Genomic DNA, 57671 nt, shown 5'->3' on the forward strand with positions numbered 1-57671 from the left:
CCTAAGCGAAAAACCGGATGTCCGGGGCAAGACCTTTGCCTACTTTGGGGCGTTTGCCAAAGTAGGTCGCCCGAGGGGGCGAAACACAGAGTCCGTGCGCACACCGATGCGGCGCAGAAACTCCGAACCGACGCAAGAAGCATCGCGGAGAAGCTCCGCTCATGCAGGATTCATGCACCACCACATCGATCAGGCAGCCGTAACAGCCACCTCAGGCACCGCCACTTGTCGTATGTATGCCCGCGCCGTGTTCGGTACGCGGTAACGCACTCCGCATTCACCTTGCTCCACCCACAGCAACGACTTGTCCGCCAGTTGGCGAACAGCGGCAAAAGCGCACTCACGACACAGCCGGTCGCCATCCAGCGAGGCCACGGCCGAGTCCAGGGTGAAGTCTTCGCCCAGCTGCGCGAGCAGGCGCAGGCAGCGCTGCTCGGCAGCGTCCAGCAGGCCGTAGCTCCAGTCGTAGGTTGCCCGCAGGCTCTGCTGCCGCGCCGGCGCGGTGCGGCGGCCGGGCATCAGCAGTTGCAGAGGCGTGTCCAGCAGCGCCGGCAGCCCATTCAGGCCGAGGATGCCCACCTGCCGCGCGGCCATCTCGATGGCCAGCGGGATGCCATCCAGGCGCCGACAGATATCGATGATGGCCCGCACCTGGCCGGGCTTGAGCTCGAAGCGGTCGCAGACTTCCCGCGCGCGCATCACGAACAGCTGCACCGCCGAGCTGCACATGGCCAGCGCCAGTGGCGCATCGTCCTGCACCGGTACCTCCAGCGGTGCCAGGCGCACCACGTGCTCACCCTCGGCGCGCAGGGGTTCGCGACTGGTGGCGAGGATGCTCAGCGCCGGGTGCAGACGCAGCAGGTGCTCCACCGCCTCGGCGCAGCGCTCGGCCAGGTGTTCGCAGTTGTCCAGCAGCAACAGGGTCGGCTCAAGGGCCGGCTCGCGCAGGAGGATGGCGAGGTTCTGGCTCAGCGAGATGCCGTCCGGGTCGGCGGAAAGGTCGAGAAAGCGCACCAGGCCGAAGTGCTGGCCGAGCTGCTCGGCGGCGTGGATCGCCAGCGAGGTCTTGCCCATGCCTCCCGGCCCGACCAGCGTCATCAGGCGCGTCGTCGGCAGTTGCGCGACGACGCGCTCGATCAGTGCCTGGCGGCCCACCAGGCCCATCAGCAGCACCGGCAGGTTGCTCACCGGAGCCCGACACGCCGGCTGCGGCGGCGTGGCCGGCGCTTCCAGGGTCTCCACCACGCCGACGAAACCGTAGCCGCGCAACGGCACGTTCGCGATGTAGCGCTCGCCCGTACGACCCTCGCCCAGGGCACGGCGCAGGGCGGCGATGTGCACGCGCAGGTTGATCTCCTCGACCACGGTGCCGCCCCAGACCTCGCTGATGATCCGGTCCTTGCCGATGATCTCGCCGGGCTGGCGGATCAGCACCTGGAGGATATCCAGCGCGCGGCTGCCGATGCGTACCGGGCGGTCGCCCTGCAACAGCTGGCGCTTGTAGGGATGGAACTGGAAGCGACCGAACTGCAGGATGGTCTCGGTGCGGTATTCCGTGTTTGCGCTCATGTCCTGCTCACGTCCTGCTGATGTCCACAGGGGCAGACGGATCGCTCTACAACGAGGCCTCCAGGCGATCTGGTCGGTACCCAGGTGACGCGCCCCGATTAATTGGTCAGGGTATTTTCCCGCCGTTGCGTGACAGTGCAATTCCCGCAAGGGGAAGGATTCGGCCAAGTTGGGTGCGCCAGACGGTCAAGCCGCGAAAAATGCGGCCCACTGCCATCAGGCGAAGTCGAATTGCTCGCGGTACTGGCTCGGCGTCATGCCGATCCGTTCGCCGAAAACCGTGCGCATGTGCCGCGGGCTGCCGAAGCCGCTGCGGCAGGCCACCTGCTTGAGCGGCAGGTCGCTGCTTTCCAGCAGCTTGCGCGCGTGGTCGATGCGCGCGCTCTGCACGTACTGCATGGGCGTCATGCCGGTTTCGCGCTGGAAGGCGCGGGCGAAGTTGCGCGGGCTCATGGCCACCTGCTCGGCGAGGCGATTGACCGTCAGCGGCTCGTCGATGTGATCCACCACGAAGGCCTGGGCGCGGGCGATCAGCGAGCCGTCGCGCACCACCGACACCAGCAGCGGACCGAACGGCGTCTGCCCGCCCTGGCGCTTGAGCACCACCAGCAGCACCTTGGCGACTTCCAGGGCGACATCCTTGCCGTGATCCTCGGCAACCACCGCCAGGGCCATGTCGATGCCGGCGGTGACGCCGCCGGAGGTGATCAGGTTGCGGTCGATGACGTAGATGCGCTCGGCCTGCACCTGGGTGCGCGGGTAGAGCCGCGCCAGGCGTTCGAGGTAGTTCCAGTGGGTGGTGCAGCGATAGCCGTCGAGCAGACCGGCAGCGCCGAGCAGGAAGGCGCCGGTGCACACCGCGCCATAGCGCTTCGCCGCCCGCGCCGCCGCCGGCAGCCAGGCGTTAAGGGCCTCGTTGTTACCGTTGTAGGCGCCGGGGCCGCCGGGGACCAGCAGCAGGTCCACCCCGGCGAGGAGCGCTTCCAGCGGCAGGTCCGCACTCATCCTCAGGCCACTGGAGGCGCGCACGCTCTCGGGCCTGGCCGCCACCGTCAGCAGGCGGTAATGCCGCTCGGGCGGCAGGTAGCGGTTGGCCATGGAAAACACCTCCATGGGCCCGGACACATCCAGCGCCAGTACGTCGTCATACAGCACCATGGCCACTGTCTTCATTGTTCTGCTCGCACGCAAACGGGGCGTGGCGCACTCGCCTGCCCCGGTATGGGAAATAGCGCCACTGTACCCATTGAGCGCCTCGCTGAATCGCACGTTTGCATCATTCTCCGCCGGACGGACCGAGCACATGGGTCCAATCAATGCCGGGCCGGCGCAACCATAGTCACCCCCGTCGCATCGCCCTGCAGCGCGCAGCCCAGGCCCTTGCAGAACTGCAAAGTGGCCCTGCAGGCCTGTCTGTTCCGCGCTTTCGGGCGATCGGCAATCATGCCTCCACGGTTCGCAGCCAAGCCCGGCACGTCAACCGTCAGACCCGCCAAGCCGTTTCGCCCATCAGGCCCGCCACCAGGAAACCGACCATGACCGCCATCGCCAAAGCCGTTCCCGGCAAGACCCTGCTCAACCCCACCGACCACACCCTGATCATGATCGACCACCAGTCGCAGATGTCCTTCGCGACCAAGTCGATCGACGCCGTGACCCTGCGCAACAACGCCGCCCTGGTCGCCAAGGCCGCCAGGGAATTCAGCGTCTCCACCATTCTCACCACGGTTGCCGAGAAGAGCTTCTCCGGCCCGATCTTCGACGAGATCAAGTCGGTCTTCCCCGAGCACAACGTCATCGACCGCACCAGCATGAACACCTGGGAAGACCCGCGCATCGCCGTGGAAGTGAACAAATTCGGCAAGCAGAAGATCGTCCTCGCCGGCCTCTGGACCTCCGTGTGCATCGTCGGCCCGGCCCTGTCGGCCATCGACCAGGGCTTCGAGGTCTACGTGATCGCCGACGCCTGTGGCGACGTGTCCAGCGAAGCCCACGAGATGGCCCTGCAACGAATGATCCAGCTGGGCGCACGGCCGATGACCTCCCTGCAGTACCTGCTGGAGCTGCAACGCGACTGGGCTCGCGGCGAGACCTACGACGCGACCGTGAAGACCTCCATCGAGCACGGCGGCGCCTACGGCCTGGGCCTGATCTACGCCAAGACCATGTTCAACGCCAGCGAAGGCCACTGAGCCCAAGCACCAGAACGGGGCGGCCCGGCCGCCCCTTTGCATTGCCGGGATACCCACACCATGCCGACCCAAGACCGCTGCGGCGCCCTGGCGCTGCTGTTCATGCGCGTGGCCGCCGCCCTCCTGCTGCTGCAGGTGCACGGGCTGCCCAAGCTGCTGCACTGGCAGAGCGAGCTGCAACACATCGAAGACCCCTTCGGCCTCGGCGCCACGCCGACCCTGGCGCTGGCGGTGTTCGCCGAAGTGCTCTGCCCGCTCCTGCTGATCCTCGGCGTGTTCGCCCGCCTCGCCTGCCTGCCGGTGATCGCCGTGCTGCTGGTGGCGCTGGTCTTCGTGCACCCGCAGTGGTCGCTGGAAGAAGGCCAGTTCGCCTGGTGGATGCTGATCCTCTTCAGCGGCCTGGCGCTTGCCGGCCCCGGCGACTACCGCCTACCGCTGCCCCGATTCGTGGCAGCCCTGATGGAGCCGCGCCCGTGAAAAGCCCGCTGATTGCCTGCCTCCTGACGCTGGCCTGCAGCCAGGCCCAGGCCGCCGACTGGTCGCTGCTGTCGCGCAACTACTTCCTCGACAACGACTACCGCAGCCCCGGCCCCAACGGCCAGAGCCTGCGCCGCGAGTGGGCGCAGGGCTTCATCGGCAAATTCAGCAGCGACGTCACGCCCGGCAGCATCGGCCTGGGTGTCGACGCCCACGCCTTTCTCGGCCTGAAGCTCGACGGCGGACGCGGCCACGCCGGCACCGGCCTGCTGCCGCTGGACAGCGACGGACGCAGCGAGAGCCAGTACTCCGACGCCGGCGCCGCGCTGCGCCTGGTGCACGGCAAGACCACCCTCGCCTGGGGCGAAATGGAAGTGGAAACCCCGGTGTTCGACACCGGCGACAAGCGCCTGCAACCCGAATACGCCACCGGCTGGTTACTCGATGACCGCAGCCTGCCGGGGCTGCGCCTGCAGGCCGGACGCTTCACCGCGTTCAAGAACCAGAACGCCAGCTCCAGCCACGGCGAATTCGAAGGCTACGGTGCCAGCACCCGCTTCGGCGGCCTGAGCCTGGCCGGTGCGACCTGGAGCTCACCCGACGCCAACTGGGGCGGCGCGCTGTATGCCAGCCAGCTGGACGAGGTCTGGCGCCAGGTCTACGCCAATCTCAACGGTCACTTCGGCCGCTGGTCAGTGGATGCCAACCTGTACAGGACCGGCGACACCGGCAGCGCCCGCGCCGGCAACATCGACACCCTGGCCTGGAGCCTGCTGGGCAAGGTCGCCCTGGGTAGTCACGCGCTGAGCCTTGCCTACCAGAAAATCGACGGCGACACGCCCTTCGACTTCGTTGGCGGCGACTCCATCTACCTCGCCAACTCGATCAAGTACGCCGACTTCAACGGCCCCGGCGAGCATTCCTGGCAGGCCCGCTACCAGTGGGACGGCGCCAGCGCCGGCTTGGCCGGCCTGACCCTTTCGGCGCGCTACGTACGCGGCAGCGGCATCGACGGCACCCATGCCCCGTGCGGCGGCGCCTACAACCCCATGGACGGCGGCACCTGCCAGCCCGCCTACGGCGACGGCGGCCGTCACTGGGAGCGCGACCTCGACGTGCGCTACGTGGTGCAGTCCGGCGCGGCCAAGGACCTGGCGCTGAGCTTCGCCCAGGTTTCCCACCGCGCCAACGATGCCCAGGGTGGCGCGGATATCGATCGCATCTATGTGATCGTCGAGTATCCGCTCAAGGGCGTGTTCTGAGTGGTCGGGGCGTTCACGGGAAACACTGGCGTCCAGCCGTTCGCGAGCAAGCTCGCTCCTACGAAAAGCACCCGCCGCCTGCTGGAGCGGAGCTTCTCGGCGAAATCGCGGCGCAACCGCGACAGACAGCACGGAGCAACACCGGCCTGCCGGCCGGATCGCGGATAAGATCCGCTCCTACAGGGGTAACACCGAAGCTCGCGTACTTTGTAGGAGCGAGCTTGCTCGCGAACCCCACCCAGCGCCGTTGCAACCCAATAGCCACCGTAGGGCGCATAACGCGCCAGCGTTATCCGCCGCAGCCGGGGAGGCGGATAACCTGTTCCAGGTTATTCGCCCCACGTAAACGATCCCGCTGCCGTTAAACCTTCAGGAAAAGCACGTCGTAGGATGGCGTGGAGCGCAGCGATACCCATCAATCCCCTGCACCCGCAGCCAGGACTCTGCCCATCCCGCAAAGACCCTGTGCAGGACTCAGGGCACCGGCGCACTCATGTACTCGACCATCCGCGCGCGCAACCAGCGCTCGGCCGGGTCGTTGTCGTGAGCCGCACTCCAGACCAGCGAGAGCTCCGCCGGCTTGATCTCCAGCGGCGGGTCCTCGGCACGCAGGCAGCTGTCTTCCACCAGGGCACAGGCGGCGTAATCGGGCACGGTGGCGATCATCTCGGTATTGCGCAGCAGCGCACGCAGGCTGCCGAACTGCGGGACGGCGAGCACCACCTTGCGGCGCCGCTCGATGCGTTCCAGGTCCAGGTCGATGGCGCCGTTCAGGTCGCCGGAGAAGGACACCATCACGTGCGGCCGCGAGCAGTATTCGTCGAGGGTCAGCGGGCCGGGGCGGTCGTCGCCACGCAGCACCTTCACGCCGATATCGCGCAGCTTGCGGCGCTTGGCGTTGGCCGGCAGCTCGGTGGTGTAGCTGACGCCCACGGTGATCTCGCCGGAGGCTAGCAGGCCCGGCATCAGCAGGAAGTTGGCGCGGCGCACCACCACGGTGATGTTCGGCGCTTCCTGCTGCAGGCGCGCCAGCAGCGGCGGGAACAGGCCGAACTCGGCGTCGTCGGACAGGCCCAGGCGGAAGATGTTGCAGCTGGTCTCGGGCTCGAAGGTCTTGGCCCGGCTGACGGCCGCCGAGATCACGTCCATCGCCGGGCGCAGCTCCTCGAAGATGTGCAGCGCCCGGCTGGTGGGCTCCATGGCGCGGCCGGCGCGCACCAGCAGCGGGTCGTCGAACAGGTCGCGCAGGCGCGCCAGGGCGGCGCTGACGGTGGACTGGGTGATGAACAGCTTCTCGCCGACGCGGGTGAGGTTGCGCTCCAGCATCAGCGATTCGAAGATCACCAGCAGGTTCATGTCCAGGCGGCGCAGGTCGTTGCGATTCATGGCTGGTCGCTCGGGGTGGTGGGAGTGGGCATCTTTGCACAAGACGGGGGTCGCGCCAGTGGATCACCTGGCAAGGCGCTTTTCTTGGACGGATGTGCTTGAAAACGAGGCCTCATACGAATTCGATTGAGTGATGAATCGCCTTGATTTACCTTGAATTTTCCCCATTCCGGAGCGGCTTTTGCGCCGCTGATAGCCCGCCACGAAAAGAGAGACGCCATGCCCGCACCTGCCCACCAGGTAGCGACCATGCTCGCCCCGCAGACCCACCACCTGCTGCTGCAGCTCATGGAGGAGCTGGAAAACCCCGGCGACGGCCTGCACCAGGCCAGCCAGCGCCTGTGCCAGCACCTGCTGGAGCACTACCGCATGCCCGACCCCGGCAACGCGGAAGCAGACCCCGCCGAGCGCCTCGCCCTGGCACCCTGGCAGGAACGCAAGGCCAAGGACATCCTTGCCGGCAGCCTGCTCAGCCGCCTGTACATCGCCGATGTCGCCGAGCAGTGCGGCCTGTCGCGCAGCCATTTCTCCCGTGCCTTCAAGCAGGCCACCGGGCTCGCCCCACGGGAATGGGCGCTGCGCCTGCGCATCGAGCGCGCCCGCGAGTTGCTCGCCGCCAGTGATGCACCGATTGCCCAGGTCAGCCAGGAATGCGGCTTCGCCGACCAGTCGCACTTCTGCCGCAGTTTTCGCAAGCTGGTGGGCTGCACGCCGAACCGCTGGCGCCAGGCCAGTCGGGTGGGTGGGACGGAGGACTTCGCCTGCTCTCTCGATAAGCGGACTTCTCCCGCGTAGGGCGCATAACGCCTCAGGCGTTATCCGCCATGGCGGCGGATAACCCGTTCCGGGTTATTCGCCCTACGGGCTGCACACCAAACCGCTGGCGCCAGGCCAGCCGGGTGAGTGGAACACAAGAATTCGTCCGCACGGACTCTCAGGATTCGTAGGAGCGGACTCCGTCCGCGATGGCTTCGCCCAACTCCCGGACGAGTCGGAGCGATGGTGATTCGATCGCGGACAAAGTCCGCTCCTACGCCAACCTCCATCGAAATGTGCCAGCTCCTATGCCGTTCAGGAATGGTTCAGCCAGGATAGGAAGAACCTTGAGGTAAGACAGTTCCGTACCTCCTATCGCCGTCTACGCTTCCCGGCAGTCCCACTTTCCCAACAGGCAGGAGCCGGGAGCCGAAGCATGACTGCACAGCAACCCACCGAAGGCAAACCGCAAGCCACCGACTGGTACCGCAAGAGCGTCGAGCAGACCCTGGCCGACCTGCAGACCAGCGCCGAAGGCCTCTCCCCCGACGACGCCGGCGCGCGCCTGCTGCGAGTCGGCCCCAACGCCTTGCCGGCCAAGGAGGTCGAGCCGCTCTGGCTGCGCTTCGCCAAGCACTTCAACGACGTACTGATCTACATCCTGCTGGCCGCCGCCGTCGCCACCGCGCTGATGGGCCACTGGACCGACACCATCGTCATCCTGCTGGTGGCGGTGATCAACGCCGGCATCGGCTTCTTCCAGGAGAACAAGGCGGAGAAATCCCTCGCCGCCCTGCGCGGCATGCTCAGCAGCACCGCCCACGTGGTGCGCAACGGCAAGAAGATCGAGCTGGACGCCGCCCAGCTGGTACCCGGCGACATCGTCATCCTGCGCCCCGGCGACAAGATTCCGGCCGACGTGCGCCTGTTCGACGTGCACCACCTGCAGGTCGAGGAATCCATGCTCACCGGCGAATCCCTCACCGTGGGCAAGCATGCCGACGCGCTGGACAAGGAAGCGCTGCTGGCCGACCGCACCAACCTGGGCTTCTCCGGCACCAACGTCAGCGCCGGCAACGCCCGTGGTGTGGTGATCGAAACCGGCCCTGCCACCGAGCTTGGGCGCATCAACAAGCTGATCGCCAACGTCGACGAAGGCGAAACCCCGCTGCTGCGGCAGATCGCCGAGCTGGGCAAGCGCATCTTCCAGCTGATCATCGGCATGATGGTGGTGCTGTTCATCATCGGCTTCTTCTGGCACGACTACCCCTTCGGCGAACTGCTGCTGTCGCTGATCAGCCTGGCCGTGGCCTCGGTGCCCGAGGGCCTGCCGGCCATCGTCTCGATCATCCTGTCCCTGGGCGTGCAGCGCATGGCGCAGAACAAGGCGATCATCCGCAAGTTGCCGACCGTGGAAACCCTCGGCGCCATGAGCGTGATCTGCTCGGACAAGACCGGCACCCTGACCATGAACGAGATGACCGTGAAGAGCGTGCTGCTCGCCAACGGCATCTACAGCGTCGAGGGCCAGAGCTACGAGCCCAAGGGCCGCATCACCTTCGGCGGCACCAGCGACGAGCTGGACTGGGCGCAGCACGACGCGCTGCAGGCGTTCATCCGTGCGGTGGACATCTGCAACGACAGCAGCCTGCAGCTCAACGAGGAAGGCCGCTGGGGCGTGGTCGGCGGGCCCACCGAGGGCGCGCTGAAGGTCCTGGCACGCAAGGCCGCCCTGCCGGACATCGAATTCCACAAGTTCGGCAAGATTCCCTTCGACTCCGCCTACAAGTACATGGCGCGGCGCTGCGACGTCGCCGGGCAGAGCCTGGTCTACCTCAAGGGCGCGCCCGATGTCCTGCTGCGCATGTGCCAGCAGCAGCTGGGCGCCAACGGCGTGGAGCCGCTGGAACGCGAGTACTGGGAGCGCGAGATGAGCTTCATTGCCGGGCAAGGCCTGCGCATGCTGGCCGCCGCGTACAAGCCGGTGCAGCCCGATGACGGCGTGATCGACCACGAGGACGTGCAGGACGGCATGATCTTCCTCGGCGTCGCCGGCCTGCTCGACCCGCCGCGCCCGGAGGCCATCGAGGCCATCGCGCTGTGCAAGCGCGCCGGCATCCAGGTGAAGATGATCACCGGCGACCACCCGGACACCGCCGTCGCCATCGCCGGCATGCTCGGCATGGGCAACGACCTGCGCGCCATGACCGGCCAGGAGCTGGAACAGGCCGACGACACCCAGCTGAAGTCCCTCGCCATGCAGTACTCGGTGTTCGCCCGCACCAGCCCCGAGCACAAGCTGCGCCTGGTGCGCGCGCTGCAGGCCAACGAGGAAGTGGTCGGCATGACCGGCGACGGCGTCAACGACGCCCCGGCGCTGAAGCAGGCCGACGTCGGCATCGCCATGGGCATCAAGGGCACCGAGGTAACCAAGGAAGCCGCCGACATGGTGCTCACCGACGACAACTTCTCCACCATCGCCGGCGCCGTGCGCGAAGGCCGCCGGGTCTACGACAACCTGAAGAAGACCGTACTGTTCATCCTGCCGACCAACATGGCCCAGGGCCTGCTGATCGTCATGGCGATCCTTGCCGGTGCGGTGATCCCGCTGGCGCCGCTGCAGATCCTCTGGATGAACATGGCGACCTCCACCACCCTGTCCTTCGCCCTGGCCTTCGAGCCCGGCGAGCCGGGGATGATGCGCCGGCCGCCGCGCAATGCCCGGGAGTCGATCCTCAACGGCTTCGCGGTCTGGCGGGTGCTCTACGTCGGCGGCCTGCTCACCGCCGCGGCCTTCCTGCTGGAAGCCTGGATGGTCAGCAACGGCCAGGACACCGACCACATCCGCACCATGATCCTGCACACCCTGGTCACCGCGCAGTGGGCCTACCTGTTCAACTGCCGCCTGCAGGAGGAGTTCTCGCTGAACTGGGCGCTGCTGCGTAATGGCGCGCTGCTCACCGTGACCCTGGCGCTGATCCTGCTGCAGTGCTTCGTGATCTACGTGCCCTTCATGCAGACCGCCTTCCACACCGTCGCCCTGCCCTTCAGCGGCTGGCTGATCTCGCTGGGCATCGGCATCGCGGTGTTCTTCGCGGTGGAGTTGGAGAAGCTGGTGATCCGCCGCTGGAAGGCATCGCGTCGCTAGCACTTCGCACGGCGTACGACCGTTCACGGTGGTACGCCGTCTTTCCTCCCTGGCCGCGGCGAACCTGCGGCACCGGCGCCCGCCAGGAAGGCCAGCGACGCTCAAGGATCAGAATCCTATGGCCCCTGCTCCAGAGTAATCCCATAGGGGCGAACTGCCCTCGCTCCCACCATGGCGCCCTTTTGTTCCAGGGCGCCAACCATGAAATCACTTCTACCCATTTACCAGGCGCTGCTGCGGCGCGGGCTGATCGCACTATCGAGCCTGGCGTCGCTGGCACTGGCAGCTGCCGACAGCGAGCCGCCCGAGGTACTGCGTCTGGCGAGCGCTCAGTTCACCGTGGGCGAGCCCGTGTGGCACTCGTTGATACTGGGCAACGCCGTCAGCGAGGCGAAGCTCACCAGCCTCCAGGGAGCGCGCAGCATTCTTGGCGCCGGTGAAATCCGCCACGACGGTGTCGGCGATCAGCGCCGCTACTGGCTCTGCTATCACCTGCCGCATGCCAGGCAGGGATTGTGGTTGCTCTCCGAGGCAAAGAGGAGCGATGGCAGCCACCACATCACCCGTATCGCCCTGCACAGCCGGCCCGATCAACAGCCCGGCGCCAACTGCCCGCCACTGCACGAAGCCCAGCAGTGGCTGACGCTTGATGGCTATGCGTGGATCGGCGCCTCCAGCGCCGAGGTGCAATCGGTGATGGGGGTCGCGACGCTGCCGGCAGACGGCTGGTGGCGCTTCGAGCATCACCGCCGGCTCGAAGGCAGATGCGACAGGACGCGCTACCGCACGAACTGGCTCTGGCTGCACTTCGCCAACGGCCGGGTGGACGGTATCGATGCAGGGCAGATATCCAACTGCTGAGGCCGTGGCAGGCAGCAGCCCGGCGCCATCGGCAACCGGCCGCCGTAGGAGCGAGCCCACCCGCAAAGCCCCGCCCGGATACCCATGGCAGGCAGGCTCGCCCCTACAGTGCCGCGCCCTCGTCCTCCCCAGGTTCCCGGCCCTTCGCCAACGTGCGAAGGGGGCGCATGCCGGGTGTTCCCGTGTTGCCTGAAACCTTCGCGGACCGGGCCCGCGCCTGAAACCGATCAGCCTGTAGGAGCGAGGGGGACGCCCAGTCCTTGCTCGCGAACCCGCCCAGTTCGGCATTCCACTGCATGCGCCGACCCTGGCGGCGGATCGCGGGCGTGGCCGGTCCTGCAGGGCTATCCCAGCCCGATGGCTATTGCGCGGCGATAGCCGACGATGGGTATCGCTTCGCTCCACGCCATCCTACGTTCAACGATCCCTGCTCAAGTGGCGCGTAGCGCCGTATTCTGCGCCCTGTCGGCGGATAACCCGTTCCGGCTTATTCGCCCTACGTTGCGCGGGCCTTGCTACATCAACCGCGCCTTCAGCAACGGCCGCAGCAGGTAGTTCAGCACGCTGCGCTTGCCGCTGAGGATGTCCACCTCGGCGACCATGCCGGGGATGATCGGCAGTACCTCGCCGTTGCGCATCAGCTGGCTGCCGTCGGTCTTGATCAGCACCTGGTAGTAGTACTCCTTGCCGTGCACCGTATCTTCTTCGATCGTGTCGGCGCTGATCTGTTCCAGGGTGCCCTTCAGATCGCCGTAGATGCTGTAGTCGTAGGCGGTGATCTTCACCTTGGCCGGCATGCCCGGCACCAGGAAGGCGACGTCGCGCGGCTTGACCTTGGCCTCCACCAGCAGGCGCTCTTCCACCGGGATCACCTCCATGATCGGCTCGCCCGGCTGCACCACGCCGCCACGGGTGCTGATCAGCACGGTGTTCACCCGCCCGCGCACCGGCGAGAGGATTTCCGTGCGGCGCAGCTGGTCCTTGCGCTGCTGGACGATGGGTTCGATCTGTGCCAGCTGGGCCTTCTTCTCCTGGCGCTCGGTGTAGGCGTCCTGGAAGTAGGTGTTCTTGAGCTCGGTGAGCTTGCCGCTCAGGGTGGCGATGTCCTGGCTCAGCTTGAGCGCTTCCATCTGGCTCACCGCGCGACGTTCCACCAGCGGCTTGACCAGCGCCAACTGGCTCTGCGCCAGGCGGACCTGCTGCTGCAGCGAGCGGGTGTTTTCTTCGAGCTTTTCCCGCCGCGACTTGAACAGCTCGCGTTCGGAACGCGCCACCGGGCCGTCGGCGGGCATGCCGGCGGGGAAGACGATATGGTCCTGGCCCATCACCTCAGCGTCCAGCCGGGCAATGGCCGCACCCAGTACCTCGGCCTGGTTGGCCGCCTCCTGCCAGGAGGTCTCGAAGTGCGTGCGGTCCAGGCGCACCAGCGGCTGGCCGACCTGCACCAGCTCGCCCTCCTGCACCAACAGGCGGTCGAGGATGCCGCCTTCCAGGCTCTGGATCTTCTGCATGCGGCTGAACGGCACTACACGGCCATCGCCACGGGTGACTTCATCCAGCTGCGCCCAGGCGGCCCAGCCGATCGCGGCCACCAGGCTGAGCAGCAGCGCCCACAGCAGCGGCCGCGACACCGGGTGGCTGGAGGCGAGCAGCGGGTCCTGCAGCTCGCGGCGCAGGCGTTCGGCGGCGCGGGTGTCACTGGCCATGGGCGGCTCCTTCCTGTCCGGGATGCTGTCCGGGATTCTGTCCTGGGATATGTACGGTGCGATCCTTGACGATCTGGTCGAGGGTGCCGTCCATCACCACCTTGCCCTGGCTGAGCACCACGGCGCGGGTGGCCACGGCGAGCATGGTCTTCTTGTGGGTGGTCATCACCAGCGTGCGGCCTTCCAGCCAGCGCTGCAGATAGCCGATGACGTGCAGCTCGGTGCTCTGGTCGAAGCTCGCGGAGGGTTCGTCGAGCAGCACCACGGGCGGGTCCTGCAGCAGCACGCGGGCCAGCCCCACGGCCTGGCGCTGGCCGCCGGAGAGGCTGCCGTTGCCCAGCAGCGGCAGGTCCAGCCCCAGCGGATGGGAGCGGACGAAGTCGCCCAGGCCGACGCCATCCAGCGCCTCGAACATTTCCTCGTCGCTGATCGCCGCGCCTTCCAGGTTGAGGTTGTCGCGCAGGGTGCCGTAGAACAGCGCGACGTCCTGCGGCAGGTAGCCGATGTGGCGGCGGCGGTCGGACGGGTCGATCTGCGCGATGGCCACGTCGTCCAGCAGCAGGCGCCCGGCCTGCGCGTCGTAGAGCCCGGCGAGCAGGCGCAGCAGGCTGGACTTGCCGGCGCCGTTGCCGCCCAGCAGCGCGACGCGCTCGCCGGGGCGGATTTCCAGGGCGCTGATGTCCACCGCCGGCGGGTTCTCGCCGTGGGCCAGCTTCAGGCCTTCCAGGCGATAGTGGCCGGCGAGGCGTTCCTTGCGCACGAAGCGCTTGTCCAGCGGACGCTCCATCGGCGCCTGCATCATCTGGTCGAGCCCTTCCATGGCCACCTTGGTGTGCTGCCAGCGACCGAGGATGCCGGCCGCCTGGGACAGCGGCGCCACCGCGCGGGACGCAAGGATCGAGCAGGCCACCAGGGCACCGACGCTCAGCTCGCCCTCGCTGATGCGGTACACGCCGAACACCACCACGCCGACGTAGCACAGCTGCTGGACGATGCTCGCGCCGTAGGACAGCGCCGTGGTCAGCGTGTGGGTGCGCATGGCGTTGCCGGCCAGCTGCGCCGTGAGCGTCTCCCACAGGTGCAGGCAGCGGCCTTCGGCGCGGGTGGCCTTGACCGATTCGAGGTTTTCGATGGACTCCAGCAGGATGCCGTTCTTCACCGCGCCCTCGCGCAGGTTCTCCCGCGACAGCCGCGCCAGCTGGCGTTGGCAGAACAGCCCCGGCAGCAGCATCAGCAGCGCTGCCACCGCCGGCACCCAGACGATGTGGCCGCCGATCAGCGCGATGATCAGCAGGAACAGCAGCACGAAAGGCAGATCGCTGATCATCGCCGCGCTGGAGGCGGTGAAGAATTCGCGCACGCCTTCGAACTCACGCACCTGGGTGCTGAAGGCGCCCACCGAACCGGGCTTGGCCGCCAGCCGGGTATTGAGTACCCGCTCGAACAGCAGCGTCGACAGCTGCAGGTCGATGCGCTTGCCCATGGTGGTCAGCAGGTGGCCGCGCAACCCGCGCAGCACGCCTTCCAGCACGATGGCCAGGCCCACGCCGCTGGCCAGGATCCACAGTGTGTCCATGGCGGCGTTGGGCACTACGCGGTCATACACCTGCATGGCGAACAGCGCCGAGGCTATCGCCAACAGGTTCGCCATCATCGCCGCCATGGCCACTTCGAAGTAGGAGCGCCACAGCTGCCGCAACGGACCGAAGAACCAGTGTTGCGGCGCGCGCTTGGCGAAATCGCCGACGCGGCCGTCCGGCCGGTAGCGGCACTTGGCGAAGATCGCCACGCCGCTGTAGCGCTGTTGCAGTTCCGCCAGCGCAACGCGCTCGACGCCGCCGTCGCTGTGCGGCACCAGCACGCTGGCGACTTCGCCGTCATGCTCGCAGAGCACCAGGGTGCCGCCGTCTTCGAGCAGCAAGAGCGCCGGCAGCAGGTAGCTGTCCATCTTCACCAGGGCCAGGCGTTCGACCCGCGCGACGATGTCCGCGCGGCGCAGGGCGCGCGGCACGAAGCGCAGCGGCAGGCGGCCCTGGTGCAGCGGCATGCCCTCGCCCAGTTCGGCGAAGCCCAGCGGCCGGCCGATCTGCCGGCACAGCAAGGACAGGCCCTGGCGCAGCGGATCGGCCTCGGCTTCATGCTCCGCCAGCAGTACGACATTGTCGGCGTTCATCAGGAGGCTCCCGCGGCAAGGTGGTGTTCCAGCAGCGGCCCGAGCAGGCCGATCTGCGCGGCGGCGCGGTATTCCACGCGCTTGCGCTCGAAGCGCAGGTTGGCCAGCTGGCGCTCGGCCTCGAAGCGTTCGCGCTGCACGTTGAGCAGGTCGATCACGTCGCGCCGGCCGACTTCGAACTGGTCGCGGTAGACCCCGCTGACCTGGTCGGACTCCTGCACCTGCTGCACCAGCGAATCCTGGCGCCAGCGCAGGGTGTCGTCGGTGTCGAAGAGGGTCTGCAGCTTGCGCTTGATATCGCGCTGCATGGCATCGCGGGACCAGCGCGTGGCTTCCAGGTGCTGCTGGGCGGCGGTGGGCCGGCGGAAGTTGGACAGGCCCTCGAAGGTGTCCATGCGCAGGCGCAGCGACACCACCGAGTCGTTCTCCAGGCGCCCGCCGATCTCCCGGCGCAGGCTGGAGGCTTCCAGGTTCACCTGCGGCAGCAGCGAGGCTTTGCTTTCGCGCAGCTTGGCCTCGGCCACCTCGGCGTCCTCGGCGGCCTTGCGGTACAGCGGGCTGTCGACGATCAGGCGGTTCATGTCGTTGCCGGCGAGGTAGCGTTGCATGGACAGGGGCTCCGGTTCGGCGAGATCGGCCGGCGGCTTGCCGACCAGCACCTCGTACTGGTTGCGCGCGTCCTGCAGTGCGCCCTTCTCCAGGGCCAGCTGCTCCTGGGCGCGGGACAGCTCCAGGTTGGCGCGGTCCAGCTCGCTGCGGTCGGAGTAGCCATCGCCGCCGCGCGCCTGGGTCATCTCGCGGATGCCGCCCAGGCGCTGGATGTGCTCGCGCACCGTGTCGATGCGCGCCTGGGCGGCCAGCACGTCGAGATAGGTCTCGACGATGTCCAGCGCGGCATCCTCGCGGCTCACCAGCGCGGTTTCATCGAGCTGGCGGTGGGTGGCCTTGGCGCTGTCGACCTTGCTCTTCATCCGTCCCCAGTCGTAGAGCATCTGGGACGCGGTGAGGTCGTAGACCACCTCGCCGAAGTCGAACTCGTTGGGCCCGCCGGACATGCTCACCTGCGGGTAGTAGCCACCCTTGCTGATCTCTACGTCGGTCTTGCCGCGCTCGGCTTCGGCCACTGCCGCGCGGACTTCGGGATGGATGGCGAGGCCGGCACGCACGGCCTCCTCCAGTGTCTGCCCCTGGCCTGCTGCGCTTGCCAGCAGCAGGCCATACAACCAGGCGTTGCGTAGTGTCATGCAATTGTTTTCCTTGTTCAGGACACGACGACGTGGACGGTGTTCTCCTCCACCAGCAGCGTGGTGTTGCCAAAGGTATAGACGTCGTAGCTGACACCGCCATGCAGCTGGTTGACGCCAGTGTCCACCGCCCCTTTCACCGTGAGCGTGTCATTGGTGTCGCCGGTGATCTGCAGGACGTTGTTGGCATCGGTGACCGCATCCACCTGGGCGGCGGTCAGGGTCAGGCTGCTGGGCGCGGCATCGCCCTTGCCCAGGCTGATCCGTTCGATGTTGGTCATGGTCCCGGTGAACAGCGAGCCGTAGGTCAGGTTGATGCCGCTGTCGAGGATCACCGTGTCGAAGCCCGCACCGCCGTCGACGCTCTTGAAGGTGGTCGACTGCAACTGGATGGTGTCGTTGCCGTCGCCGGCCTGGACGATGTCGCCCGTGCCCACGTGGAGGAACAGGTCCGCCCCGGCGTTGCCGTAGAAGTGCTCGGTGCCGCTGGTGCCCATCAGCACATCGGCGCCGGCGGTACCGGTGACGCTGATCTCGCCCAGCGCCAGGCTGAGGCCGGATCCGGTCAGCGAGATGCCATAGGTCGCGCTGGCATGGCCGGCGGCGTCGTAGGCGATCAGGTTGATGCTCAACTGGCTGCCCAGGTTGAGCAGTTGGGTGACCGACAAGCCCAGTTGCGCCAGCAGGTCCGGTGCCAGCAGGTTGATGGTGAAGTGACCGGTGCTGTCGACGATCGGGTGCAGTGCGACGTTGAGCAGTGGCGTGATGATCTCTACGCCCAGGCTGCCACCGGCGATGGCCGTGCCACTGAGCCCCAGCACCGGCGGCAACAGGCCGACGGCAAGACCGAGGTTGCCGATGGTGACGGTGTTCTGGGTCAGCACGTTCTCCAGGTTGATGCCCACCAGGTTGCCAACGTTTCCCGCGGCGTCGCGGGCGCCGACGGTGACGCTGGCATCCAGCAGTTGGTCCCAGCTCATGGTGGTGGCCAGCCCGCTGAGCAGGTCAAGGGACGCTAGGCCGGCATTGTTCGCCGATACCTCGGTGTGCGAGACCAGCCCGAGCAGCTTGGCGTCCACCAGCAGGGTGCTGCTGGGCTCGGCAGCGATGGTCAGCAGGTTGCCTACCAGCGACAGCACCGGGTTGGCCGGGGCAATGGTGTCGAGGGTGAAGCCGGCCGGCACGGCAGTCAGGCCGCCATTGACGTCGGCGGTGATGGTCGCCGCGCCCTGCGGGATCACTCCGACTCCCGCTGTTGGCAGCACCGTGATCAGCGCCACCCCGGCGAGGATTTCCGCCGCGGTGAGCACGTGGCCCTGGCTGTAGGTGTAGCCGCCGGGGCCGTTGTAGGTCAGGGTCAGGGTCTGCCCTGCCCGCGCCCCGGCGGTCAGCCCGACGCGCACCTGGATGCCGTCGGCCAGCTCGGCCTTGTTGATGTAGCCGTCGGCGGCTTCGGCGATGGTCAGGACCGGCCGGGTGAGGTCCGGCGCCTGGATCTGGATCGCCGTGCCGACGTTGCCGGCGGCGTCCGAGGCGTTGACCGTGAGCAGCTGCCCGGCGGTCAGCGCCGGGCTGAGGTTGACGGTGAAGTTGCCGCTGCCGTTGGCCTGCACGGTGATCGGGTTGGCGCTGTCGCCGTTAATGATCACCTTCACCGTGCTGTTGGCTTCGGCGATGCCGGTGAGCACAGTACCGCTGGCGTTGACGCTCAGGCCGCTGGGGGCGACCGGCGCCACGCTGTCCACACTGACGGTGGTGGCGACGCTGACATTGCCGGCGGCGTCCTTGGCGGTGACGCTGACCTGGGTGTTGTTGGCCAGCGCCGTGCCCGGCGCGAAGCTCCAGTGCCCGGTGGCGTCGGCGGTGACCTGGGCGATGATCGCGCCACCGACCTTGAGGATGACTGTCGAGCCGATCTCCGCGGTGCCACTGAGCACGCTGCCATTGCTCGGCGAGACCACCGGTGCGGTCGGCGCCACGGCATCCACCGTGACGCTGGCGGCGACGCTGGTGTTGCCCACGGCATCGCGGGCCACCACGCTGACCTGGGTGTTGTTGGCCAGCGCGCTGCCGGGGGTGAAGCTCCATTGCCCGAGGGCGTTGGCCGTCACCTGGCCGATCACGGTACCGCCCACGCTGAGGATCACGGTGGCGCCCGCCTCCGCGGTACCGGCCAGCAGCGTGCCATTGCTCGGATTGATCACCGGCAGCGGCGGCGCGACGGCATCCACGGTGGTGGTGGCGGCGACCACGCTGACGTTGCCGGCGGCGTCCTTGGCCACCACGCTGACCACCACGCCGTTGGCGATCGGGGTAGTCGGGGTGAAGGTCCAGGCGCCATTGGCGCCGGCAGTGACCTGACCGAGCAGCGCGCCATTGGCACCACTGATGATCACCGTCGAATTGGCCTCGGCCGTACCGCTGAAGGTGACGCCATTGCTGGCAGCGACGATGGGGGTGTTCGGCGGGATGCGGTCCACGGTGACGCTGGCGGCGACGCTGGTGTTGCCTGCCGCGTCCCTGGCCACCACGCTGACCACCACGCCATTGAGCAGCGCCGTGCCAGGGGTGTAGCTCCAGTGCCCGCTGGCATCGGCGGTAACCGTGGCGATGGGCACGCCAGCCACGCTGAGGATCACGCTGGCGCCGGCCTCGGCGGTACCGGCCAGGGCGCTGCCGTTGCTCGGTGTCACCACCGGCACGGTAGGCGCCACGGAGTCGATCACCATGACTGCGGCGGCACTGAGGTTGCCGCTGCCATCGCGGGCCACCACGTTCAGCACGGTGCCGTTGGCCAGCGGCGTGCCGGGCGTGAAGCTCCAGCTGCCGTCCACGCCGGCAACGACCTGGCCGATGGGCGCGCCAAGGCTGTTGGTGATGAGGATGGTGGCGTTGGCTTCGGCAGTGCCGCTGATGACCGTGCCGTTGCTCGGCGTGATCACCGGGATGGCCGGCAGCTCGCTGTCCACCACCACGCTGACCGAAGGCCCGACGTTACCGGCGGCATCCCGCGCGCTGACCGAGACCTGCAGGCCATCGGCGACTGCGACGCTGGGGACGTACTGCCAGTTGCCGTTGGCGTCGACCTTCACTTCAGCCAGGACGGTGGCGCCCACGCGCAGGATGATCGTCGAGTTGGCTTCCGCGGTACCGGCGAACACCGCGCCATCGCTGGCCATCAGCGTCGGCACCAGCGGAGCGATGGCGTCGACGACGACATTGGTCACGCCGCTGACGTTACCGGCGGCATCGGCCGCCGTGACGCTGACCTGAACACCATCCCCCAGCGCCGTACCGGGCGTGAAGCTCCAGTGCCCGCTGGCGTCCGCGGTGATCGCCGCAATCACGACGCTGCCCACCTTGAGGGTTATCGAAGCATTGGCTTCCGCAGTGCCGCTGATGATCGAGCCATTGCACGGGTCGACGACCGGCGGATTGGGCGCCAGGGCGTCGACCACGGTGCTGGCCGGGCCGCTGGTGTTGCCGGCAGCGTCCTGGGCCACGGCGTTCACCGTGGTGCCGTTGGCCAGCGCCGGACTTGGCGCGAACTGCCAGTGGCCGGTGCCATCGACCTGGGCGGTGCCGATCAGGTTGCCGTTGCCGTCGCGCAGGATGATCGTCGCGTTGATCTCGCCGGTGCCGGCCAGGGCAGTGCCATTGCTGGGCTGGATGGTCGGCGTCGGCGGCGCGACGCTGTCGACCACGGTGGAGGCCGAGAGGCTGGTGTTGCCGGCGGCATCCCGCGCGACGACATTGACCGTGGTGCCATTGGCCAGCGCCGTGGCCGGGTTGAAGGTCCAGTGGCCGGTACCGTCGGCGGTCACCTGGCCGATGGCGTTACCGTTGCCATCGGTGAGGATGACGGTGGAGCCGGCTTCGGCAGTGCCGAGCAGGTGCGCGCCGTTGGTGGGGTTGATGGTCGGCTGCGGCGGCGCGACCGAATCCACGGTGGTGCTGGCCGCACCACTGGAGTTGCCGGCGGCGTCCCGCGCCACGGCATTGACCAGGGTGCCGTTGGCCAGCTGGCTGCCCGGCGTGAAACTCCAGCGCCCGGCGCTGTCAGCCGTGACCTGGCCGATGGGATTGCCGTTGCCATCGGTGAGGATGACGGTGGCGTTGGCTTCGGCAGTGCCGGCCAGGACCGTGCCATTGCTCGGGTTGATGGTCGGCGGGTTGGGCGCGACATTGTCGATGGTGGTGTTGACCGCACCGCTGGTGTTGCCGGTAGCGTCACGCGCCACGGCGTTGACCACGGTGCCGTTGGCCAGCGGGCTGGTCGGCGTGAAGCTCCAGGCGCCGCTGCCATTGGCGGTGGTCTGGCCGATCACATTACCGTTGCTGTCGGTGAGCAGCACGGTGGCGTTGTTCTCGGCAGTACCGTGCAGCTCGGTGCCATTACTGGCGGCGATGGTCGGCGGCGGCGGCGCCACCGAATCGATGGTGGTGCTGACACTGCCGCTGGTGTTGCCGGCGGCATCCTTGGCGACGGCGTTGACCACCGTGCCATTGGCCAGCGCCGGGCTGACCGCCAGACTCCAGGCGCCATTGCTGTCGGCGCGCACCTGGCCGATGGCGTTGCCATTGCCGTCGCTGAGCAGCACCAGCGAGCCGGCTTCGGCACTGCCGGTAAGCAGCGTGCCGTTGCTCAGGTTGATGGTCGGGTTCGCCGGGGCGCTGTTGTCCACCAGGGTGTTGACCGAAGAACTCTGGTTGCCGGCGGCATCCACCGACATCGCGTTGACCTGGGTGCCATTGGCCAGCGGCGCGGCGGGCGTGAAGCTCCACTTGCCGTTGCCATCGACGGTGACCTGGCCGATGGGGTTGCCGTTGCCATCGGTGAGCACGATGCTCGAACCGATCTCGCCGGTGCCGCTGAGCACTGCGCCGTTGCTGGGCAGGATGGTCGGCGTGGTCGGTGCGGTGGTGTCCACCAGCGTGCTGGCCGGGCCGCTGGTGTTGCCGGCGGCATCCTGCGCCACCGCGTTCACCGTGGTTCCGCCGAGCAGCGGCGGGTTCGCGGTGAAGCTCCACTGGCCGGTGCTGGCATCGGCGACCACCTTGCCGATGAGGTTGCCGTTGCCGTCGGTGAGAATGACCGTGGCGCCGCCCTCGGCAGTGCCGGTCACGACATTGCCATTGCTCGCGTTGATCTGCGGGTTGGCCGGCGCCACGGCGTCGACGACTGCCGTGGCCGACGCGCTGGCGTTGCCGGCGGCATCCACCGCCACGGCATTGACCACTGTGCCGTTGGCCAGTGCGGTGGCAGGGGTGAAGCTCCAGTGGCCGCTGGCATCGACACTGACCTGGCCGATCGGGTTGCCGCTGCCGTCGGTGAGGATCAGCGTACTGCTCGCTTCGGCGCTGCCGCTGAGGACCTGGCCATTGCTCGGCTCGATGGTCGGCGCGTTCGGCGCCACGGCGTCGACGGTGATGGACGTCTCGCCACTGACCAGCGCACCTTCCACCACGACGGCGGATATCTGCGTGCCGTTGGCCAACGGTATCGTGGGCAGCCAGGCCCAGTGGCCGGATGCATCAGCATTGGTCTCGAACAGCGTTGCGCCGTTGCTGTCGAGAATCCGCACCAGCGCGTTGGCCTCGGCGGTCCCGCTGATAAGGGTGCCGTTGCTGGGATCGATGATCGGCGCGCTCGGCAGCGTGCTGTCGATGACCGTGACGGCCGGCGTGCTGACGTTGCCCGCCGCATCGCGGGCCACCGCCACCACCTCGCTGCCGTTGCCCAGAACGCTGCCGGGGGTGAAGCTCCAGTGCCCGTTGCCATCAGCGGTCGCCTGGCCGATGGGGTTGCCATTGCCATCGGAGAGCAGCACCGTGCTGCCCGCCTCCGCTGTGCCGGTCAGCACTTCGCCATTGCTGACGCTGATGCTGGGTGCGGGCGGAGGAAGCGCATCGATGGTGACCGGCGTGGCGACGCTGACGTTACCGGCGGCATCCTCGGCCACCACCTGCAACTGGTCGCCATTGCCTGGCTGCGGTGAGGGTGTGAGCGTCCAGCTGCCATTGGTATCGGCCTGGACGCGGCCCAGTTCGACGCCGCCAAGGCTGACGATCACCGTGCTGCCGGCCTCGGCCGTGCCGCTGAGTGCGCTGCCGTTGCTCGGCGCGACCACGGGCGCCGGCGGTGCCACCGCGTCGATGACGATCGAGGCCACCGGGCTGGCGTTGCCTGCCGCATCCTGGGCGACCACGTCGATGCGGGTGCCATCGGCCAGCGGCGGGTTCGGCACGAAGGTCCAGTTGCCACTGCCATCGGTGGTCGCCTGGCCGATCAGCACGTTATTGGCGTACACCAGGGTGATGGTGCTGCCGATCTCGGCGGTGCCGTGCAGTTCGATGCCGTTGCTCGGGTCGATGGTCGGGGTGATCGGCGGCGTCGAGTCGATCACCACACTGGCGCTGCCACTGGTATTGCCGGCGGCATCCTGCGCCACCGCGGTGACGGATGCGCCATTGGCGATCGGCGAGGCGCTGGTGAAGGTCCAGTGGCCATCGGCGTTGACCACCGCGCGGCCGATCTCGCCGCCGGGCCCACTGAGGATCACCGTGGCGCCAGCCTCGCCGGTGCCGCTGAAGGTGCTGCCGGCGCTCGGGTCGATCTGCGGAGCGGGCGGCGCGAGGCTGTCGACGCTGCCATTGACCACCGGCGTGGTATTGCCGGCGGCGTCGGTGGCCTGCACCGAGATGGCGCTGCCGTTGGCCAGCGGGGCGCCCGGCGTGTAGCTCCAGTGGCCGTTCTGGTCCACCACCACGCGCGCCACTTCGCTGCCGCCGACGCTGACGATGACGGTGCTGCCGATCTCGCCAGTACCGCCGAGCACCGTGCCATTGCTCGGATCGAGGGTCGGCGTGGTGGGCGCTGCGGCGTCGACGGTGAGTTGCACCGGCGCAGCCTGGTTGCCGGCGGCGTCACGGGCGACGATGGTCACCACGGTGCCGTCGGCCAATGCCTGGTTGGGGGTGAAGGTCCAGTTGCCGCCCGCTCCGACCACCAGTTGGCCAAGGGAGTTGCCGGCAGCGTCGGTGAACACCAGCGTGCTGCCCTCCTCCCCGGTGCCGGTAATGACGGCGCCGTTGCTGGGTGCTGCCACCGGCGCCGTGGGCGCGGTGCTGTCGACGATGGTGCTGGTGCCGTTGCTGGGGTTGCCGGCGGCATCGGTCGCCACCACGGTCACGCCGGTGCCATTGGGCAACGGTGTTGCCGGGGTGATGCTCCAATGGCCGCTGCCATCGGCCGTGGTTTGGCCGACCGGGTTGCCATTGCCATCGGTCACGGTGACGGTGCTGCCCGGCTCCGCGGTGCCGCTGATGCTGGTGCCATTGCTGGGATTCACCACCGGGTCGGCCGGCGGCGTGCTGTCCACGGTCACCGTGGTGGTGCCGCTGCGGTTACCCGCCGAGTCCACCGCGACGATGCTCAGCGTCGTGCCGTCGGGCAGCGGGCTGCTGGGCGTGTAACTCCAGGTGCCGTTGGCGCCCACCGGGACTTCAGCGATCACCTGGCCGTTGGCGGAGATCACCACCACCTGGGCGTTGGGCTCGGCGGTGCCACCCAACTCCGTACCGGAGCTGGGGGTGACCACCGGCGCAGCCGGCGGCTGGGCATCCACGGTGACGGCCGCCGTGATGCTGGAGTTGCCGGCGGCGTCCACCGCCTGCGCCGAAATCTGCGTGCCGTTGGGCAGCGCCGGCTGCGGCGCGAAGCTCCAGTGGCCGCTGCCGTCGGCGGTCACCTGGCCGATCACGTTGCCGCCCGCATCGCGCAGGATCACGGTGGCGCCCACCTCGGCGGTGCCGGTGAACAGCTGGCCGTTGCTCGGATCGATCACCGGCGTCGGCGGCGGCACCGAGTCCACCGTGGTACTGGCAATGGGGCTGGTGTTGCCCGCTGCATCGGTGGCGGTGACGTTAACCACGGTGCCGTCAGGCAGCGGCGCGGCGGGCGTGTAAGTCCACTGGCCGCTGCCATTGGCCGTGGTCTGGCCGATGGGGTTGCCGTTGCCATCGGTGAGGTTCACTGTCGAGCCGGCCTCGGCGCTGCCGCTCAGGCTGGCGCCGGTGCTGCCGTTGACGCTGGGCGGCGGCGGCGCGACGGCGTCCACCGTGCCATTGACCGGCACGCTCTGCTGGCCGTTCGACGGGTCGACCGCGACCACCTGGTACTGGGTGCCGTCGGGCAGCGGCGAATCGGGGGTGACCGTCCAGTGGCCATCGCCATCGGCGGTGGTCTGGCCGATCACGTTGCCATTGCTGTCACTGACAATGATCTCGTGGTTCGGCGCGGCGGTACCGCTGATGGTTTCGCCGTTGCTCGGTGTCGGGTTCGGTGGCGCGGTAAGGCTGTTGTCCACCGTGGTGGTGCTCTCCGCCCCGGTGTTGCCGGCCGCATCGCGCACCACGAAGTGCAGCACGAAGCCGCTGGGCAGGCGTTGGGCAAAGGTGAAGGTCCAGACGCCGTTGCTACCCACCGCCGCATCGCCCAGCCAGTCGCCCTGGGCGTCGAAGATCATCACGGTACTGCCCGGCTCGGCGGTGCCCGAGACCTGGTCGCCGTTGCTCGGGTCGGGATCGGCCATGCCCGGCGGCTGCGAGTCCACCACGGTCTGCGCCGGCTGGCTGGTGTTGCCGGCGGCGTCGGTGGCCGTGGCGCGCACCTGGGTGCCGTTGTCCAGCGGGCTGGCGGGGGTGAAGCTCCAGTGGCCGCTGCCGTCGGCGGTGACCTGGCCGATGGGGTTGCCGGCACCGTCGGTGAGGGTCACGCGGGCATTGGCCTCGGCGCTGCCTTCGAGCACGCTGCCGTTGCTGGCGTCGATGGTCGGCGCGGCGGGTGCCTGGTTGTCCACCGTGGTGCTCGCCGGGCCGCTCTGGTTACCGGTGGCATCGACGGCGACCGCCGATACCGGGGTGCCATTGGCCAGCGGCGTGGCCGGCGTGAAGCTCCATTGCCCGGTCACTGCGTCGGCCGTGACCTGGCCAATCACGTTGCCGGAGGCATCCTTGAGGATCACCGTGGCGCCGGCTTCCGCCGTGCCGGTGAAGGTCACGCCATTACTGGCGTTGAGCACCGGAGCGGCCGGCGCTGCGGAATCCACGATGACGCTGGCGGGGCCGCTGGTGTTGCCGGCGGCGTCCTGGGACACGGCGTTGACCACAGTGCCATTGGGCAGCGCGGTTGCCGGAGTGAAGCTCCAGTGGCCGCTGCCGTCGGTGGTGACGGTGCCCAGCGGGTTGCCGTTGCCATCGGTGAGGATCACCTTGGCGCCAGCCTCGGCGGTGCCGCTCACGGCGCTGCCATTGCTCAGGTTGACCACCGGCGCCGGTGGCGCCACAGCGTCAACGGTAGTGGTCACCGTCGCACTCTGCGCGGAGCCGCTGGTAGCCACTGCATTGATCACCGTGCCATTGGCCAGCGGCACGCCCGGAGTGAAGCTCCAGTGTCCGCTGCCATCGGCGGTGACCTGGCCGATGGGGTTGCCGTTGCCGTCGGTGAGAGTGACCGTTACCCCTGCCCCGGCAGTACCGCTGATGACCGAGCCGTTGCTCGGGTCCAGCACCGGTTGCGCGACGACACCCGAATCCACGGTGACCTGCGCTGGCTGGCTGACGTTGCCCACGGCGTCGGTCGCGGTGACTTTCACCACCGTGCCGTTGGGCAGCGGCGAGCTGAAGCTGAACTGCCACTGGCCGCTGCCATTGGCAGTGGTCTGGCCGATCACCTGGCCGGCAGCGTTGAGCAGCAGGACGGTGGCGCCGGCCTCGGCGCTACCGCTGAACAGCTCGCCGTTGCTCGGATTGATGGTCGGCGTACCGGGTGCCTGGGCATCCACAGTGGTCTGCGCGGCGCCGCTGGTGTTGCCGGCAGCGTCCTGCGCCACCACCTTGACGATGGTGCCATTGGCCAGCGCGGCACTGGGCGTGAAGCTCCAGTGGCCGCTGCCATCCGCCGTGGTCTGGCCGATGGCGACACCGGCACCGTTGGTGATGATCACCTTGGCATTGGCTTCCGCCGTGCCGCTGAGCACCTGGCCGTTGCTGGCTGCCACGGTCGGCGCATCCGGCGCAATGGCGTCGACGGTGACTTGGGCCGCCTGGCTTTCGGTACCGCTGCCATTCACCGCGGTGGCCTTGACCACCGTGCCGTTGGCCAGCGGCGCACCGAGGGTGAAGCTCCAGTGGCCGGAGCCGTCCGAATGGGTCACACCGATCAGGTTGCCGCTGGCATCGAGCACGCGGATGGTCAGGTTGGCCCCGGCAGTGCCGCTGACCACGCTGCCATTGCTCGGGTCGATCACCGGCGGCGCAACCACCGACGCATCCACCGTGGTGGTAGCCGCGCCGCTGGTATTGCCTGCTGCGTCGGTGGCGGTGGCGTTGACCACGCTGCCATTGGGCAGCGGGCTGCTCGGGGTGTAGGTCCAGTGGCCGGTGTTCGGATCGGCGGTGACCTGGCCGATGGGCTGCCCTGCCCCATTGGTCAGGGTCACGGTGCTGCCCGGCTCGGCGGTACCGTTGAGCACACTGCCGTTGCTCGCATCGATAGTCGGCGCAGCGGGCGCCTGGGCATCCACGGTGGTCTGCGCGGGCTGGCTGGTATTGCCGGCCGCGTCCTGTGCGACCACCTTCACCACCGTGCCATCGGGCAACGGCGCGCCCGGGGTGAAACTCCAGTGACCGTTGCCGTCAGCGTTGACCTCGCCGATGGGGTTGCCGTTACCGTCGGTGATGATCACCTTGGCGTTGGCCTCGGCGGTACCGATCAGTTGGTGGCCATTGCTGGCGTCCACCGTCGGCGCCGGCGGGGCCACGGAATCCACGGTGATCTGCGCAGGCTGGCTCTGGCCCCCCGCAGCATTCTCGGCGATGGCCTTCACCACGGTGCCGTTGGGCAGCGGCGATGCCGGGGTGAAGCTCCAGTGCCCGCTGCCGTCCGAGGTGGTCTGGCCAATGGGGTTGCCGTTGGCATCCTGCAGGATGATGGTCAGGTTGGCGCCAGCGGTGCCCTGGATCAGCGTCCCATTGCTGGGGTCGATCAGCGGTGCGGCAACGATGCTGGAATCGACGGTGACCGGGGTCGGCAGGCTGACGTTGCCGGCGGCGTCCATCGCTATGACGTTCATCTGCGTGCCGTTGGGTAGCGGCGTGGTCGGGGTGAAGCTCCACTGGCCGCTGCCATTGGCGGTCGCCTCGCCGATCAGATGGCCATTACCGTCCAGCAGACGGACGGTGGAATTGGGCTCGGCGTTGCCGCTGAACACTTCGCCGTTGCTCGGGTTGACCGTAGGCGCATTGGGCGCCACGGCATCGACGGTGGTCTGCACCGGCGCGCTGGTATTGCCGGCGGCGTCCTGGGCCACCACTTTCACCACGGTGCCATTGGCCAGCGGCGAGGAAGGCGCGAAGCTCCAGTGGCCGCTGCCGTCGGCTGTGGCCTGACCGATGGGATTGCCATTGCCGTCGGTGATGATCACCTTGGCATTGGCCTCGGCGGTGCCGGACAGGCTGTGGCCGTTGCTCAGCTCCACCGTGGGCGCCGGCGGCGCCACGCCGTCTACCGTGATGCTGGTGGGCCCACTGACGCCCTGCGGGCCGCGGGCGACCGCCGTCACCACGGTGCCGTCTGGCAGCGGCGTGAACGGAGTAACGCTCCAGCGGCCGTCGCCACCGACCACGGCAACGCCGATCAGCGTGCCCTGGGCGTTGCTCAGGTACACCGTGGTGCCCAGGGTACCGGTGCCCTGCAGCAGGTGGCCGTTGCTCGGGTCGATCACCGGAGCTGGCAGGTTCGCATTCGGCGCGTTGACATAGGCGATCTGGCTGGCATTGCCGGCGGCGTCGCGGACGATGATCGACACGATCTGCCCAGCCGGCAGCGGCGAGTTCAGGGTGATGCTGAAATGGCCATCCGGTCCCACCTGCACGGTGAGATCAGGCACGCCGTCGTTGTTCAGGTCGATGGACAGCGAGCTGCCCGCCTCCGCCACGCCGCTGAGGGTTTCGCCGTTGGCGCTGATCGCCAGGTCCTGGGCGGCAGCCGGCGGGCTGGTATCGGGCGCGCTGATCACGGTGGCCGCGCTGGTATTGCCGGCCGCATCGGTGGCGGTTACCGAGACACTCTGGCCGTCGTTCACCGGCGTTGGCAGGCTGATCTGGAAGTGCCCGTCGGAACCGGCGACACCGGTGGCATCGGCAATGCCATCGCCGTTGGTATCCACCTTCACGGTGGAACCCGGTTCGGCGCTGCCGCTGATGGTATGGCCATTGTCGGAGAGGGTCACATCGCTGGGCGCACCGGGTGCGCTGGTGTCCGGCGCGGTGACGCTGACACCGCTGCTGGACGAACCGCCATTGGGATTGCGCACGGTCACGGTAGCGTTTTCACCGTTGCTCAGCGGCGGATTGAGCGGGATCTGGAAGTGGCCGTTGCCATCGACCGGCGCGCTGTAGTCGGGTTTGCCATCGCCATTGACGTCCACTTCGACCGTGCTGCCCGGCTTGGCCTGTCCGCTGATCGAAGTGCCGTCCGGGCTGATGGTCACGCCGCTGGCCGGGTCGGGGGGCGGGTTGCTGCTGCCACCGCCGCCGCCACCTCCGCCACCGCCACTGCTGGCGATGGCGGCGCCACCTGCGATCACCGCTGCGCCGGCCAGGATGGTCCCGGCCACGCCCAGGCCGGCGATGCCACCGGCGGCCCCAGCGGCTCCCACTCCGGCGGCCGCTTCGGCACCGGTGAGCGACTCGAAACCGGCATCGATTGGCGCCTGGGCATAGGTGGGTACCAGCAGGCCGTCAGCGGCGACCTGGTCCAGTTCGGTCACCACCAGGTCACCGTTCTCGTCCACCAGGTAGAGCTGGCTGGGCGGCTGGCCCTCGGCGAAGAAGTTGGCGATGCGCACGGTCTCGCCATCCTTGAGCTGGACCAGCAGATCGGCGCCGACCTGCTGGTAGCTGGCGACCGCATCGGAGGTCACATTCAGGGCGACGTTGCTCGCCTGGTTGAGAACGATGCTGCCATTGACCGTCTGCTGGGTGCCCGTGGCCACCTGCACTTCAGACGCCACGACCTTCGCCTGGATCGCCATGCTCACTTCCCTCTGGCCAGTACAACCGTTGTTGTTTGTTTATGGCCTGAAAGAAATAGCAGCTTCTCCGAAGTGCGCCGGAAATGCGAAAAATCGACCTCGACGAAGGGTTTAGTAGAAAGGTAGTAATGCTCGGAATTACGGGAAAGTTCAGAAACTTTGGCGCAACGGCAGATAGCCGTGGCATTTCACGATCCAGTATTTATCGACAATTAATTGACAGCTAGCCGAGGCAGCGTCATTCCCGCGTTCAACTTTACACCAGGCAATTCTCTATTCGGATCACAACGTCCGACGGGCCATATGACAATATTCAGTCACAGGGGCGCTGATATCCGATAACTGACATGGGCGTAGGCAAAGGCTTACAAAATAACCGTTCGTCGGATATTTCGATCGGAGCTTTCCTGTCGGGCCAGTCAGCCATGGCAGAACGCCATCCTGCCGGCGATCCCCATGCCAGAGCGCAGCGGCAGATTGAAACGGGCAACCTGCAGCTGCGCAGGTAAATCCGTAGCTTTGCAGCCACCCCCTCAACGCACGAGATGCCTGCTCCCGGTCAATCCTTGCGATTGCGGGCGAAAAAGTGCTCTACGGAGTATTCGCAGCGCGGACCGTTAGTTGCAGTAATCCGGCAGCGGAATATCAGTGAAAGCGGTCCGGCGATTGGCAATAACCAGGATGACCAGGGGCCACGGAAGCCAAACCAAAGTTGGGGAGAAAGGCTGCGCTGTAACCGAGGAAGAATGATCCCGAAGCCGGCGGACGATATCCGGCCTCGGGATACACCCGATCAATAAGACAACTTACAGCGCCATATCACGGGAAGCCTTCTCCACGACTGGAGCGGCGGTAGCGGAGTTCACTGGCGCTGTCGACTCGATGGCCGGCGGCGGGTCCAGTTGCAGCACCTTGGCGGTATAGCTCCACTCCTCGAAGGTCTTCTCCGGGTTGTCGTTGAGCTTGCTGCCGTAGCTGGGAACGATCTGGTGCACCTTGGCCTGCCATTCGGGGGTGGCGAGCTTGTCCTTGAACACCTTCTCCAGCACGTTGAGCATGATCGGCGCGGCGGTGGAGGCGCCCGGCGAGGCGCCCAGCAGGCCGGCGATGCTGCCGTCTGCGGAAGCGACGATCTCGGTGCCGAGCTTCAGCACGCCGCCCTTGTCGGCGTCACGCTTGATGATCTGCACGCGCTGGCCGGCCTGCCACAGACGCCAGTCCTCGGCTTTGGCTTCCGGGAAGTACTCGCGCAGGGCGGCGAGGCGGTCATCGTCGGAGAGCATCAGCTGGCCGGCCAGGTATTCCACCAGCGGGTACTCGTCGATGCCCACGCGGGTCATCGGCCAGAAGTTGTGCGTGTTGGTGCTGGACAGCAGGTCGAGGTACGAACCTTCCTTGAGGAACTTGGTGGAGAAGGTGGCGAACGGCCCGAAGAGGATCACGCGCTTGCCGTCGAGCACGCGGGTGTCCAGGTGCGGCACGGACATCGGCGGCGCGCCGACCGAAGCCTTGCCGTAAGCCTTGGCCAGGTGCTGCTGGGCAATGGTCGGGTTCTCGGTGACCAGGAACGAACCACCCACCGGGAAGCCGGCGTATTCCTTGGCTTCCTCGATGCCGGATTTCTGCAGCAGACGCAGCGCGCCGCCGCCGGCGCCGATGAAGACGAACCTGGCGTCGGTCTCGCTGACGCTGCCGTCCTTGAGGTTCTTGTACTCGACGCGCCAGGTACCGTCGTCGTTGCGGGTGATGTCCTCGACTTCACTGGAGAGCTTCAGGCTGAAGTTCGGCTGGCTCTGCAGGTGCGCGGCGAACTGGCGGGTGATCTCGCCGAAGTTCACGTCGGTGCCGATGGGCGTCCAGGTGGCGGCGATCTTCTGCGCAGGGTCGCGGCCCTGCATCATCAGCGGCACCCACTTGGCGATCTGCGCCGGGTCTTCGGAGTACTGCATGCCGCGGAACAGCGGGCTCTGCTGCAGCGCTTCATAACGCTTCTTGAGGAAGGCGATGTTGTCGTCGCCCCAGACGAAGCTCATGTGCGGGGTGGTGTTGATGAACGAGCGCGGGTTCTTCAGTACGCCGTTCTGCACCTGCCAGGCCCAGAACTGCCGGGAGATCTGGAACGACTCGTTGATCTCCACCGCCTTGGCGATAGTGACGTTGCCGTCCTTGTCCTCGGGGGTGTAGTTCAGCTCGGCCAGGGCAGAGTGGCCGGTGCCGGCGTTGTTCCAGCCGTTGGAGCTTTCCTGGGCAACGCCGTCCAGGCGCTCGACCATCTCCATCGACCAGCCCGGTTCCAGCTCGTTGAGCCAGACGCCCAGGGTGGTGCTCATGATGCCGCCGCCGATCAGCAGCACGTCGACTTTCTTGGTTTCCGCGAACGCGGGCGCGCAATTCACTGCCAGAGCGAGGCCCAGCAGCGGCCCGCTAACTTTCTTGATCATCGAAAGGATTTCTCGTCGTTAGGGCTTGGCCTTTCCCACCAGCGTCATTCAGCGTGAAGGCCAGGCCCCACGCACGAAGCGCGAACGATGGGCAAGGCGACAGATGACGAGGATGAGTCGGGACTCAGTTCCCTCCTCCGCCGGCTCTGGGGCCTGCTTGATGGAATGAGGGACGTCCTGCGCAGAGAGGCTTTTGTTGTTGGAAGAATGCATGGTCTGCTGAAACGTTTGTGCATTCTATAGAAAGCCGCCTGTATCACCAACCATGGCAGTCAACTATCGACTGGCCGGTTCGCCTGCAAGCCGTTTCGTCTTGTTTCACTGCAGGCTTCCCGGCGTGCGTAGGAGCGGACTCCGTCCGCGATGGTCCGGCCGTGCTTCCTTCGCTTATCGGAGCGACGTTTGATCGATCGCGGACGGAGTCCGCTCCTACGTCCATGAGAAACCCGCTGCGCACCAAATCGTTACCGAAGCGCCCCATGACCTCGCATTCGTCTCCCTTGCCGTTACCGTTTCGCCCCATCGCACACCGGCTCCGACTCCACACTTTCTGCCCCCGCCTGCTCTATTTCGGCCAACTTGAATCATTTCGCCATCATTGGCACGGCACCTGCTTAATTGCATGCATGGATAATTGGATCCAAAAATCCACGAGGAACACCCCATGCGCCTGGTACCCGCTGCCCGCCCGCCGATGAGCGCCGAAGACGAGGCCTACGACTACCTCCTGCAGGCCATCTGCACCGGCCGCTACAGGACCGGCGACCGCCTGGTGGCCGAGGACATCGCCAGCGAGATCGGCATGAGCCGCATGCCGGTGCGCGGCGCCTTCAAGCGCCTGGATGCCGAGGGGCTGGTGACCCTGCGGCCGAACCGCGGCGCCATCGTCAGCGGCCTGAACATCGAGGAGATGCGCGAAGTCTTCGAGATGCGCAGCGCCCTGGAAGGCCTGGCCATCCGCATCGCCGTGCCGCAACTGACGGACCGCGATCTATCCCGCCTTGAGCGCATGCTCGACGAGATGGACGACTACCGCGACGACAGCGCCGAATGGGTCAGCCGCCACCGCGCCTTCCACGAGTACCTCTGCAGCCTCGCCAAGCGCCCGCGCCTGCTGCGCCAGATCACCGCGCTGTACTCGGTGATCGAGCCGCACATGCGCCTGTGGCTGCGGCACGTCGACAAGCCCATGAGCGCCCGCGAGGAGCACGCGGTGATCCTCGATGCCCTGCGCTCGGGCGATGCCCGCGAGGCCGAGCGGGTGATCTGCGACCACATCGAGGGGACGATTCCCTCGCTGGCGAAGTTTCTGGAGGCGCAAGCCACCTGAAAGCGTGCCACCCACGCGCCATCCACCCAAACGCAATCCACGAAGCAGCGAATCGAAGCAACGGGCGCCTAGACCCGTACTTCTGTGTCCCTGAACTGCCCCTGGCAACCCCACCCCGGAGAGCAACATGTTCGAACGCAGGATCCCGCAGTGCCTTCTCGCCCTTTGCCTGGCCGCCCCGCTGGCGCACGCCGAGGTGAAGATTCCCGATCGCTTGCAGAACGCCAGCAAGGTGACCTTCTGCGGCGGCATGGATTCCCCGCCCATGGGTTTCTATGACGCCAACCAGAAGCTCACCGGGGTCACCATCGACCTGGGCGAAGCCATCGCCAAGCGTCTGGGCGACAAGAAGATCGACTGGCGCATCACGCCGTTCTCCGGGCTGATCCCGGCGCTGCTGGCCGGCCAGTGCGACATGCTGGTGGACCAGCTGTTCGACAAGCCCGAACGGCGCGAAGTGATCGACATGGTCAACTACATGTACTCCAGTCAGGCCGTGGTGGTCGGCAAGGGCAACCCCGAGGGCATCCGCAGCCTGGACGATCTGTCCGGCAAGAAGGTCGCGGTGCTCAACGGCTCGACCATCCGTACCCTGCTGGACGCCCATAACGAGAAGCTGACCAAGGCCGGCAAGCCGCCGATGAAGGTGGTGGTCTACAACACCGACACCGACGCCTTCCAGTCCCTGCGCATCCGCCAGACCGACGCCTACGGCACCACCGTGGAAACCGCCGGCTACTACCAGAGCATGGCGCCGGACCTGTTCGAGATCGGCGTGCCGGCCTTCGCCCGCATCCTCACCGGCCTGGGCATCCGCAAGGAAGACAAGCAGCTCAGCGAGGCCGTCACCCAGATCATCAAGGACATGCAGGCCGACGGCAGCTACGCCGCGCTCCTGGCCAAATGGCACATCGAAGGCGACAAACTGGACTGAGGTAACGAGCCATGAACTTCAGTTGGGACGTTTTCTGGCAATACCTGCTGCGGCCGAGCGACATCTACCTCTACGGCCTCTGGCTGACGTGCGTGATCGCTGTCAGCGCGATGCTGCTGGGCTGCGTGCTCGGACTGCTGGCGGCGCTGATGCGCCTGTCGACCAACCCGCTGCTGCAGCACCCGGTGCGCTTCTACGTGTGGCTGATGCGCGGTACGCCGCTGCTGGTGCAGATCGTCTTCCTCTACACCGCACTGGCCGCCGGCGGCCTCTTCCGCTTCGAGGACCTGGACCTGGGGCTGTTCATCCTGCCCGGTAACATCCAGGCGGCGATCATCGCCCTGGGGCTCAACGAAGGCGCGTACATGGCCGAGATCATCCGCGCCGGCATCGGCGCGGTGGACAAGGGCCAGTACGAGGCCGGCAGGTCCCTGGGCATGACCTTCCCCAAGCTGATGCGCCGCATCGTGCTGCCCCAGGCCTTCCGCGTCATCGTTCCGCCGCTGGGCAACGAGTTCAACGTGATGCTGAAGAACACCACGCTGGTCAGCGTGATCGGCGTGCAGGAGCTGCTGCTGAGCACCCAGATGGTCACCTCGGCGACCTTCCGCGTGTTCGAGCTTTACCTCGTCGTGGCGATCTACTTCCTCGCCCTGACCACCCTGTGGGGCTTCTTCCAGCGCTGGCTGGAAGTGCGCTTCGGCAAATCCGACGGCCAGCCCGCGGCACCGAACCGGATGTTCGGCCGGCAGGCGATGAAACTGCTGAGGGGGCGTTGAAATGATCCCGGACATGAAAGACGTGGTGATCCAGGCCCGCGACGTGCACAAGGCCTTCGGCGAGCTGGAAATCCTCAAGGGCGTCTCCCTGGAAGTACGGCGTGGCGAAGTGGTGGTACTGATCGGCGCCTCCGGCTCGGGCAAGACCACCTTCATCCGCTGCATGAACCACCTGGAAGACATCCAGGGCGGCAGCATCCGCGTCAACGGAGAACTGATGGGCTACCGCGAGCGCCCCGACGGCAAGCTGGTGCGCGACTCGGAAAGCAACATCGCCCGCCGCCGTCGCGACATCGGCATGGTGTTCCAGCGTTTCAACCTGTTCCCGCACATGACCGTGCTGGAGAACATCATCGAAGCACCGACCCAGGTGCTCGGCGTGCCCCGAGGCGAGGCGCTGGACCAGGCACGCCGGCTCCTGGCACGGGTGCGCCTGTCGGACAAGGCCGAGCACTACCCCGGCCAGCTCTCCGGCGGCCAGCAGCAGCGCGTGGCCATCGCCCGCGCCCTGGCGATGAAGCCCCAGGCCATGCTCTTCGACGAACCCACCAGTGCGCTGGACCCGGAAACCGTCGGTGAAGTGCTGCAGGTGATGAAGGAGCTGGCCGACGAAGGCATGACCATGGTGGTGGTTACCCACGAAATGGGCTTCGCCCGCGAAGTGGCTGACCGCGTGGTGGTGCTGCACCAAGGCGAACTCATCGAGGAAGGCCCGCCAGCGCAGGTCTTCGGCAATCCGCATCACCCGCGCACGCGGGAATTCCTCAGCCGCGTTCTCTAGCAACGTCATTTGAAGACCACAAGGACAAGTCATGCGTAAACGCGTTCTGTTCGCCAGCACCCTCACCCTCCTCGCCTGCGCCACCGCCGCCCAGGCCGACGACAAGCTGGTGCGCTTCTACAACTGGTCCGACTACATGGGCCCGGACACCCTGAAGAACTTCGAGAAGGACAGCGGCATCAAGGTCCAGTACGACGTCTTCGACACCAACGAGATGCTCGAGGCCAAGCTGCTTTCCGGCCACTCGGGCTACGACCTCGTGGTGCCGTCCAGCCAGTTCCTCACCAAGCAGATCAACGCCGGCGTCTACCAGAAACTCGACCGCTCGCAGCTGCCCAACTGGAAGCACCTCGACCCGCGCCTGATGAAGCGCCTGGAAGCTGCCGATCCGGGCAACCAGTACGCCGTGCCCTACATGTGGGGTACGGTCGGCATCGGCTACAACTACGACAAGGTCAAGGCCGCCCTGGGTGACAACGCCCCGCTGGACTCCTGGGACCTGATCTTCAAGCCGGAGAACCTGGCCAAGCTGCACGGTTGCGGGGTCGCCTTCCTCGATGCACCAGTGAAGATCATCCCGCAGGCGCTGCACTACCTCGGCCTGGACCCGAACAGCACCAACCCGGACGACTACACCAAGGCCTCCGCCCTGCTGCAGAATCTTGCCCCGTCGATCACCTACTTCAACTCCTCCAAGTACACCACCGACCTCGCCAACGGCGATATCTGCGTGGCGGTCGGCTACTCCGGCGACGTGATGCAGGCGCAGACCCGCGCCCAGGAAGCCGGCAAGAAGATCGACGTGCGCTACGTGATCCCCAAGGAAGGCGCCAACCTGTGGTTCGACATGCTCGCCATCCCGCGTGACGCGAAGAACCCCAAGGGCGCCCACGCGCTGGTGAACTACCTGCTGCGCCCGGAAGTGATCGCCCCGGTCAGCGACTACGTCGGCTACGCCAACCCCAACCCGGACGCCACGCCGCTGCTCGATGCGAAAGTACGTGACAACCCCGGCATCTACCCCAGCGACGCGGTGATCGAGAAGCTCTACGTCTCCGCCGACCTGCCGCCGAAGATCCAGCGCGTGATCACCCGCGAATGGACCCGAATCAAGACTGGCCAATGACCTTCGAAGAGCCCTGCCATGCTTAAGTTTTCCGCTCATGAGTACCCCTACGCCTCCCAGCGCCAGAGCGTGTTCGCCCGCAACGGCATGGTCGCCGCCTCGCAGCCCCTGGCTGCCGAGGCCGGCATCGCCATGCTGCGTGCCGGCGGCAACGCCATCGACGCCGCCGTCGCCACCGCCGCCGCGCTGACCGTGGTCGAACCCACCGGCTGCGCCATCGGCGGCGACGCCTTCGCCCTGGTCTGGGTCAAGGACCAGCTGCACGGCCTGGACGCCAGCGGCCATGCGCCGGCTTCCATTTCCATCGACAAGGTGAAAGCCGCTGGGCACGACAAGATGCCGGTGCACGGCTGGCTGCCGGTCACCGTGCCGGGCATTCCCTCGGCCTGGGCCGAGCTGTCCGCGCGCTTCGGCAAACTGCCCTTCGCCGACCTGCTGCAGCCCGCCATCGCCCTGGCCCGTGACGGCTTCCCGGTATCCCCGGTGGTCGCCCACCAATGGGAAATCGCCCGCCGCGAATACCAGCAGAGCCGCGCCGCTGTGCCGGCCCTGGAAACCTGGTTCGACACCTTCACCATCGATGGCGAGGCACCGCGCGCCGGCCAGCTGTTCCGCAACCCGGCCCAGGCGAAAACCCTCGCCGAGCTGGCCGAGACGAAGTGCGAAAGCTTCTACCGCGGCGCCATCGCCGAGCGCCTGGCCGCCCACTCCGCCGCCACCGGTGGCGAGCTGAGCGCTGCCGATCTGGCCGGCTACAAACCCAAGTGGGTCGAGCCGATCAAGACCAACTACCGCGGCTACGACGTCTGGGAAATCCCGCCGGCCGGCCAAGGCCTGATCGCCCTGATGACCCTGAACATCCTCCAGGGCTACGACTTCGACCAGCGCGACAGCCAGCTCACCTGGCACCGCCAGCTCGAAGCGATGAAGAAGGCCTACGCCGACGGCCTGCACTACATCACCGATGCCGAGCACATGCGCGTCAGCACCGCCGCGCTGCTCTCCGACGACTACGCCGCACGCCGTCGCGCCGAGATCGGCGAGCAGGCCGCCGAGCCGAAGCATGGCGACCCGCACTCCAGCGGCACCGTGTACATCGCCACCGCCGACGGCGAAGGCAACATGGTCTCGTTCATCCAGAGCGCCTACCACGGCTTCGGCTCCGGCGTGGTGTTGCCCGACAGCGGCATCGGCCTGCAGAACCGTGGCTCGGAGTTCAGCCTCGATACTGCGCACTCCAATGCCCTGGCGCCGGGCAAGAAGACCTTCCACACCATCATCCCCGGCTTCCTCAGCAAGGATGGCGTGGCTGTCGGCCCGTTCGGCGTGATGGGCGGCTACATGCAGCCCCAGGGCCACGTGCAGATGGTGATGAACCTGGTGGACTTCGGCCTCAACCCCCAGGCCGCGCTGGACGCCCCGCGTTGGCAATGGCTGGGCGGCATGAAGGTCGGCATCGAGCAGCACGCCAACCGCGACCTCGCCTTCGGCCTGGCGCGACGCGGCCACGAGGTGGAGATCGCCTGCGACCTGACCGACTATGGGCGCGGGCAGATCATCGTCCGCGATCCAGCAACCGGTGTGCTCTGCGGCGGCACCGAGCCGCGCGCGGATTCGCATATCGCGGTCTGCTGAGGCAAGCGGCGGCCCACCTGCTTTGGCGGGCCGCCGACATCCGCGCCACTGCACCGCACTTATCCTCCTCGCAGGGCTTGTGAGGCCCCCATGGCAACCACTATCATGAGAAGCATTCTCAAATGATAAAAGTTTCGCCATGTCCTCCGTCGACGCCCCACTCCACGCCGCCGTCAGCGAGCTCTACCAGCACCATCACGGCTGGCTGCAGGGCTGGTTGCGCCGTCGCCTGGGCTGCCATGAACAGGCTGCCGACCTGGCGCAGGACACCTTTACCCGCCTGCTCGGTTCGCGCCGGGTGCTGGAAGCGCGGGAGCCGCGCGCCTACCTCACCACGGTGGCCAAGGGGCTGATGATCAACTGGTACCAGCGCCAGTCGCTGGAACGTGCCTACCTCGATGCCCTCGCCACACTGCCGGAGGAGCTGTCACCTTCGCCGGAGCAGCGTTATCTGGTGCTGGAAACCCTGCACGAGATCGATGCCCTCCTCGCCCGCCTGCCCGAGCCGGTGCGCCAGGCGTTCCTGCTCGCGCAGATCGAAGGTCTGAAATACGAGGCCATCGCCGAGCGCCTGGGCGTCTCCCTTGGCTCGGTGAAGCGCTACATGCAACAGGCCTTCCGCCATTGCCTGGAGCTGATGGAGTGAGCGCCGCCGAACCCATCGCCGCACGCATCCTCGACGAGGCGGCGGACTGGCTGGTGCGCCTGCAGCAGGACGCCAGCGAGGAAACCCGCCGCGCCTGCTCCGACTGGCAGCGCCAGAGCCCGCAGCACGCCCGCGCCTGGGATCGCGCCGAACGCCTGCTGGGCCAGCTCGGCAGCCTGCCCCCGGCGCTGGCGATGCCTGCACTGGGCCGTGAACGCCAGCTTGACCGCCGCCGCGCCCTCAAGCAGTTGGCCGTACTGCTGGCCGTTGCGCCGGTGGGGCTGGCCGCCTGGCGCACGCAGCCCTGGCAGGACTGGAGCGCCGACCAGCACACCGCCGTGGGCGAGCAGCGCAGATGGCCGCTGCCCGATGGCAGCCTGCTGACGCTCAATACCGACAGCGCCGTGGACATCGCCTTTACCCCGGTACAGCGGCTGGTGCGCCTGTTGCGCGGGGAAATCTTCCTCGACACGCGGGTAGACAGTCGCCCTTTCCTGGTGACCACCCGCGAAGGCCGGATTCGTACCGCCGAGGCCCGCTTCAATGTGCGCCAGGATGCGCAGGCCACCCGCGTATCCGTTCTGCGCGGTCGCGTGGAAGTGGCGCCGCTGCAGGGCGACAGCCAGTGGCTGGGGGCCGGAGAGTCGGTCTCGCTGTCGGTGCAGAGCATTACCGCCATGGCGCCGATCCTCAGTCCCGACGCTTGGACCCACGGCATGCTGATGGCCGATCGCATGCCCCTGCAGACGCTGCTCGATGAACTGGGCCGCTATCGCCGCGGAGTGCTGCGCTGCGATCCGGCGGTGGCGCAACTGGCGGTTTCCGGGGCCTTCCCGCTGCTGGACAGCGAGCTGGCGCTGTCGATGTTGCGTTCCACCTACCCCTTGCGCATCCGCCGGGTCACGGACTTGTGGATCACCCTGAGCGCCGCCTGAAGACAGGCGCCGCGAGTTAATGCAAAATAATTTCAAAAAGAAGTGAGACTTTTTCTCACTTCGGCTGGCAACAGGGGAATATCTCCCGACACGAAGCCCGCAGAGGCCCGAAGGTACCCCGTCCATGTCCAGCAATCGACAAGCCCAGCCCTCCTCGCTTTCCCTGGCGGTACGCACCGCGCTGTTCTCCCTCGCCGTGGCGGTCGCCGCCCCGGTGCTGGCCGCTCCGGCCGCCGGCGAAGTGCGCAGCTACAGCATCGCCCCCGGTCCTCTGGGCCGCGCCCTGGCGTCTTTCGCCGCCGAGACCGGCGTGCATCTATCCTTTGATCCGGCGCTCACCGATGGCCTGCAAAGCCCCGGCCTGAGCGGCAACTACTCGACCCAGGGCGCCCTGGAGCGCCTGCTGCAAGGCAGCGGCCTGGAGCTGGAGGAACGCGGCGACGGCACCTTCACCCTGATCCGCGCGACCGGCGACGGCACGCTGCAGATGCAGCCCTCGCTGATCACCGGTCAGGCTTCTGGCCCCGAAGACCTGCCAGCCACCTATGCCGGCGGCCAGGTAGCCCGCGGAGGCCGCCTCGGCCTGCTGGGCAACACCGACCTGATGGACGCGCCCTTCAGCATCACCAGCTACACCGAGAAGACCATCCAGGACCAGCAGGCGCGCAGCGTCGCCGATGTGCTACGCAACGAGCCCTCGGCGCAGATCGGCAGCGCGCGCACCAACCTCAACGAGGACTTCTCCCTGCGCGGCTTCCCGGTGGTCAGCGCCGACGTCGCGCTCAACGGCATGTACGGCCTGGCGCCATTCTTCCGGGTGCCGGTGGAGATGGCCGAGCGCGTGGAGGTGGTGAAAGGCCCGAGCACCATGCTCAACGGCATGCCGCCCAGCGGCAACGTCGGCGGCGCGGTGAACCTGGTGACCAAGCGCGCCGGCGACGAACCGCTGACCCGCGTGACCATGGACTACCTCTCCGACTCGGTATTCGGCACCCATGTCGACGCCGGCCGCCGCTTCGGCGAAGGCAAGGAATTCGGCGTGCGCTTCAACGGCGTCTACCGCAACGGTGACACCGCCGTCGACAAGCAGGAACTGGAAGACGGCCTCGGCTCCCTCGGCCTGGACTACGCCGGCGAGCGCCTGCGCCTGTCCGCCGACTACATCTGGCAGCGCGAGGACATCACCAACGTGGTCCGCCAGTTCACCGCCGGCCCCGGCGTGACGAAGATTCCCCACGCGCCGGACAACGACCTGAACTATCCCGGCTACGGCGATTCGGAGATGGTCGACCGCACCCTGGTGTTCCGTGGCGAATACGACCTCACCGACTGGCTGACCGGTTACGCCGGCTACGGCGACCGCCGCAGCGAGATGGACGCCCTGGCCGGCAACCCCGTGCTGGTGGGCAACGATGGCGACTTCGTGTCCAGCCCGGCCTGGCAGGTCTACGACGTCGGCTCGCACTCCGCCGAAGCCGGCCTGCGCAGCACCTTCGACACCGGTCCGGTGCAGCACAAGCTGAACTTCGGCGCCACCCGCGTGGTGCAGAACTCGGACATCTTCTTCCTCTACACCGCCTTCCCATCCCGCGCCTCCAACCTCTACAACCCGGTCTACGCAGGCACGCCGAGCACCGACGGTTACCCGAAGAACGTGCAGAAGTACACCGCCGCCACCCTCACCAGCTATGCCCTGGCTGACACCCTGTCGATCCTCGACGGCCAGGTGGAGCTGACCCTGGGCGCACGCAAGCAACGGGTGGAATCGCAGAACTACGAGATGAACGTCGGCACTCCGGTGGGCAACGGCTACGACGAAGAGAAGACCACCCCCATGGGCGGCATCGTGGTCAAGCCGTGGGAGAACATCTCGCTCTACGCCAACTACATCGAAGGCCTGAGCCCCGGCGAGACAGCGCCCATCGGCACTACCAACGCCGGCGAAATGCTCACGCCCTACGTCTCCAAGCAGAAGGAAGTCGGCGTCAAGGGCGAGTGGGACGGCTTCGGCGCGACCCTGGCGGCCTTCGAGATCAAGCGCCCGAGCAGCGTCAACGACAACGGCCGCTTCACCCGCGGCGGCGAGCAGCGCAACCGCGGCCTGGAGCTGAGCGTGTTCGGCGAGGTGACCGAAGGTGTGCGCCTGCTCGGCGGCGCTTCCTATACCCAGGCCAAGCTGACCAGGACCCAGGATGGCCAGTACGACGGCAACAACGGCATCGGCGTGCCGCGCAAGCAGCTGAATCTGGGCGGTGAGTACGACATCGCCCAGGTGCCAGGCCTGACCGTCACCGCCCGCACGATCTACACCGACGAGCAGTACGTGGACCAGGCCAACAGCCTGAGCATCCCCGACTGGTGGCGCCTGGACCTGGGCGCGCGCTACCGCTTCGACACCCTCGGCAAGCCGGTGGTGCTGCGCGCCAACCTGGACAACGTGTTCGACAAGGACTACTGGGGCACTTCCACCGCCGGGTACCTGTACCTGGGCGAGGGACGCACCCTGCAGTTGTCCGCGAGCGTGGACTTCTAACGAGAACCAACGAGCCTGACGATGACCGCCAAAGCCCTCCGCACCTGGTACCTGGTGCACAAGTGGACGAGCCTGATCTCCACGGTATTCCTGCTGATGCTCTGCCTCACGGGCCTGCCGCTGATCTTCCACGAAGAGATCGAGCACTACTTCGAGCCGCACCCCGAGCTCAAGCCGCTCAGCGAAGCGTCGCCGAAGATCGACTACGACGACGTGGTGGCCCGCGCCCTGGCGAAACGCCCGGGCGAGGTGGTGCGCTTCGTGTTCTGGGAACAGGACGATCCGCTGGGCGCGGTGCTCACCGCAGCGACCCTGGTGCCGCCGCCGGACGACGGGCACATCCAGCCCTTCGATGCGCGCACCGGGGAGTTCTTCGACCCGCTGCCGCCGCCGGGCGGCTTCATGTACATCATGCTCAAGCTCCACACCGACCTGTTCATGGGCCTGCCCGGCTACCTGTTCCTCGGTTTCATGGGCCTGCTGCTGGTGGCTTCGCTGGTGTCCGGCGTGGTGGTCTACACGCCGTTCATGCGCAAGCTGGACTTCGCCACCGTGCGTTCCCAGCGCAGCTCGCGGCTGAAATGGCTGGACCTGCACAACGTGCTGGGCATCGTCACCCTCGCCTGGGTGACGGTGGTCGGCGTCACCGGGGTGATCAACACCCTGGCGCTGCCGATCCTCATGCTCTGGCAAGGCGGCCAACTGGCCGAGATGACCGCGCCCTACAAGGACGCGCCGCCCCTGGAGCAGCTCGGCTCGCTGCACAAGGCCATCGAGACCGCGCGCAAGGCGGCGCCGGACATGGAGCCCAGCTTCGTCGGCTTCCCCGGCACGCAGTTCAGCAGCAAGCACCACTACGCCGTGTTCATGCGCGGCAACACACCGCTCACCGAACGCCTGCTCAAGCCCGCGCTGGTGGACGCCGAGACCGGCGAGCTGACCGACATGCGCGAGATGCCGCTGTACGTGAAGACCCTGCTGCTGTCCCAGCCGCTGCATTTCGGCGATTACGGCGGCATGCCGCTGAAGATCGTCTGGGCACTGCTGGACATGGTCAGCATCGTCATCCTCGCCAGCGGCCTGTACCTGTGGCTCGGCCGACGTCGAACGCCCATCGAGAAACGCCTGGCGGAACTGGATTCCGGCGGTCTGGCCACGGAGGTGAAGGCATGAGGCGCGGACTCTGGATGATCTTCCGCTGGCCCGTCGCGCTGGCCGTGCTGAGCACCTTCGGGTTGCTCTCGGCGCTGCTGGGCGATGGACTTTTCGACGTGCTGTCGTGGATTTCCCTTGGTGTTCCGCTGCTGCTGATCGTCTTTGTATGGACACGAATGCCTCGCCGTCCCAAGGAGCCCCGCTGAAATGACCGCCATGCCACCCCAGGCGCCAACGCTGAACCTGCGCCCGCTGATGTTCGAGACCTTCGTCTGTACGGTGGCGGTGATGTCCTTCGTCGCGCTGATCGGCCCGGTGGCGCGCACCCTGGGCCTGGCGCCCTGGCAGGCGGGGATGACGGTGACCGTCGGCGGCATCGCCTGGATGCTCATGGCGCGGGTCTGGGGCATCGCCAGTGATCGCCTGGGCCGGCGCCGGGTGCTGCTCAGCGGCCTGGCCGGTTTCGCGGTGACCTACGCGCTGCTCTGCGCCTTCATGGCTCTGGCGCTGAATACCTCGATGTCGCCGTTACCGGCGTTCATCGGCATCGTCGCACTGCGCGGGCTGGCCGGCGGCTTCTACGCTGCCGTGCCGGCGTGCTCGTCGGCGCTGGTGGCGGACCATGTGACCGCAGACAAGCGCGCCGGCGCCATGGCCGCCATGGGTGCGGCCAGCGCCGTGGGCATGGTGGTCGGGCCGAGCTTCGCCGGCCTGCTGGCCATGCTCGGCCTGGCCCTGCCGCTGCTGCTCACCTGCCTGCTGCCGCTGCTGGCCCTGGGCGTGCTGTGGAAGTGGCTGCCGCATCACGAGCGCGCCCATGAACGCAAGGGCCCGGCCCTGGCGATCACCGACCAGCGCCTGCGCCGCTCGCTGACCCTGGGCTTCATCGCCATGGTCTGCGTGACCGTGGCGCAGATGACCGTCGGCTTCTTCGCCCTCGACCGCCTGCAACTGCCGCCGGCCGATGCGGCGCGGGTCGCCGGCATCGCGCTGACCTCGGTGGGCGTGGCGCTGATCTGTGCGCAGATGCTGGTGCGCAAGCTGAACTGGGCGCCGCTGCGGCTGATCGCCGTGGGCGGCAGCGTTTCGGCGCTGGGCTTTGCCTCGGTGTGCTTCGCCGTGGCGCCGTGGATGCTCTACGCCTCCTGCTTCGTCGCCGCCGCTGGCATGGGCTGGGTCTTCCCGGCCGTCTCGGCGCTCAATGCCAACGCCGTGGAAGCTGACGAGCAAGGCGCTGCCGCCGGTAGCCTGGTGGCCGTGCATGGCCTGGGCATGATCAGCGGCCCGCTGCTGGGCACCTTGCTGCACCAGGTCGATAGCCGCGCTCCTTACGTGCTGGTCGCGGCACTGCTGCTGTTCGGCGTGGTCTGGACCGTCACGTCGCGCAAGAGCGCCGCCGCATGACCCCAGCCGACGTCCTGCTGCTCGCCCTGCTCGTCCTCGCGCTGCTGGGCTGGTGGCTGCGTCGTCGGCCCCTGGTGCTTGGCACCGCCCTGCTGGCGCTGGTGGTGGCGCTATATGACGTCTGGGATGATCGCTGGCAGGCCGCCGCCGGCGTCGTGGTCGCCGTCCTGCTGCTCCTCGGCCTGCTGCTGCGGCGCAGGCGCCGCGCACGGGTGCCGGTCTGGTCCGGGTTGTTCTTCACCCATCTGACCGGCGTGGCGGTTGCCGCGCTGTATTTCTTCCCTGTATCTCCGCTGCCCACGCCCGGCGGGCCCTATCCGGTCGGCGTGCGCGATTTCGAGCTGGTCGACGCCAGCCGCACCGGCGTGCTCGGCGCACCGGCCGGCAAGGCACGCAGACTGCTGGTGCGGGTCTGGTACCCGGCCACTCCTGCGGCGGGCAGCGAGCCACGCAACTACTTCAGCCTCGCTGAAAGCCGCAGCACCGCGCGTGGGTTCGGCGAGCTGTTTCATTTCCCGCCGCTGCTCACCTACCTGCGCCACCTGCCCACCCACTCCTACGAGAACGCGCCGCTGAAACGCGACCTCGGCCGCCTGCCCGTGGTGTTCTACAGCCACGGCTACGGCTCGTTCGCCGGCATGAACGGGCGGATCATGGAGGAGCTGGCCAGCCACGGTTACGCGGTCTATTCGGTGCAGCACAGCGGCGACGCCTCGCCCACGCTGTTCCCCAACGGTGAAGTGGCGCCCACCGACCCGGCGCTCTACGAGCATCTGCGCGATGCCTTCGAGCACGGCTTCTCCCCACTGTTGCTGCAAGGCTACGGCGAGGACGACCTGGCCCGCCGCCTGGACGGCCAGCTGCGCTTCGCCACCGAACTCAAGCCGCCGGCGGATCGCGCCATCCACCTCAGCGCACCGGTCTGGCTGGCTGATCGGCTGTTCGTGCATGACCGCCTGCAGGCCGGCGAAGTACCGCCGAATGTCGCCGAGCTGGTGGCCGCCAGCGATTTCGCCCACGTCGGCGAGATGGGCATGTCCTTCGGCGGCTCCACCAGCGGCGCGGTCTGCACAGTAGACGAGCGCTGCGCCGCGGCGGTGAACCTGGACGGCGGCGACTTCGACTTCCTGCCCTTCGCCCAGGACCTGCCGGTGCCGCTGCTGATGCTGCATTCGGACCTGTCGCTGTTCTACCGCATGCTCGGCCTGACGCCGCCGGCGCAACCGCGCAGCTTCAACGACTTCTCCTACGAAAGCCTGGAGCACGCCGGGCAGAACCCGCGCATCCATCGCCTGGTGCTGCGCGACGCACTGCATGCCGGCCTCACCGACAACGCGCTGTACATGCGCCGGCCACTGCGCGACGGGCTGATCGGCAGCGCCCCCACCGAGGTGCTGATCGAGGCTCCCGCCGCGCTGGTGCTGGGCTTCTTCGACCATTACCTGCGCGGCCGCGACAACGGCTTCCCGCAGGCACAGATGAAGCCCTACGCCGACTGGCTGACGCCCTACAGCAACCGCCCGGTGAGCCAATGGTGGAACGCGCTGCCGCAAAGCGAACGCGAGCATTGGCAGGAGCGCATCCGAGCGATGCGCGCCCAGCGGCAGGCGCTTGCCAGATAGCTCCGATGACAGATCGGTATGCGCTGGTATCCATCGCGGACGGAGTCCGCTCCTACGAAACTTGATCCAACGTAGGAGCGGACTTTGTCCGCGATAGGCTCAACCCGGCACAGACTCTCCGCATCAGCTCAGAACGTAGGATGGGTGGAGCTTGCGATACCCATGCTGTCCTTGCACGGCGATCGATGGGTATCGCTTCGCTCCACGCCATCCTACAAATGCCTCTCTAGCGATGCAGGTCTTCGAATTGCTGACGCCGCAGTTGCTCCTACGCACCCGGCCGGTTTCGGGCGATGATTCTCGTAGCAGCGGACTCCGTCCGCGATAGGCTCACGCTGGCGCAGAGCTTTCGCATCGGCTCAAGCGTGCCAGCAGCGATACCAGCCGTCCTGCTCGGTGACTTTCAGCGGCGCCTGGTACAAGGCCGACAGGTTTTCGCTGGTGAGGATCTCGGCCTTGGGCCCATCGGCCACCACCTTGCCATTGGCGATCAGCACCACCCGTTCGATCTCCGGGATGATCTCGTCCAGGTGGTGGGTGGTGATGATCATGGCGTGCTCGGGGCCGCAGAAGCGCCGCAGCAACGTGAGCATCTGCAGGCTGGCGCCCATGTCCAGGCCGTTGGCCGGCTCGTCGAGGATCAGCGCGCAGGGTTCGTGGATCAGCGCGCGGGCCAGCAGAAGACGGCGCTTCTGGCCGGTGGACAGGCGCTGGAACATGCGCTCGGCGTAGCCGTCCATCTCCACCGCAGCGAGCATCTCGCGGGACTTTTCGACCTGTTCTGGCGTCGGCTGCAGATGACCGTGGCTGCCGATGGCGCCGAAGAAGCCGGAGATCACCACGTCCAGCGCCTGGGTGAAGGGCGTGTAGTCCTCCTGCAGGTCCTGGGAGACGAAGCCGATGCGGCTGCGCAGGTCCCACAGGGTGACGTTCTGCAGGCCGAACAGGTTCAGCGAGCTGTCCGGACGGTCCACCGGGTACAGCTCGCGGCTGATCAGCTTGAGCAGCGTGCTCTTGCCGGCGCCGTTGGGGCCGAGGATGGCGACCTTCTCGCCTTCGCCGATGTGCAGGGAGAAGCCGTCCAGCACGCGGGTCTGCTGCTGGTAGGCGGTGACGTTATCGAAGTCGATCATGGCTGTTCGTATCGGGACTGAGGGCAGCCGCTGACAGTAGGCGCCTTGGCCGTCGTACTCAAGCTCTGGTTGATTCGCGACTACGCTTTTCCCACGTCCCACCGTGCGAGCGCGCCAGCATGAACGAACCGGAACCACCGTCCCTCGACGACGACATCTGCGTCCATATCTTCTCCGTCTCGGCCACCATGGTCGGGGTCTGCCTGACGGTGATCGGCATCATCCGGGTGATCCTCACCCTGCGCCACGAGGACCTGATCATCGATGACCTGGTCGCGCTGAACATGATGCTCTATCTGGTCTCGGCCTTCTGCGCCTACTGGAGCCTGCGTACCCACCGCACCCTGCGCGGCCAGCGGATGATGCGCGTCGCCGATGCAGTCTTCCTGTTCGCCCTGGTGTTCACCGCCGCCAACGCCAGCATCATCACCTGGGCGGTGACTTCGACGCCGCCCACCTGAGACCGGGAACGGGCCGCCAGTGGCGGCCCTCAGAGGGGCGTCAGGCGGGTTCCATCAGTTCGCTGAAGGCCTGCAGGTGATGGTCATCGTCGCCGAACTGCCGGGCGACCATCCACAGGTGCTTGGCGTGGTGGGACAGCTGGTACTCCCAGGTCAGGCCGATGCCGCCATGCAGCTGGACGCTCTCGTCGGCGATCAGGCGGGCGGCGCGGCTGACGATGTACTTCGCCGCCGCCAGCGCCCGGCTGCGTTCGTCGCTGTCCGGCTGATCGGCCATGCAGCCGGCCAGCAGCGCCATGGAGGCGGCCTGCTCCAGTTCGATGCGCAGGTCCACCATGCGGTGCTGCAGCGCCTGGAATTTGCCGATCACACTGCCGAACTGCTGGCGCGTCTTCAGGTAGTCGAGGGTGAAGGCGCAGGCCGCTTCCATGCTGCCCACCGCCTCGGCGCACTGCGCGGCGATCGCCCGGCCCTGCTGGTAGCGCAGCGCCGGCAGGGCACCGCCCTCCTTGCCCAGCAGCGCCGCGGCGGGGACGAAGACATTGTGCAGATACAGCTCGCAGGCCGTGCGCCCGTCCAGGGTGGGGAACTCGCGCCGGCTGACGCCGGCACTGGCCGGGTCGACCAGGAACAGGCTGATGCCGTCTTCCTCCCGGTCGGTGCCGCTGGTGCGTGCCGAGACGAGGATCAGGCCGGCGCTCTGGCCACCGAACACCACGCTCTTGCGGCCATCGAGCAGCCAGCCGCCGGCGGTCAGCCGCGCCGTGCTGACGACGTCATGCAACTGGTAATGGCTCTGCGGCTCCTCCAGGGCCACGGCCAGCTGCAGCCCGCCATCGGCCACCTGCGGCAGGATCGCCTCGCGCTGCGCCGCGCTGCCGAGCTGGGCGACCAGGCCGCCGGCGAAGATCACCGAAGGCAGGTAGGGCTCCAGGCACAGACCCCGGCCCAGTTCGGCGCAGACCAGGCCCAGCTCCACGCCCTGCCCGCCGAAGCCGCCGTAGGCCTCCGCGAAGGGCACGGCGCACAGGCCCAGCTCGGCCAGCTGCGTCCAGAACGCCCTGCTGAAGCCGCCGGTCTCGCGGCGATAAACCTCGCGCCGCTCGAAGCCGTAGTGGTCGCGTACCAGCCGCGCCGCGGTGTCCTGCAGCATCTGCTGCTCCTGGGTCAATCGGAAGTCCATGCTGCGGGCTCCTTAAAGCTCGAGGATCATCTTGGCGATGATGTTCTTCTGGATTTCGTTGGAGCCGCCGTAGATCGACGCCTTGCGCGAATCCAGGTACTGGTAGCTGGCCGTGGCGCTATCGGCGCTGTGCAGCGGGCCGCCGGGCACCTCGCCGAAGCCGAGCTCGTCCTCCAGGAACGGCAGGGCGTAGCTGCCCACCGCCTTGGTCAGCAGGTAGAGGATCTGCTGGCGCACCTCGGTACCCTTGACCTTCAGGATCGAACTCTCCGCCCCCGGCACGCCGCCGTCGCGGGCGGCGACCAGTGCCCGCAGGTTGCTCATGTCCGCCGCCATCAGCTGCATCTCCACCGCCGCGACCTGGGCGCGGAACAGCGGGTCCTGCAGCAGCGGCCGGCCATTGCGCAGTTCCCGGGCTGCCACCTGCTTGAGCTTGCGCAGCAGCACCTTGGTCTGGTTGATCCCGCCGATACTGGTGCGCTCGTGGGTCAGCAGGTACTTGGCGCAGGTCCAGCCCTCGTTCTCGCGGCCGACCAGGTTCTCCACCGGCACGCGTACGTTGTCGAAGAACACCTCGTTGACTTCGTGCTCGCCGTCCAGGGTGATGATCGGCCGCACGGTGATGCCCGGCGTCTTCATGTCGATCAGCAGGAAGCTGATACCGCGCTGCTGTTGCGCTTGCGGATCGGTGCGCACCAGGCAGAACATCCAGTCGGCGAAATGCGCGAGGGTGGTCCAGATCTTCTGGCCATTCACCACGTAATGCTCGCCATCGCGCACCGCACGGGTCTTCAGCGAAGCGAGGTCGGAGCCGGCGCCAGGCTCCGAGTAGCCCTGGCACCACCAGTCGGAGCTGTCGAGGATGCGCGGCAGGAAGCGCGCCTGCTGCTCGGGCGTGCCGAAGCGGATCAGCACCGGCGCCACCATCTTCGCGCCGAAGGCGACCACCCGCGGTGCACCGGCAGCGAAGCACTCCTCCTCGAAGAGGTGTTTCTCCACGGCGCTCCAGCCAGGGCCGCCGTATTCCTGCGGCCAGCCGGGTACCAGCCAGCCACGCTGGTTGAGCTTGCGCATCCAGAAGACCTGGTCGTCCTTGCTCAGGCGCTTGCCCTGGAGGATGCGGCTGGACAGCCGCTCGGGCAGCTCGGCGCGCAGGAAGGCGCGCACCTCTTCGCGGAACGCCTGTTCCTGCGCAGTGAAATGCAGATCCATCAGTGAACTCCTGAAACCGGGCCGCACGCACACGGCCCTTCGCGGGTCATTGGTCGAAGACGATCACCGAGCGCGCCAGCTCGCCGCGGCGCAGCTCGTCGAAGGCGTCGTTGATCTGCTCCAGGCGGATGCGCTGGGAGATCATCTGGTCGAGCTTGAGCCGGCCGGCGAGGTAGAAGTCCACCAGCGCCGGCATGTCCACCGGGAAGCGGTTGGAGCCCATCAGCGAGCCCTGCAGACGGCGTTCCTGCAGCAACTGGTAAGGGTCGACCTCGATCTTCAGACCCGGCTTCATCATGCCGATGATGGTGGCGGTGCCGCCGCGGGCGAGCATGGCGAAGGCCTGCTCGGCGGTCTGCTTCAGGCCGATGCATTCGAAGGCGTGGTGCACGCCGCCACGGGTCAATTCGAGGACCTGCTTGGCCACATCGCCGGCCGTGGCGTTGACCACCTCGGTGGCGCCGAACTGGCGGGCCAGCTCCAGCTTCGAGTCGAGCATGTCGATGGCGATGATCCGCCCTGCCCCGGCCAGGGCCGCGCCATTGATCGCCGCCAGGCCGATGCCGCCGCAGCCGATCACCGCGACCGTCTCACCGGGCCGCACCTTGGCAGTGTTGAACACCGCGCCGGTACCAGTGGTGACGGCACAGCCCAGCAGCGCCGCGCGGTCCAGCGGCATGTCACGGCGAATGGCCACGCAGGCGTTCTCGTGCACCAGCATCTGCTCGGCGAAGGCGGACAGGTTGACGAACTGCGGCATCGGCTTGTGCGCATAGCTCAGGCGCGGCTCCTCGTCCTTGCCGCGGCGGGTTTCCGGCGACACGCAGCGCGACAGGTGCCCGGTGACGCAATGCTCGCAATGGCCGCAGAACACCGTGAGGCAGGTGACCACGTGATCGCCCGGCTTCACCGCGCGCACCTGGGAGCCGACCTGTTCGACGATCCCGGCGGCCTCGTGGCCGAGCACCAGCGGCCCCGGATAGGGATAGGAGCCATCGATCACGTGCAGGTCGGAATGGCAGACGCCGACGGCCACGGTGCGGATCAGCACCTCGCGCGGCCCGGGCTTGCTGATGGCGACGTCCTCGATGCTGAGCGGTGCGCCGACCTGATGGAATACAGCTGCTTTCATGGTTGTTTTCTCAAGGGGTGAAGTCCGCTGTCGTCAGGCTCAGCCGGCGCGATAGACGGCCTTGGCGTGGCTGAAGGTGCGGAAGCCGTCGATACCGTGGTAGGCGCCCATGCCACTTCCGCCGACGCCGCCGAAGGGCAGGCTTTCCAGGGCGGCGTGGTGCATCACCTCGTTCAGAGTCACGCCGCCCGAACAGGTGCGGCGCAGGATCTGCTGCTCCTCGGCGGGGTCGCTGCCGAACCAGTACAGGCCCAGCGGACGCGGGCGCGCGTTGATGTAGCCGATGACCTCGTCGAGCTCGCGGTAGGGCTTGATCGGCAGCAGCGGGCCGAAGATTTCGTCCTGCATGACCTGCAGGCGATCCGGCGGATCGCGCAGCAGGGTCGGCGCGATCAGGCGGAGTGCCGGATCGAGGGCATCGCCGGCGGCGCCCAGCTCCATCAGCTCGACGCCAGCGCCGCGCGCTTCGTCCAGATAGCCCTGCAGTCGCTGGTAGTGGCGCTGGTTGAGAATCGCGGTGTACTCGGGGTTGTCGGCCAGGCTCGGAAGCAGCCTGGACACCACCTTGCGGGCGATTTCAACGAAAGCGTCGACGGACTCCTGCGGGACGAACACGTAGTCCGGCGCCACGCACAGCTGGCCGGCGTTCATCAGCTTGCCGGCAATGATGCGGCCCACCGCGCTCGCCAGATCGGCGGAGCGGGAAATGATGGTCGGCGACTTACCGCCCAGCTCCAGGGTCACCGGCACCAGGTTCTCGGCGGCGGCCCGCAGCACATGCCGGCCAATGCTGGCGGCGCCGGTGAACAGCAGGTGATCGAAGGGCTGGCGACAGAATGCCTGGCCGACTTCGGCGGGGCCGTTGACCACCGCGACCTCGTCTTCGGCATAGGCCTCGGCGAGCATCCTGGCGATCAGTGCCGAGGTCTGCGGGTTGAACTCCGAGGGCTTGAGCATCACCCGGTTGCCCGCCGCCAGCGCGCCGGCCAGTCCCTTGAAGACCATGTTGGCCGGTACGTTCCAGGCGGTGACGATGCCCACCACGCCCAGTGGCTGGTATTCCACCCAGGCCTGGCCACGGGGCACCGGGCGCGGCTCGGGCTGCATCCAGCCGGCCAGTTCGGCGCGGGTCTGCTTGAGCGTGGCCAGTGGCGACAGCACGTCGCTGTGGCGGGAGAAGGTCGGGCTGCGCTGGCCGAAGTCGGCGCCGATCGCCTCGATCAACGCCCGCTCGTGGCGCACCAGCAGGTCGATGGCGCGATCGATCCGCTCGCCGCGCTGTTCGGCGCTCCACGGCTCGTGGGCCAGCGCCGCGGCGCGCTGGCGTTCGAGGATGGCGCGGATCGCGGCCTCGTCCAGGTACTCGGGGGTGCTCATCGCAGAAACTCCTGTTGTTCTCGTGCGGGCCGGCGCCGACGCCGGGGAGTGCTGCCATGGTTGGTGTTTTGTCTGTAGGAACACGCCACCCGGATCAGGTGGCGTACGTACCGGGTGGCGCTCAGGCCAGCAGCCCGCGGGCCTTGGCGCAGGCGATGGCCTGGGTGCGGCGGGTCGCGCCGAGCTTGGCGTTGATGTTCTTGGCGTGGTACTTGACGGTGTTCACCGAGAGGAACAGGGCGTCGGCGATTTCCTGGTTCGACAGGCCGCGGGCGAGTTGTTCGAGCACCGCCACTTCGCGTCCGGTGAGCTCCTCCTCGCCCTCCTCCGGCGTCTCCAATGCCTGCAACAGACGCAGTGCTTCGAGCTGCAAGGCGCCAAAGGAATGCCCCTGGCAATGCTCCGCCAGCGCCTGCAGGCGCCTTCGGCACGGCTCGCGACGTCCCAGTTGCTGCTCCGCGCGGGCCAGCAGCCACTGCACCTCGGCGGCCAGCGTCGGTGGCAACAGGGTCGAGAAGGCCGCGCCCAGCGGATAACTGGTCGCCACACGCCGGCCGGCCTCCAGCAGGCCGTGCCAGTCCGCCGCATGGGCCAGCAGTTTCAGGCGCTCCAGCGCCAGCAGTGGCTGGTAGCACGCCTCGTCGATCTGCCCGCACTGCATCACCCGCTCGCCGCGCTGCAACTGCGCCTGGGCCAGAGCCAGATCGCCACGTTGCCCGGCGATCTGTGCCAACCCGAGGAAGCCGGCGAGCACGAAGGGCGCCGAACAGCGCCGCAGATGCGCCTGTGCCGCCTGCAGGTCGGCTTCGCCCTGCTCCGGCCGACTCTGCGCCAGCTGCAGTTCGGCACGGATCAGCAGCAGCCTCCCCAGCACCGGATCGCACTCGACCCCGGCGGCCTGGCGGCCAGCCAGGCAATCCTCCAGCAGCAGCGCTGCCAGCTCCGCTTGTGCATCGAGCATCTGCGCGCGCAGGCGTTCGCCCTGCAGCAGCGCCTCGCTGTCCTGGCAGCCCTGGCGACGCGCCTGTTCCAGGGCGCAGGCCCAGACTCGCTGGGCCTCTTCCGGGCGGCCGGTCTGCTGCAATAGCCGGCCGAGGGTGAAGCGGCACAGCAGTTGCGACAGCCAGTCCCGCGGCGCCGCGGCCAGATGTTCGAGGGCCTGCCGGCAGTTTGCCTCGGCGGCAGCCAGTTCGCCGCGAAAGGCCTGGGCCACTCCGGTCAGCACCTGCCAGTGGGCAAGCAGCTGGCTGTTGTCCTGCGCGCCAGCGGCGGGCAGGAACCGCGACAGACCTTCCAGGCTGCGCAGCGCCTCGCTGATACGACCGCTGAGCAGCAGGGCCAGGCTGCTCAGGTAGATCAGCCGCGGCGTACCTTCGAGCAGGTGCGCCGGCAGCTGCCGACGCCAGTCCAGCACCCGACGCAGGTGGCGCTCGGCCAGTTGCCAGCTGGGCTTCAGGCGCTCGATATAGGTCGCTGCCACCTCCGGCTGCTGCGCCTGCAGCGCCTGGTCGATGGCATCGTGCAGATGCCCGGCGAGGCTCAGCAGGCGGCAGGCGTGCAGCCGCACGCGAGCCAGTTCGGCAGGTTCCACAGCGTCGCGCAGGATATCCGCCACCAGCGGCTGGATACGGAACCAGTGGCACGACGGGTCCAGCGCCTGGAGAAATACCTGCTGCTGGCGCAGGCGCTGCAACAGGTGCACGCCGGTATGTCCGTCCCACAGCTGGGAACAGAAATCGGCGCTGAAACGTGGCAGGTTGCACAGGCCGAACAGCAGGCGGCGCTCGTCGACAGCCAACCGCGCCAGCACCTCGCGCTCCAGGTAACCGCGCAGCAGCGCCTCGCCGCGCGAGGCGCCGGCCAGCAGCAGGCAGGCAGCGGCCCACCAGCCGCCGCACTGCTCGTGGATGCGCTCGCGGGCGGCCTCTTCCAGCGCCACCGGCAAACGCGTGCAGAGCTGCCGGAACTGCCCGTCGATCATGCCCAGCTGGCGTTCGTCCAGCTCCAGCAACTCGCCCTGCAGCAGCAGGCGCGGCAGGTCCCAGGCGGGACGCTGACGGCAGCAGACCATCAGTTGGAGGCGGCTTTCGGACAGGCCGAGCAGCTGCTCGAACCAGTTGTTCAGCTCAATCGACAGATCGCCGGAAAGATCATCCAGCACCACCCGCAAGGGTCGTCCCGCGGTGGCGAAATAGCGAAGCAGGGAAGCCGGCGCCTGATGCTCCGATACCCCCAGCGCATGGCTGATGGCAGCACAGAGGTCGGCCAGGGACGGTGCCCTGCCCTCCAGCGCCAGCCATATCACCTGGGTGGAAGGTTGCAGCGCGGCGAGGCTTTCCCTGGCCAGGACGCTCTTGCCGAACCCGGCGGGCGCACAAAGCAGCAGCAGGCGCTGCTGGCTGCCCGCCAACCGACGCGCCAGCGGCGCGCGTGCTACATGGTGCTCCGGCAACGGCGGAGCGCTGGCGACGGGCGCTGGCGCCCACCGCGAACTGACACCCAGACCTGGCATGATGACGCCTCGTTCCACGGGATTGGCCGGCAGCGGACGGTGCGGGGCACGGTGATTTCGCTGAGTCTGCGGCGATCCTGCAAAACGCCGGGAGCAAAGGCGCCACCCGGGTCAGGTGGGCGCGACCAGGGGTCGCAGGCTGGGAACCAGGTCACAGAAAGAAGCCGGGGCAGGAGCTGGCAGCCCCGGCAAAGGAGCGGCGACCGATGAAGGTCGCCGTGCAGGGAGTGGATCGTCAGCGGATACCGGCGTTGCGCAGGGCCGCAGGGGTGAAGTCGTTCATCTTGAACTGCTGGTCGAACTGGGTCGCCTTCTTCGACTCGTTGGTCATGCCCAGGGCGATGTAGCGCCCTGCCACCAGGTCGTACAGCGCCTGCAGCGCGTAGGTGCTGTTGCCGTGCTGGTAGTCGCTGACCTGGTAGCCCTCACCGACTCGCCACAGCTGGCCACGGCCATCGTAGTGGTCCACTTCCAGCAGCGCCCAGCTGTCCTCGTCGAAGTACATGTGGCGCTTGGCGTAGATGTGCCGCTGGCCGGGGCGCAGGGTGCCCTCGACCTCCCAGACGCGGTGCAGCTCGTAGCGCGTCAGGTCCTGGTTGATGTGGCCGGGCTTGAGGATATCGGCGTACTTCACCTGCGGCGACCACAGCTTGTAGTTGTTGTACGGCACGTACATCTCGCGCTTGCCGATCAGCTTCCACTGGTAGCGATCCGGCGAGCCGTTGTACATGTCGGAGTTGTCCGCCACGCGCAGGCCGTCCGCCGCCGTGCCCGGACCGTCATAGGCCACCTGCGGCGCCCGGCGCACCCGGCGCTGGCCGGCGTTGTAGGACCACGCCTGGCGCGGGTCCTTGATCTGGTCCAGGGTCTCGTAGGCCAGCAGCACGTTGCCGGCCATGCGCGAGGGCGCGGTGACTTCCTGCTTGAAGAAGAACAGCGCGTTGGCAGTGTCCTGGGAGGCATCGGGCAGGTACTGCGGGAAGGCGACGTCCTGCTTCATTTCGACGATGGTGTAGTCGCCATTCACCTGGGGCGTGGCCTGGGCGATCTGCTGCGTGTAGTTGGTACCGCGATAGCGCGTCTCGTGGTTCCACACCACCTCCACGCCGCTCTTGGGAATCGGGAAGGCGTAGTAGCGGCTGGAGAAATCGGCGATGCCGTTGCCGTCGTTGATCAACTGTGTGGTGACCGCGCTCTTCTTCGCCGCCTGGTAGATGGCATCCGGCGCCGAGGCGCTGCGCCGTGTGGGGTAGACCGGAATCCTGTAGGTATCCGGGTAGCGCTGGAACATCGCCTGCTGCCCGGCGCTGAGCTTGTCCTTGTACTGCTCAAGGTTGGCCTTGGTGATGGTGAACAGCGGTTTGTCGCCGGCGTAGGGATCGCCGAGGAAGCCGCTGGCGTCCACCGCGGCGGCGCCGGCTTTCAGCCCGCCGTTCCAGGCCGGGATGGAACCGTCGGCGTTGCCGGCC

General features: G+C 67.5%; 35 protein-coding genes (1 of these 35 running past the window's edge). 20 read left to right on the forward strand and 15 right to left on the reverse strand.

The features are described from left to right. Positions 1–189 precede the first annotated feature (189 nt). Together HNP46_RS27805 and HNP46_RS27810 are read right to left on the reverse strand one after the other, a co-directional pair. Positions 190–1569, reverse strand: a complete 1380-nt coding sequence (locus HNP46_RS27805) for an ATP-binding protein (protein ID WP_184595477.1) — start codon at positions 1567–1569, stop codon at positions 190–192. Positions 1570–1785: 216 nt separating this feature from the next. Beyond that, complete coding sequence (locus HNP46_RS27810; RefSeq protein ID WP_184595479.1) at positions 1786–2742, reverse strand: GlxA family transcriptional regulator; 957 nt, start codon at positions 2740–2742, stop codon at positions 1786–1788. A gap of 362 nt (positions 2743–3104) precedes the next feature. Here HNP46_RS27810 and HNP46_RS27815 point away from each other — a divergent pair, with 362 nt between their 5' ends. Genes HNP46_RS27815 through HNP46_RS27825 form a run of 3 tightly spaced genes read left to right on the forward strand, consistent with a single transcriptional unit; the run spans position 3105 to position 5500 of the window. Next, positions 3105–3761 (forward strand): hydrolase, encoded by a 657-nt coding sequence (locus tag HNP46_RS27815; RefSeq protein ID WP_184595481.1) that lies wholly within the window; start codon positions 3105–3107, stop codon positions 3759–3761. A gap of 60 nt (positions 3762–3821) precedes the next feature. Continuing rightward, positions 3822–4238, forward strand: coding sequence for a DoxX family protein (locus HNP46_RS27820; RefSeq protein WP_184595483.1), 417 nt, complete (start codon positions 3822–3824; stop codon positions 4236–4238). After that, positions 4235–5500, forward strand: a complete 1266-nt coding sequence (locus HNP46_RS27825) for an OprD family porin (RefSeq protein WP_184595485.1) — start codon at positions 4235–4237, stop codon at positions 5498–5500. Before HNP46_RS27820 ends, HNP46_RS27825 begins: the two co-directional genes overlap by 4 nt. Before the next feature lie 474 nt (positions 5501–5974). Here HNP46_RS27825 and HNP46_RS27830 read toward each other — a convergent pair whose 3' ends face one another. Further along, positions 5975–6886 carry a LysR family transcriptional regulator gene (locus HNP46_RS27830; RefSeq protein ID WP_184595487.1) on the reverse strand — a complete coding sequence of 304 codons (912 nt, stop codon included), beginning with the start codon at positions 6884–6886 and terminating at the stop codon, positions 5975–5977. Positions 6887–7105: 219 nt separating this feature from the next. On the opposite strand from HNP46_RS27830, the gene HNP46_RS27835 reads away from it, so the two are divergent. The 3 genes from HNP46_RS27835 (at position 7106) to HNP46_RS27845 (ending at position 11651) form a co-directional block, all read left to right on the forward strand. Then, complete coding sequence (locus tag HNP46_RS27835; protein ID WP_184595489.1) at positions 7106–7681, forward strand: helix-turn-helix transcriptional regulator; 576 nt, start codon at positions 7106–7108, stop codon at positions 7679–7681. A gap of 397 nt (positions 7682–8078) precedes the next feature. Beyond that, a complete protein-coding gene (locus HNP46_RS27840; RefSeq protein WP_184595491.1) occupies positions 8079–10790 on the forward strand; it encodes a cation-transporting P-type ATPase in 2712 nt (903 codons plus the stop codon). 201 nt (positions 10791–10991) lie between these two features. Beyond that, on the forward strand, positions 10992–11651 hold the full coding sequence (locus tag HNP46_RS27845) for a hypothetical protein (RefSeq protein ID WP_184595493.1): 660 nt from the start codon (positions 10992–10994) through the stop codon (positions 11649–11651). A 515-nt stretch (positions 11652–12166) separates the two neighbouring features. Here HNP46_RS27845 and HNP46_RS27850 read toward each other — a convergent pair. The 5 genes from HNP46_RS27850 to mqo all read right to left on the reverse strand — a co-directional run bounded on the left by HNP46_RS27850 (position 12167) and on the right by mqo (position 32312). Continuing rightward, positions 12167–13357: an HlyD family efflux transporter periplasmic adaptor subunit gene (locus HNP46_RS27850; RefSeq protein ID WP_184595495.1), complete on the reverse strand. Its 1191-nt coding sequence runs from the start codon at positions 13355–13357 to the stop codon at positions 12167–12169. After that, entirely contained in the window at positions 13347–15530 is a 2184-nt protein-coding gene (locus HNP46_RS27855; protein ID WP_184595498.1) for a type I secretion system permease/ATPase, read from the reverse strand. The genes HNP46_RS27850 and HNP46_RS27855 overlap by 11 nt, the downstream gene beginning before the upstream one ends. Further along, entirely contained in the window at positions 15530–16774 is a 1245-nt protein-coding gene (locus HNP46_RS27860) for a TolC family protein (protein ID WP_184595500.1), read from the reverse strand. Before HNP46_RS27860 ends, HNP46_RS27855 begins: the two co-directional genes overlap by 1 nt. Before the next feature lie 17 nt (positions 16775–16791). Continuing rightward, positions 16792–29871 (reverse strand): Ig-like domain-containing protein, encoded by a 13080-nt coding sequence (locus HNP46_RS27865; protein ID WP_184595508.1) that lies wholly within the window; start codon positions 29869–29871, stop codon positions 16792–16794. Between the two features lie 806 nt (positions 29872–30677). Next, positions 30678–32312, reverse strand: coding sequence for a malate dehydrogenase (quinone) (gene mqo / locus HNP46_RS27870; RefSeq protein WP_184595510.1), 1635 nt, complete (start codon positions 32310–32312; stop codon positions 30678–30680). 664 nt (positions 32313–32976) lie between these two features. On the opposite strand from mqo, the gene HNP46_RS27875 reads away from it, so the two are divergent. The 13 genes from HNP46_RS27875 to HNP46_RS27935 all read left to right on the forward strand — a co-directional run bounded on the left by HNP46_RS27875 (position 32977) and on the right by HNP46_RS27935 (position 47192). Then, positions 32977–33642, forward strand: a complete 666-nt coding sequence (locus HNP46_RS27875; RefSeq protein WP_184595512.1) for a GntR family transcriptional regulator — start codon at positions 32977–32979, stop codon at positions 33640–33642. Positions 33643–33769: 127 nt separating this feature from the next. After that, entirely contained in the window at positions 33770–34576 is an 807-nt protein-coding gene (locus tag HNP46_RS27880) for an ABC transporter substrate-binding protein (protein ID WP_184595514.1), read from the forward strand. A gap of 11 nt (positions 34577–34587) precedes the next feature. Beyond that, positions 34588–35355, forward strand: coding sequence for an amino acid ABC transporter permease (locus HNP46_RS27885; protein WP_184595516.1), 768 nt, complete (start codon positions 34588–34590; stop codon positions 35353–35355). Between the two features lies 1 nt (position 35356). Then, positions 35357–36136 carry an amino acid ABC transporter ATP-binding protein gene (locus tag HNP46_RS27890; protein WP_081518195.1) on the forward strand — a complete coding sequence of 260 codons (780 nt, stop codon included), beginning with the start codon at positions 35357–35359 and terminating at the stop codon, positions 36134–36136. Positions 36137–36167: 31 nt separating this feature from the next. Next, positions 36168–37262, forward strand: coding sequence for a polyamine ABC transporter substrate-binding protein (locus HNP46_RS27895; protein ID WP_184595517.1), 1095 nt, complete (start codon positions 36168–36170; stop codon positions 37260–37262). Positions 37263–37280: 18 nt separating this feature from the next. Next, a complete protein-coding gene (locus tag HNP46_RS27900; protein ID WP_184595519.1) occupies positions 37281–38897 on the forward strand; it encodes a gamma-glutamyltransferase family protein in 1617 nt (538 codons plus the stop codon). 139 nt (positions 38898–39036) lie between these two features. Next, a complete protein-coding gene (locus tag HNP46_RS27905; protein ID WP_184595521.1) occupies positions 39037–39543 on the forward strand; it encodes a sigma-70 family RNA polymerase sigma factor in 507 nt (168 codons plus the stop codon). Next, on the forward strand, positions 39540–40478 hold the full coding sequence (locus tag HNP46_RS27910) for a FecR domain-containing protein (protein ID WP_184595523.1): 939 nt from the start codon (positions 39540–39542) through the stop codon (positions 40476–40478). Before HNP46_RS27905 ends, HNP46_RS27910 begins: the two co-directional genes overlap by 4 nt. A 124-nt stretch (positions 40479–40602) precedes the next feature. Further along, a complete protein-coding gene (locus HNP46_RS27915; RefSeq protein ID WP_260403290.1) occupies positions 40603–43011 on the forward strand; it encodes a TonB-dependent receptor in 2409 nt (802 codons plus the stop codon). Positions 43012–43032: 21 nt separating this feature from the next. After that, positions 43033–44184 carry a PepSY-associated TM helix domain-containing protein gene (locus HNP46_RS27920; protein ID WP_184595525.1) on the forward strand — a complete coding sequence of 384 codons (1152 nt, stop codon included), beginning with the start codon at positions 43033–43035 and terminating at the stop codon, positions 44182–44184. Then, the gene (locus HNP46_RS27925) at positions 44181–44372 is read left to right on the forward strand and encodes a hypothetical protein (RefSeq protein WP_184595527.1); all 192 of its coding nucleotides are present in this window, start codon (positions 44181–44183) and stop codon (positions 44370–44372) included. Before HNP46_RS27920 ends, HNP46_RS27925 begins: the two co-directional genes overlap by 4 nt. Before the next feature lies 1 nt (position 44373). After that, positions 44374–45570 (forward strand): MFS transporter, encoded by a 1197-nt coding sequence (locus tag HNP46_RS27930; protein WP_184595529.1) that lies wholly within the window; start codon positions 44374–44376, stop codon positions 45568–45570. Further along, positions 45567–47192 carry a hypothetical protein gene (locus HNP46_RS27935; protein ID WP_184595531.1) on the forward strand — a complete coding sequence of 542 codons (1626 nt, stop codon included), beginning with the start codon at positions 45567–45569 and terminating at the stop codon, positions 47190–47192. Before HNP46_RS27930 ends, HNP46_RS27935 begins: the two co-directional genes overlap by 4 nt. Before the next feature lie 359 nt (positions 47193–47551). On the opposite strand, the gene HNP46_RS27940 is transcribed toward HNP46_RS27935, so the two are convergent. Next, positions 47552–48325, reverse strand: coding sequence for an ABC transporter ATP-binding protein (locus HNP46_RS27940; protein WP_184595533.1), 774 nt, complete (start codon positions 48323–48325; stop codon positions 47552–47554). Between the two features lie 119 nt (positions 48326–48444). Between HNP46_RS27940 and HNP46_RS27945 the strand changes: the two genes are divergently transcribed. After that, positions 48445–48786, forward strand: coding sequence for a hypothetical protein (locus HNP46_RS27945; protein WP_184595535.1), 342 nt, complete (start codon positions 48445–48447; stop codon positions 48784–48786). Between the two features lie 40 nt (positions 48787–48826). On the opposite strand, the gene HNP46_RS27950 is transcribed toward HNP46_RS27945, so the two are convergent. The 6 genes from HNP46_RS27950 to HNP46_RS27975 form a co-directional block, all read right to left on the reverse strand. Beyond that, positions 48827–49969: an acyl-CoA dehydrogenase family protein gene (locus tag HNP46_RS27950; protein ID WP_184595537.1), complete on the reverse strand. Its 1143-nt coding sequence runs from the start codon at positions 49967–49969 to the stop codon at positions 48827–48829. Between the two features lie 12 nt (positions 49970–49981). Then, positions 49982–51181, reverse strand: coding sequence for an acyl-CoA dehydrogenase family protein (locus HNP46_RS27955; protein ID WP_184595540.1), 1200 nt, complete (start codon positions 51179–51181; stop codon positions 49982–49984). 46 nt (positions 51182–51227) lie between these two features. Further along, the gene (locus HNP46_RS27960) at positions 51228–52313 is read right to left on the reverse strand and encodes a Zn-dependent alcohol dehydrogenase (protein WP_184595542.1); all 1086 of its coding nucleotides are present in this window, start codon (positions 52311–52313) and stop codon (positions 51228–51230) included. 39 nt (positions 52314–52352) lie between these two features. Continuing rightward, positions 52353–53690: a coniferyl aldehyde dehydrogenase gene (locus HNP46_RS27965; protein ID WP_184595544.1), complete on the reverse strand. Its 1338-nt coding sequence runs from the start codon at positions 53688–53690 to the stop codon at positions 52353–52355. 121 nt (positions 53691–53811) lie between these two features. Next, positions 53812–56202 carry a LuxR C-terminal-related transcriptional regulator gene (locus HNP46_RS27970; RefSeq protein ID WP_184595546.1) on the reverse strand — a complete coding sequence of 797 codons (2391 nt, stop codon included), beginning with the start codon at positions 56200–56202 and terminating at the stop codon, positions 53812–53814. 235 nt (positions 56203–56437) lie between these two features. After that, positions 56438–57671: the 3' portion of a DUF1329 domain-containing protein gene (locus HNP46_RS27975; protein WP_184595549.1), read on the reverse strand. 131 nt of this gene lie beyond the right edge of the window; the window shows 1234 of its 1365 coding nt (coding positions 132–1365); its start codon lies beyond the right edge, outside the window; it ends in the stop codon at positions 56438–56440.

It is taken from the genome of Pseudomonas nitroreducens, from assembly GCF_014204515.1.
Taxonomy (GTDB): Bacteria; Pseudomonadota; Gammaproteobacteria; order Pseudomonadales; family Pseudomonadaceae; genus Pseudomonas; species Pseudomonas nitritireducens_A.

What these genes read in the sequence shown, in the direction of transcription:
- HNP46_RS27805 (WP_184595477.1), bottom strand. Translation starts at nt 1,569, where the DNA reads ATGAGCGCAAACACGGAATACCGCACCGAGACCATCCTGCAGTTCGGT.
- HNP46_RS27810 (WP_184595479.1), bottom strand. Translation starts at nt 2,742, where the DNA reads ATGAAGACAGTGGCCATGGTGCTGTATGACGACGTACTGGCGCTGGAT.
- HNP46_RS27815 (WP_184595481.1), top strand. Translation starts at nt 3,105, where the DNA reads ATGACCGCCATCGCCAAAGCCGTTCCCGGCAAGACCCTGCTCAACCCC.
- HNP46_RS27820 (WP_184595483.1), top strand. Translation starts at nt 3,822, where the DNA reads ATGCCGACCCAAGACCGCTGCGGCGCCCTGGCGCTGCTGTTCATGCGC.
- HNP46_RS27830 (WP_184595487.1), bottom strand. Translation starts at nt 6,886, where the DNA reads ATGAATCGCAACGACCTGCGCCGCCTGGACATGAACCTGCTGGTGATC.
- HNP46_RS27835 (WP_184595489.1), top strand. Translation starts at nt 7,106, where the DNA reads ATGCCCGCACCTGCCCACCAGGTAGCGACCATGCTCGCCCCGCAGACC.
- HNP46_RS27840 (WP_184595491.1), top strand. Translation starts at nt 8,079, where the DNA reads ATGACTGCACAGCAACCCACCGAAGGCAAACCGCAAGCCACCGACTGG.
- HNP46_RS27845 (WP_184595493.1), top strand. Translation starts at nt 10,992, where the DNA reads ATGAAATCACTTCTACCCATTTACCAGGCGCTGCTGCGGCGCGGGCTG.
- HNP46_RS27850 (WP_184595495.1), bottom strand. Translation starts at nt 13,357, where the DNA reads ATGGCCAGTGACACCCGCGCCGCCGAACGCCTGCGCCGCGAGCTGCAG.
- HNP46_RS27855 (WP_184595498.1), bottom strand. Translation starts at nt 15,530, where the DNA reads ATGAACGCCGACAATGTCGTACTGCTGGCGGAGCATGAAGCCGAGGCC.
- HNP46_RS27860 (WP_184595500.1), bottom strand. Translation starts at nt 16,774, where the DNA reads ATGACACTACGCAACGCCTGGTTGTATGGCCTGCTGCTGGCAAGCGCA.
- HNP46_RS27865 (WP_184595508.1), bottom strand. Translation starts at nt 29,871, where the DNA reads ATGGCGATCCAGGCGAAGGTCGTGGCGTCTGAAGTGCAGGTGGCCACG.
- mqo (WP_184595510.1), bottom strand. Translation starts at nt 32,312, where the DNA reads ATGATCAAGAAAGTTAGCGGGCCGCTGCTGGGCCTCGCTCTGGCAGTG.
- HNP46_RS27875 (WP_184595512.1), top strand. Translation starts at nt 32,977, where the DNA reads ATGCGCCTGGTACCCGCTGCCCGCCCGCCGATGAGCGCCGAAGACGAG.
- HNP46_RS27880 (WP_184595514.1), top strand. Translation starts at nt 33,770, where the DNA reads ATGTTCGAACGCAGGATCCCGCAGTGCCTTCTCGCCCTTTGCCTGGCC.
- HNP46_RS27885 (WP_184595516.1), top strand. Translation starts at nt 34,588, where the DNA reads ATGAACTTCAGTTGGGACGTTTTCTGGCAATACCTGCTGCGGCCGAGC.
- HNP46_RS27890 (WP_081518195.1), top strand. Translation starts at nt 35,357, where the DNA reads ATGATCCCGGACATGAAAGACGTGGTGATCCAGGCCCGCGACGTGCAC.
- HNP46_RS27895 (WP_184595517.1), top strand. Translation starts at nt 36,168, where the DNA reads ATGCGTAAACGCGTTCTGTTCGCCAGCACCCTCACCCTCCTCGCCTGC.
- HNP46_RS27900 (WP_184595519.1), top strand. Translation starts at nt 37,281, where the DNA reads ATGCTTAAGTTTTCCGCTCATGAGTACCCCTACGCCTCCCAGCGCCAG.
- HNP46_RS27905 (WP_184595521.1), top strand. Translation starts at nt 39,037, where the DNA reads ATGTCCTCCGTCGACGCCCCACTCCACGCCGCCGTCAGCGAGCTCTAC.
- HNP46_RS27915 (WP_260403290.1), top strand. Translation starts at nt 40,603, where the DNA reads ATGTCCAGCAATCGACAAGCCCAGCCCTCCTCGCTTTCCCTGGCGGTA.
- HNP46_RS27920 (WP_184595525.1), top strand. Translation starts at nt 43,033, where the DNA reads ATGACCGCCAAAGCCCTCCGCACCTGGTACCTGGTGCACAAGTGGACG.
- HNP46_RS27925 (WP_184595527.1), top strand. Translation starts at nt 44,181, where the DNA reads ATGAGGCGCGGACTCTGGATGATCTTCCGCTGGCCCGTCGCGCTGGCC.
- HNP46_RS27930 (WP_184595529.1), top strand. Translation starts at nt 44,374, where the DNA reads ATGACCGCCATGCCACCCCAGGCGCCAACGCTGAACCTGCGCCCGCTG.
- HNP46_RS27935 (WP_184595531.1), top strand. Translation starts at nt 45,567, where the DNA reads ATGACCCCAGCCGACGTCCTGCTGCTCGCCCTGCTCGTCCTCGCGCTG.
- HNP46_RS27940 (WP_184595533.1), bottom strand. Translation starts at nt 48,325, where the DNA reads ATGATCGACTTCGATAACGTCACCGCCTACCAGCAGCAGACCCGCGTG.
- HNP46_RS27945 (WP_184595535.1), top strand. Translation starts at nt 48,445, where the DNA reads ATGAACGAACCGGAACCACCGTCCCTCGACGACGACATCTGCGTCCAT.
- HNP46_RS27950 (WP_184595537.1), bottom strand. Translation starts at nt 49,969, where the DNA reads ATGGACTTCCGATTGACCCAGGAGCAGCAGATGCTGCAGGACACCGCG.
- HNP46_RS27955 (WP_184595540.1), bottom strand. Translation starts at nt 51,181, where the DNA reads ATGGATCTGCATTTCACTGCGCAGGAACAGGCGTTCCGCGAAGAGGTG.
- HNP46_RS27960 (WP_184595542.1), bottom strand. Translation starts at nt 52,313, where the DNA reads ATGAAAGCAGCTGTATTCCATCAGGTCGGCGCACCGCTCAGCATCGAG.
- HNP46_RS27965 (WP_184595544.1), bottom strand. Translation starts at nt 53,690, where the DNA reads ATGAGCACCCCCGAGTACCTGGACGAGGCCGCGATCCGCGCCATCCTC.
- HNP46_RS27970 (WP_184595546.1), bottom strand. Translation starts at nt 56,202, where the DNA reads ATGCCAGGTCTGGGTGTCAGTTCGCGGTGGGCGCCAGCGCCCGTCGCC.